Annotated in this window: 37 protein-coding genes and 1 pseudogene; 23 read left to right on the top strand and 15 right to left on the bottom strand. The window is 68.7% G+C overall.

The genetic code is table 11. From position 1 onward, the window contains the following. The 4 genes and pseudogenes from ACWDMM_RS31490 to ACWDMM_RS31475 all read left to right on the top strand — a co-directional run. Positions 1–377, top strand: a pseudogene (locus ACWDMM_RS31490) (hypothetical protein); the annotation flags it as partial. Positions 378–590: 213 nt separating this feature from the next. Further along, complete coding sequence (locus ACWDMM_RS31485) at positions 591–1,175, top strand: recombinase family protein (protein WP_449941041.1); 585 nt, start codon at positions 591–593, stop codon at positions 1,173–1,175. 30 nt (positions 1,176–1,205) lie between these two features. Next, positions 1,206–2,645: a Mu transposase C-terminal domain-containing protein gene (locus ACWDMM_RS31480; RefSeq protein ID WP_357111289.1), complete on the top strand. Its 1,440-nt coding sequence runs from the start codon at positions 1,206–1,208 to the stop codon at positions 2,643–2,645. A 2-nt stretch (positions 2,646–2,647) separates the two neighbouring features. After that, positions 2,648–3,457: an AAA family ATPase gene (locus ACWDMM_RS31475; RefSeq protein ID WP_357111286.1), complete on the top strand. Its 810-nt coding sequence runs from the start codon at positions 2,648–2,650 to the stop codon at positions 3,455–3,457. 147 nt (positions 3,458–3,604) lie between these two features. On the opposite strand, the gene ACWDMM_RS31470 is transcribed toward ACWDMM_RS31475, so the two are convergent. Further along, entirely contained in the window at positions 3,605–3,892 is a 288-nt protein-coding gene (locus ACWDMM_RS31470) for a hypothetical protein (RefSeq protein WP_397071299.1), read from the bottom strand. A 286-nt stretch (positions 3,893–4,178) separates the two neighbouring features. Here ACWDMM_RS31470 and ACWDMM_RS31465 point away from each other — a divergent pair, with 286 nt between their 5' ends. Together ACWDMM_RS31465 and argH are read left to right on the top strand one after the other, a co-directional pair. Beyond that, a complete protein-coding gene (locus tag ACWDMM_RS31465) occupies positions 4,179–5,381 on the top strand; it encodes an argininosuccinate synthase (protein ID WP_067808206.1) in 1,203 nt (400 codons plus the stop codon). A gap of 606 nt (positions 5,382–5,987) precedes the next feature. After that, entirely contained in the window at positions 5,988–7,397 is a 1,410-nt protein-coding gene (argH, locus tag ACWDMM_RS31460) for an argininosuccinate lyase (RefSeq protein WP_449941037.1), read from the top strand. Positions 7,398–7,421: 24 nt separating this feature from the next. On the opposite strand, the gene ACWDMM_RS31455 is transcribed toward argH, so the two are convergent. Next, a complete protein-coding gene (locus tag ACWDMM_RS31455; RefSeq protein ID WP_449941034.1) occupies positions 7,422–8,681 on the bottom strand; it encodes a hypothetical protein in 1,260 nt (419 codons plus the stop codon). A gap of 115 nt (positions 8,682–8,796) precedes the next feature. On the opposite strand from ACWDMM_RS31455, the gene ACWDMM_RS31450 reads away from it, so the two are divergent. After that, a complete protein-coding gene (locus ACWDMM_RS31450) occupies positions 8,797–9,120 on the top strand; it encodes a DMT family transporter (RefSeq protein WP_195082807.1) in 324 nt (107 codons plus the stop codon). Positions 9,121–9,212: 92 nt separating this feature from the next. Here ACWDMM_RS31450 and ilvA read toward each other — a convergent pair whose 3' ends face one another. Then, complete coding sequence (gene ilvA, locus ACWDMM_RS31445; protein WP_449941031.1) at positions 9,213–10,433, bottom strand: threonine ammonia-lyase; 1,221 nt, start codon at positions 10,431–10,433, stop codon at positions 9,213–9,215. 30 nt (positions 10,434–10,463) lie between these two features. Then, complete coding sequence (locus ACWDMM_RS31440; protein ID WP_195082809.1) at positions 10,464–11,633, bottom strand: serine hydrolase domain-containing protein; 1,170 nt, start codon at positions 11,631–11,633, stop codon at positions 10,464–10,466. A gap of 185 nt (positions 11,634–11,818) precedes the next feature. Between ACWDMM_RS31440 and ACWDMM_RS31435 the strand changes: the two genes are divergently transcribed. The 3 genes from ACWDMM_RS31435 (at position 11,819) to ACWDMM_RS31425 (ending at position 14,837) form a co-directional block, all read left to right on the top strand. Continuing rightward, positions 11,819–12,541 carry a GntR family transcriptional regulator gene (locus ACWDMM_RS31435; protein WP_195082810.1) on the top strand — a complete coding sequence of 241 codons (723 nt, stop codon included), beginning with the start codon at positions 11,819–11,821 and terminating at the stop codon, positions 12,539–12,541. 86 nt (positions 12,542–12,627) lie between these two features. Continuing rightward, entirely contained in the window at positions 12,628–14,109 is a 1,482-nt protein-coding gene (locus ACWDMM_RS31430; protein ID WP_449941025.1) for an NCS1 family nucleobase:cation symporter-1, read from the top strand. After that, a complete protein-coding gene (locus ACWDMM_RS31425; protein ID WP_449941022.1) occupies positions 14,109–14,837 on the top strand; it encodes an aspartate/glutamate racemase family protein in 729 nt (242 codons plus the stop codon). The genes ACWDMM_RS31430 and ACWDMM_RS31425 overlap by 1 nt, the downstream gene beginning before the upstream one ends. Before the next feature lie 7 nt (positions 14,838–14,844). On the opposite strand, the gene ACWDMM_RS31420 is transcribed toward ACWDMM_RS31425, so the two are convergent. The 5 genes from ACWDMM_RS31420 to ACWDMM_RS31400 all read right to left on the bottom strand — a co-directional run bounded on the left by ACWDMM_RS31420 (position 14,845) and on the right by ACWDMM_RS31400 (position 19,890). After that, positions 14,845–15,195 carry a hypothetical protein gene (locus ACWDMM_RS31420; protein WP_449941019.1) on the bottom strand — a complete coding sequence of 117 codons (351 nt, stop codon included), beginning with the start codon at positions 15,193–15,195 and terminating at the stop codon, positions 14,845–14,847. A gap of 274 nt (positions 15,196–15,469) precedes the next feature. Beyond that, positions 15,470–16,045, bottom strand: a complete 576-nt coding sequence (gene idi, locus ACWDMM_RS31415) for an isopentenyl-diphosphate Delta-isomerase (RefSeq protein ID WP_357111271.1) — start codon at positions 16,043–16,045, stop codon at positions 15,470–15,472. After that, entirely contained in the window at positions 16,042–16,914 is an 873-nt protein-coding gene (locus tag ACWDMM_RS31410; RefSeq protein ID WP_195082815.1) for a geranyl diphosphate 2-C-methyltransferase, read from the bottom strand. The genes idi and ACWDMM_RS31410 overlap by 4 nt, the downstream gene beginning before the upstream one ends. Positions 16,915–16,969: 55 nt before the next feature. Further along, positions 16,970–18,505, bottom strand: coding sequence for a family 2 encapsulin nanocompartment cargo protein terpene cyclase (locus tag ACWDMM_RS31405; protein WP_449941015.1), 1,536 nt, complete (start codon positions 18,503–18,505; stop codon positions 16,970–16,972). A 14-nt stretch (positions 18,506–18,519) separates the two neighbouring features. Continuing rightward, positions 18,520–19,890, bottom strand: coding sequence for a family 2B encapsulin nanocompartment shell protein (locus ACWDMM_RS31400; RefSeq protein WP_357209196.1), 1,371 nt, complete (start codon positions 19,888–19,890; stop codon positions 18,520–18,522). A gap of 797 nt (positions 19,891–20,687) precedes the next feature. On the opposite strand from ACWDMM_RS31400, the gene ACWDMM_RS31395 reads away from it, so the two are divergent. After that, entirely contained in the window at positions 20,688–23,639 is a 2,952-nt protein-coding gene (locus tag ACWDMM_RS31395; RefSeq protein ID WP_449941010.1) for an acyl-CoA synthetase, read from the top strand. A gap of 56 nt (positions 23,640–23,695) precedes the next feature. Further along, entirely contained in the window at positions 23,696–24,295 is a 600-nt protein-coding gene (locus tag ACWDMM_RS31390; RefSeq protein WP_195082819.1) for a class I SAM-dependent methyltransferase, read from the top strand. Positions 24,296–24,322: 27 nt separating this feature from the next. On the opposite strand, the gene rffA is transcribed toward ACWDMM_RS31390, so the two are convergent. Together rffA and ACWDMM_RS31380 are read right to left on the bottom strand one after the other, a co-directional pair. After that, on the bottom strand, positions 24,323–25,462 hold the full coding sequence (rffA, locus tag ACWDMM_RS31385; protein ID WP_449941006.1) for a dTDP-4-amino-4,6-dideoxygalactose transaminase: 1,140 nt from the start codon (positions 25,460–25,462) through the stop codon (positions 24,323–24,325). Further along, a complete protein-coding gene (locus ACWDMM_RS31380) occupies positions 25,452–26,552 on the bottom strand; it encodes a glycosyltransferase family 2 protein (RefSeq protein WP_449941003.1) in 1,101 nt (366 codons plus the stop codon). The genes rffA and ACWDMM_RS31380 overlap by 11 nt, the downstream gene beginning before the upstream one ends. A 269-nt stretch (positions 26,553–26,821) precedes the next feature. Between ACWDMM_RS31380 and ACWDMM_RS31375 the strand changes: the two genes are divergently transcribed. The 6 genes from ACWDMM_RS31375 to ACWDMM_RS31350 all read left to right on the top strand — a co-directional run bounded on the left by ACWDMM_RS31375 (position 26,822) and on the right by ACWDMM_RS31350 (position 33,319). Then, complete coding sequence (locus ACWDMM_RS31375) at positions 26,822–28,993, top strand: hypothetical protein (protein WP_357111339.1); 2,172 nt, start codon at positions 26,822–26,824, stop codon at positions 28,991–28,993. After that, complete coding sequence (locus ACWDMM_RS31370) at positions 28,990–29,481, top strand: GtrA family protein (RefSeq protein ID WP_397071309.1); 492 nt, start codon at positions 28,990–28,992, stop codon at positions 29,479–29,481. Before ACWDMM_RS31375 ends, ACWDMM_RS31370 begins: the two co-directional genes overlap by 4 nt. Positions 29,482–29,552: 71 nt before the next feature. Continuing rightward, positions 29,553–31,799 carry a hypothetical protein gene (locus ACWDMM_RS31365; RefSeq protein ID WP_449940998.1) on the top strand — a complete coding sequence of 749 codons (2,247 nt, stop codon included), beginning with the start codon at positions 29,553–29,555 and terminating at the stop codon, positions 31,797–31,799. Continuing rightward, positions 31,796–32,353, top strand: a complete 558-nt coding sequence (locus tag ACWDMM_RS31360) for a GtrA family protein (protein ID WP_357111254.1) — start codon at positions 31,796–31,798, stop codon at positions 32,351–32,353. The genes ACWDMM_RS31365 and ACWDMM_RS31360 overlap by 4 nt, the downstream gene beginning before the upstream one ends. A 9-nt stretch (positions 32,354–32,362) precedes the next feature. Continuing rightward, the gene (locus tag ACWDMM_RS31355) at positions 32,363–32,593 is read left to right on the top strand and encodes a Trm112 family protein (RefSeq protein ID WP_357111251.1); all 231 of its coding nucleotides are present in this window, start codon (positions 32,363–32,365) and stop codon (positions 32,591–32,593) included. Positions 32,594–33,004: 411 nt separating this feature from the next. Then, a complete protein-coding gene (locus ACWDMM_RS31350; RefSeq protein WP_324722481.1) occupies positions 33,005–33,319 on the top strand; it encodes a L,D-transpeptidase in 315 nt (104 codons plus the stop codon). 31 nt (positions 33,320–33,350) lie between these two features. Here the strand turns inward: ACWDMM_RS31350 and ACWDMM_RS31345 are convergent, their stop codons facing one another. From ACWDMM_RS31345 to ACWDMM_RS31330, 4 genes are all read right to left on the bottom strand, one after another. Then, the gene (locus ACWDMM_RS31345; RefSeq protein ID WP_449940995.1) at positions 33,351–33,995 is read right to left on the bottom strand and encodes a TetR/AcrR family transcriptional regulator; all 645 of its coding nucleotides are present in this window, start codon (positions 33,993–33,995) and stop codon (positions 33,351–33,353) included. After that, the gene (locus tag ACWDMM_RS31340; protein ID WP_449940993.1) at positions 33,992–34,786 is read right to left on the bottom strand and encodes an ABC transporter permease; all 795 of its coding nucleotides are present in this window, start codon (positions 34,784–34,786) and stop codon (positions 33,992–33,994) included. The genes ACWDMM_RS31345 and ACWDMM_RS31340 overlap by 4 nt, the downstream gene beginning before the upstream one ends. Continuing rightward, the gene (locus ACWDMM_RS31335; protein ID WP_449940990.1) at positions 34,783–35,514 is read right to left on the bottom strand and encodes an ABC transporter ATP-binding protein; all 732 of its coding nucleotides are present in this window, start codon (positions 35,512–35,514) and stop codon (positions 34,783–34,785) included. Before ACWDMM_RS31335 ends, ACWDMM_RS31340 begins: the two co-directional genes overlap by 4 nt. A gap of 85 nt (positions 35,515–35,599) precedes the next feature. Then, positions 35,600–37,120, bottom strand: a complete 1,521-nt coding sequence (locus ACWDMM_RS31330) for a multicopper oxidase family protein (protein ID WP_449940988.1) — start codon at positions 37,118–37,120, stop codon at positions 35,600–35,602. A 234-nt stretch (positions 37,121–37,354) separates the two neighbouring features. Here ACWDMM_RS31330 and ACWDMM_RS31325 point away from each other — a divergent pair, with 234 nt between their 5' ends. The 5 genes from ACWDMM_RS31325 (at position 37,355) to tyrS (ending at position 43,021) form a co-directional block, all read left to right on the top strand. Continuing rightward, on the top strand, positions 37,355–38,533 hold the full coding sequence (locus tag ACWDMM_RS31325; RefSeq protein WP_449940985.1) for an NAD(P)/FAD-dependent oxidoreductase: 1,179 nt from the start codon (positions 37,355–37,357) through the stop codon (positions 38,531–38,533). Then, positions 38,530–39,420, top strand: coding sequence for an RNA polymerase sigma-70 factor (locus ACWDMM_RS31320; protein WP_195082831.1), 891 nt, complete (start codon positions 38,530–38,532; stop codon positions 39,418–39,420). Before ACWDMM_RS31325 ends, ACWDMM_RS31320 begins: the two co-directional genes overlap by 4 nt. A gap of 25 nt (positions 39,421–39,445) precedes the next feature. After that, positions 39,446–40,591: a low temperature requirement protein A gene (locus ACWDMM_RS31315; RefSeq protein ID WP_195082832.1), complete on the top strand. Its 1,146-nt coding sequence runs from the start codon at positions 39,446–39,448 to the stop codon at positions 40,589–40,591. Positions 40,592–40,785: 194 nt separating this feature from the next. After that, complete coding sequence (locus ACWDMM_RS31310; RefSeq protein ID WP_195082833.1) at positions 40,786–41,427, top strand: DNA-3-methyladenine glycosylase; 642 nt, start codon at positions 40,786–40,788, stop codon at positions 41,425–41,427. 304 nt (positions 41,428–41,731) lie between these two features. Beyond that, the gene (gene tyrS / locus ACWDMM_RS31305; protein ID WP_449940981.1) at positions 41,732–43,021 is read left to right on the top strand and encodes a tyrosine--tRNA ligase; all 1,290 of its coding nucleotides are present in this window, start codon (positions 41,732–41,734) and stop codon (positions 43,019–43,021) included. The last annotated feature ends 419 nt before the right edge of the window (positions 43,022–43,440 follow it).

Genomic DNA, 43,440 nt, shown 5'->3' with positions numbered 1-43,440 from the left:
CGATTCACGCGGTCCTCACCGAACTGCTGCCCTTGGACGAGCAGCGCCGGGAAGAAGTCATCGTGCTCAACGTGTTCGCGACCGCGGCGATCGCCAGCCGAGGCATCACCGCCGAAGAAACCTTCGCCGCGCCCCACGCCCTCGTCTCGATCGTCACCGACCAACTCCGGCGCACCCGGAGCTCCGGCCGGTCGGGCACGAACGTCCCCGAACGCGACGCCGAACTCATCACCATGACGATCGGCGGACTGGCCCAGGCCATGCTCCAGAACTTCATCACCCCACAATCCGCGCTCGAACTCATCGACCATCTGCTCGATCGCGTGCTGGAGACAAACACCGCAGACACCGACTCGACCCGGTCGGCATCGAACTGAGCGCCACCGGACAGCAGTCCGATTCCGCCTTATCGACCAAAGGGCAACCGCGAGCTTGCTGCAAGCCAGCTTTGCGTCACTTATAGCTTTGTCTCACGAACGATCGTTCGCGAGACACACTGCGCGGCAGTGCGTTTCCGCAGGCTGAATGTGTAAAGCATCCCGTGTACGCGGCAACGTCAACCTGTCGGGGGTTACCGATACATTCCGTGCATGAGAATCGGCTACGGGCGGGTCTCCACCCGCGATCAGCATCCCGAGGCCCAGCACGACGCGCTCACCGCGTCCGGGTGCGAGCAGATCTTCCTCGACAAGGTGTCCGGCAAGCTCGCCTCCCGTCCCGAACTCGACAAGGCGCTGCTGGTGGCCAACCGGGAAGGCGATCAACTGGTGGTCACCAAACTCGACCGGCTCGGCCGCTCTCTCGAGCACCTGATCGAGCTGTCGAAGACGCTGCAGAACCGCGGCGTGGACCTGGTGGTTCTGGACCAGGGCATCGACACCTCCACCGCGGTCGGGCGCATGTTCTTCCAGATCCTCGGCGCCATCGCCGAGTTCGAGCACGCCTTGATGTCCGAACGCACCCGCGACGGCTTGGCCGCCGCGCGCGCCCGCGGCCGCACCGGCGGCCAGAAGCCGAAGCTCGGCCCCCGGCAGGTGCAGCTGGCGCGGGCGATGTACGACGAGCTCGACGAGACCGGAAAGCGCCGCTACACCGTCGCGCAGATCGCCGCCGAATTCGGCGTCACCCGCCCCACGATCTACCGCCACCTGGCTGCGGCGGGCGCGACAATGTGACCAGCGGGCAGCGCGGAATCGAGGTGAGCCATGACAGGCGGCGGACTGACCGAATTGAGCGAGGCCGACCGGCGGCAGGCGATGAACCGGCTCGAGGTGCTACGGCCGTACCTGGAAGACGACGTCCCCCTCACCCGCGCCGCGGCTGCGTCGGGCACGCCGCTGCGGACCGCGCAACGATGGCTGCACCGTTACCGCAGCGCGGGACTGACCGGACTCGCTCCGACCCACCGCCGGCGCTCCAGCCGACGGACGCATCCGGAGCTGGTGCGGCTGATCGAAGCAATGGCGTTGCGCCGCCCGCGCCCGTCGCTGGCGGCGATCACCCGCCGTGCTGCTCGCGTCGCCGCCGAGCAGGGATGGACGCCGGTGTCCTACAGCACCGTTCGTGCGATCGTCACCGACCTCGACCCGGCCATGCTCACCCTCGCCCACGACGGCGCCGCCGCCTTCCGTGACACCTACGAGCTGGTCTACCGCCGCCGCGCCGAGCACCCGAACCAGATGTGGCAGGCCGACCACACCCAGCTCGACATCCTCGTGGTCGAGGCCGGCCGCAACCGGCGGCCCTGGTTGACCGTGGTGCTCGACGACTGCTCCCGCGCAGTGCCCGGCTACACCGTCAACCTGGGCGCACCGTCGGCGCTGAACACCTCGCTGGCGCTGCGGCAGGCGATCTGGACCAAGCCCGACCCGGGCTGGCCGATGTGCGGGATCCCGGAGATCCTCTACGTCGACCACGGCAGCGACTTCACCAGCCAACACCTCGCCCAGGTCGCCGCCGATCTGAAGTTCCAGATCGTGCACTCCACCGTCGCCCGACCCCAAGGCCGCGGCAAAATCGAGCGCTTCTTCGGCAGTATCAACACCGAACTACTCACCGAGCTGCCCGGCCACCTCGTGGCTGGCAAGCCGGTCACTGCACCGGCACTGTCGCTGCGCCAGCTCGACGAGGCGATCAACCGGTTCGTCACCGCCACCTACCACCAGCGCACCCACTCCGAAATCGGCGCCTCGCCGCAGCAGGCGTGGGTTGCTGACGGCTGGCTGCCGCGCATGCCCGACAGCCTCGAACAGCTCGACCTGCTGCTGGTCACCGCCGCCACCCCGCGCGTCGTGCACCGCGACGGCATCCACTTCCAAGGCCTGCGCTACCTACACCCCACCCTGGCCGCCTACGTCCGCGAAACCGTCACCATCCGCTACGACCCGCGCGACATCACAGCCCTCCGCGTCTTCCACCGCAATCGGTTCCTGTGCACGGCGATCGACCCGAACCACAGCGGTGACACCATCGGCCTCAAAGACATCCAAGCCGCCCGCCGCGCCTACCGCCACAGGATCCGCCAGCAGATCAACGAACGCATCACCGTCGTCACCGACTACCTCCCCGCACCCGCCCCACCGGTGCGCCCGGAACCCGCGTCACCGCCGCCCGGACCGCGGCTGCGCGCCTACTCCGAGGAGTGATCGTGCCCACGCCGCGGAACTGGCCGTTCATCGCCACCAAGGAACACCGCCGGTTCATCGAGTTCGCCGACACCGTCAAACGCGACCGAACCATCGGCATCTGCTACGGCGCAGCGGGAATCGGGAAGACACTGTCGGCATCCCGCTACGCGCGCTGGGACAAGGCCGACCACCTGCTGAGCACCTGGGGCCCGCGCGAAGAATCCGACAAAGACGTCTACGCCGCACTGGCCCGCTCGCGCACCGTGTACTACACCCCCACCGTGGCCGCGCCGCTACGGCAACTCCGCGACGAGCTCAAGCTGCTATACAACCGGGTCAACATCTGCATCGACCAGCACGTCTGCCCCACCCGGCGCGAACACCGGACCGTTGACTACGTCGAGCTGGTCGTCATCGACGAATCCGAACGCCTGTCCGCCACCGCGATCGAACACCTCCGTGACCAGTACGACCGCGGTGACCACGGGCTGCTGTTCATCGGCATGCCCGGCATCGAGAAAACCTTCTCCCGCTACCCGCAGCTCTACAGCCGCGTCGGCTTCGCCCACCACTACCGGCCCCTGACCGGCGAAGAACTCACCTTCGTCCTGACCCGACACTGGCACAAACTCGGCCTGCAACTGGATCCCGACGACTTCACCGACGCCCAAGCCGTCGCCGCCGTCGCCCGCATCACCAGCGGCAACTTCCGCCTCCTGCAACGACTGTTCGCCCAAATCCACCGGATCATGAAGATCAACGAACTCCACACCATCACCGCCGACGTCGTCGAAACCGCCCGCAGCACCCTCGTCATCGGCGCCACCTAACGGTGCGAGAACACCGCCATCTACCACCGCGAGTCACAGCAAGAGTCACCGCACTCGTCAGAAGCTCACCAGGAAGTGTTTCTCGGGATAGTTGCTCGAGGTGAATCAGGATGTTCGTGTCACCGAGACCGCGCAGATACCGCGAGGTCATTCCGATTCCTCGGCGCGGTGCGGTCGAAGATAAGCATCGAAGTGAGCCGTATCGTCGATGTGCTCGGCTTGATCGGCCCGGAATCGTTGGATATCCATCGGCGGCAGGTCCGCGAACGCCTCGAGCAACTCGTCCACCGGTACGGCTCGCCGCCGCGCGGGTGTGGGCGCTTGATTCACATACGAATCGATCGCGGCCAAGGCGACCTGCTGCATCGACCGGTGCTCGACCTCTGCCCTGCGGCGGAGGGCCTCGGTCTGTTCGTCGGTCAAGCGCAGGGTCATGGCCATACACCTGATGACCGCGCGGTATCACCCGACCGCCACCGTCGAATCCTACTCTCGGTGTGTCAGGTCGACGCCGGTGTGGCTCACTGCGAAGCAGCGGAGTCGAGGGGTGCGGACGCGACCCCAATTATGAATGGGCTTGCATCGTCGTGCATAATCATTTGCAGAACGACGCGGGCCCGCCCAGGCTGGTCGCGAGGCGTCGGGGCCGGGCCGTTCCCACTGCTCGGACACCCGCCATACTGCTGATACACCTACCGAACCATCGAGGAGCACACAGAACATGTCCGAGCGCGTCGTACTCGCCTACTCCGGTGGGCTGGACACCTCCGTCGCGATCAGCTGGATCGGCAAGGAGACCGGCGCCGAAGTGGTGGCGGTGGCCATCGACCTCGGCCAGGGCGGCGAGGACATGAACGTGGTGCGTCAGCGCGCGCTGGACTGCGGCGCCGTCGAGGCGATCGTGATCGACGCCCGCGACGAGTTCGCCGACCAGTACTGCCTGCCCACCATCCAGGCCAACGCGCTGTACATGGGCCAGTACCCGCTGGTGTCGGCGATCAGCCGGCCGCTGATCGTCAAGCACCTGGTGGAGGCCGCCAAGTTCCACGGCGCCAGCACCGTCGCGCACGGCTGCACCGGCAAGGGCAACGACCAGGTCCGCTTCGAGGTCGGCATCGGCGCGCTCGCGCCCGACCTGAACGTGATCGCCCCGGTGCGTGACTACGCGTGGACCCGGGAGAAGGCCATCGCCTTCGCCGAGGAGAACTCGCTGCCGATCAACGTCACCAAGAAGTCGCCGTTCTCCATCGACCAGAACGTGTGGGGCCGCGCGGTGGAGACCGGGTTCCTCGAGGACCTGTGGAACGCCCCGACCAAGGACGTCTACGACTACACCTCCGACCCGACCGTCAACTTCGAGGCTCCGGACGAACTGATCGTCACCTTCGACAAGGGTGTGCCGGTCGCCATCGACGGCCGCCAGGTCAGCGTGCTGGAGGCGATCGTCGAGCTGAACCACCGCGCGGGCCGCCAGGGCATCGGCCGGCTGGACATGGTCGAGGACCGCCTGGTCGGCATCAAGAGCCGGGAGATCTACGAGGCGCCGGGCGCCATCGCGCTGATCACCGCGCATCAGGCCCTCGAGCACGTCACCATCGAGCGCGAGCTGGGCCGCTACAAGCGGCAGGTCGAGCAGCGCTGGGGCGAGCTGGCCTACGACGGCCTGTGGTTCTCCCCGCTCAAGCGCGCGCTGGACGCCTTCATCACCGACACCCAGCAGCACGTCTCCGGCGACATCAGGATGGTGCTGCACGGCGGCTCCGCCGTGGTGAACGGCCGCCGCTCGGAGCAGTCGCTCTACGACTTCAACCTGGCCACCTACGACGAGGGCGACACCTTCGACCAGTCCCTGGCCAAGGGCTTCGTCCAGATCCACGGCCTGTCCTCCAAGGTCGCCGCCCGCCGCGACCTGAACCAGAAGTAGGCCCCAGGCGTGCCGGTGCCGAACTGGCACCGGCACGCCGACAGCTCCCGCGAGGGGCCCCGAACCAGAATTCGCGCTGCACCGCCTCGACTTCGGCGGCGGTCGGGTAGGCAGAAGCATGGCTTCCCGTAGTCTCGAATCGGCGTTCTGAGGGTGCTGACAGGGCAGCAGTGCACCCCGAAAGCAACCTGCGAACGCCTTCGCCCCGCGCGCGAGGCCGCTCTCGGCAGATGGGGTCGAGCAACCATCGAACGGCCCAGCTGCGTCGAGCAGGAACTGCTCCATCTCGCGCGCCGCCGCTCACTGGTTCCTCGCGCCGACGGAACGACTGAGTCGCAACCCGACACACCAATTGATCCCGCAAACCACGTACAACTGATCTCGCGAATCAACGGACCACCCGATCTCGGGATCAACGCGCCAATTGATCTCGCGGATCAACGCACCAACTGATTTCGCAAGAACATGGGTAACTCACCGGGTACGCCCAAAACCCGACCGACACCCAACGCAGGACCTGAACGTAAATCGACCCCGTCCCCGACTTGTACGGCCTGAAGGCCCGGAGAGGCGGGGGAGCCTGAATACTCGGAGAGGCGGACAAGCATGAGCACGAACCAAGGTGCGCTCTGGGGCGGGCGATTCGCCTCCGGACCGGCCGAGGCCATGGCCGCGCTGAGCAAGTCGACCCACTTCGACTGGGCGTTGGCCCCCTACGACATCCGCGCGTCGAAGGCGCACGCGCGGGTGCTGCACAAGGCCGGGCTGCTGTCCGACGCCGATCTGTCGGGCATGCTGGACGGCCTGGATCGACTCGCGGCGGACGTGGCGTCCGGCGCGTTCGGTCCCGCCGAGTCGGACGAGGACGTGCACGGCGCGCTGGAACGCGGTCTGATCGAACGGGTCGGCGCGGAGCTCGGTGGCCGGTTGCGGGCGGGACGTTCGCGCAACGACCAGGTGGCCACGCTGTTCCGGATGTGGCTGCGTGACGGTGTGCGCCGGGTGGCCGCGGGCGTGCTGGCGGTGGTCGACGCGCTGGTGGAGCAGGCCGCCGCGCATCCGGACGCGGTGATGCCGGGCAAGACCCACCTGCAGGCGGCGCAGCCGGTGTTGCTGGCCCATCATCTGCTCGCGCACGCCCACCCGCTGCTGCGCGACATCGACCGGCTGCGCGATTTCGATCGCCGCGCGGCGGTGTCGCCCTACGGTTCCGGCGCGCTGGCGGGCTCCTCGCTCGGACTCGATCCGGAGGCAATCGCCGCGGAGCTGGAGTTCGACGCGGCCGCCGCCAACTCGATCGACGCCACCTCGGCGCGCGACTTCGCCGCCGAGGCCGCGTTCGTACTTGCCATGATCGGTGTGGATCTGAGCCGGATGGCCGAAGAGGTGATCATCTGGAGCACACCGGAATTCGGCTATGTGACGCTGGCCGACGCGTGGTCCACCGGTTCGTCGATCATGCCGCAGAAGAAGAACCCGGACGTCTCCGAGCTGACCCGCGGCAAGGCGGGCAGGCTGATCGGCAACCTCACCGGCCTGCTGGCAACGCTCAAGGCGCAACCGCTTGCCTACAACCGCGATCTGCAAGAGGACAAGGAACCGCTGTTCGATTCGGTCGCGCAACTGGAATTGCTGCTCCCGGCCATCGCGGGCTTGGTCTCGACATTGACGTTCCACACCGATCGCATGGCCGAACTCGCGCCCGCCGGTTTCACGCTGGCCACGGATATCGCCGAATGGCTTGTGCGCCAGGGTGTTCCGTTCCGGGTCGCGCACGAGGCGGCGGGCGCGTGCGTGCGCGCCGCCGAATCGCGCGGCGTCGGCCTGGACGAACTCACCGACGAGGAATTCGCCGCGATCGACTCGGCGCTGACCGGGAAGGTGCGCGAGGTGCTCACCGTGCAGGGTTCGATCGCGTCCCGCAATGCCCGCGGCGGCACGGCCCGCGTCCAGGTCGCGGCGCAGCTCGCGGAGGTGCGCGAGGCGGCGGCCGCGGCGCGGGCCTGGCTGGACTGAACCTCGCGCTGCGCCGCGACCGGCCTATCCGGCGACGGTGATGTCGACGCCGCTGAACAGCAGATCGCTGCGGCGTCGGCTGCCCGGTTCCGAAACTGTTCCGGCCTCCGGCATCAGCTCGCGCAATTGCCGGAGAAACACCTCAACGGCCAGCGTGGCCATGCTTTTACCGGGACAGACATGTCTGCCGAACCCGAAGGTCAACGGCAGCTTGCCGGCGCCGTCCAGTGCCAGGCAGTCGGGGAACGCCTCCGGGTCGCGATTCGCCGCGGCGAACAAGACGAGCAACGGTCCCGCGGGCAGGCGGGTGCCGCTGGACAGCACGACCGGTGTCCTGGCCCGGCGCTTCCACGCCACCAGCCCCGGGTCGAGTTGCAGGATCTTCGCCGCGACCCGGGCGCCGCCCTCCGGCTCGGCGAGCAGATCCCACCAGACGCGCTGCGGGTCGCCGAGCAAGCGCTGCACGCCTTGCTGGATGCTGCCGCTCACCGTGTGCACTCCGGCGGCCAGCGAATTCGCCATGGCCGACACCGCGATCCGATGGGAGAGCCCGGCGTCGCGAAGCCTGCGGGCGAACCCGGTCGCTTCGCTGCCCCGGCCCGCCCGCACCGCCGCGCCGCTCACGGTGAACAACCAGCCGAGCGCGCTCACCGCGTCGGCCAGTTCGCGGCCCCGCATCACCCGGCCGAGCAGTCCCGATTGCGCTCCGCTCCATGCGGCCACGTTCGGCCAGTCCGCCGCGGGCAACCCGACCGCAGCGCCGACGGTCCTGGCGGCGTAACCGATCGACAACGCGGTCACGTCCAACGGTGATCCGCGCCGGAAACCAAGGTCGTGCAGTGCCGCATGGAAGTGCTCGGCCATCTCGGCGGTCCGGGCGGGACGATCGGAGGGGGAGATGGTGAAATGGCCGGAAGGCCCCGCCATGGTGTTCCATACCCGCTTGTGCAGCAGATCGTCGGACAGGTTGGCGGTCGCTTTCGCAGGCGGCGGAACCAGGTGCCGGACGAAAGGCGGGATGGCGCGTGGCGTCGCCGCGATACGCGCGTAACCGACCAGCGGATCCAGCGAATTCGCGTTGGAGATACCCGGCTTCGTCGCGTCCAGCACCTCGCGCACGTCGTCGTACTTCCAGATCATCCGCAGCCCGGACCGGTGCGCGTAACTTGTTTCCGGCCACGCGTGCAACCGCCGGTACCGCTCGTCGCGCTCGGCATACGGCAACTCGTTACAAGTCACTTCCTCGAACGGGAAGCCGGTTACCGCAACATCCGAGCTACGCATCGGCCGATCGTATCGACGCCTCGGCCCCGGCCGGGGCCGCGCATCCCCGCCGCTGGGAGCACCCGTGCCCGCCGCAGGGCCGGTGCCGCGCCCCGGCGGTGACTAGGCTGCGAAGATGACCTTGTTGCTGCTCGCCTTGGCCATCGCCTCCGAGGTGACCGCGACCGTTTCACTGAAACTGTCCGACGGATTCGCCAAACTCGTCCCCTCGATCGTGGTGGTCGTCGGCTATTGCGCGGCGTTCTTCTTCCTGGCCCAGGCATTGAAACGTGGGATGCCGATCGGGGTGGCCTACGGCATCTGGTCGGCGGTCGGCGTGGCCGCGATCGCGCTGATCGGCGTGCTGTTCCTGAACGAGCGGCTGACGCTGGTGCAGGTAGGCGGCATCGGACTGGTAATCCTCGGCGTACTCGCCCTGGAACTCGGCGGCGCGCACTAACCTCCGCGCACGAGTGGCACATGGTCGTGGCATTTCGCGAGTAGGTCCCGCGGTGGTGTGCCACTCGACGAAGTTCCGAGAACGGCCTCCGGTCAATCCGAGTCGCGCACCGCGTATCCCGCGTTCGCGAGGGCGGCGAGCACGTCGTCGCGATGGCCGGACCCTCGTGTCTCGAGGGTGAGCGCCACTTCGACCTCGTCCACCGCCAGCCACGTGCCGGTGCGGGAATGCGCCACGTCGACCACACTGGCGCCCGTCTCGCCCACCACCGCGAGCAACGCTCCCAGCGCACCGGGGCGATCGGAAATCGTCACCCGCACGGCGAGATAGCGACCTGCCGCGCTCAGCCCGTGCCCGATCACCCGGGTCAGCAGCAACGGGTCGATATTGCCGCCGGAGAGGATCGCGCAGACCGGTCCGCGCAGGTCGAGTTCCTCCGGCGCGTGACTCATCAGGGCGGCCACGGCCGCGGCCCCCGCGGGCTCGACGATCAGCTTCGCGCGTTCCAGGCACAGCAGCAGCGCCTGCGACAGCGCTTCCTCGTCCACCGTCACGATCCGCGAAACATGCTGGGCCACATAGTCGAACGGCACCACACCGGGCTGTCCGACCGCGATGCCGTCGGCCATCGTCGACATCCGCTCGACCCGGATCGGGTGGCCCGCCGCCAGCGAGTCCGGCCAAGCGGCCGCTTCCGCCGCCTGCACCCCGATGACGCGCACGTCCGGCGCCAGCTGCCGCAGCGCGATGGCGACGCCCGCCAGAAGCCCGCCGCCGCCGGTGGGCACGAGCACCGTGCCGACCTCAGGCGACTGCTCGGCGATCTCCACGCCGACAGTGGCCTGACCGGACACGATATCGGGATGGTCGAACGGATGGATCAGCGTCGCACCGAACCGGTCGGCGAAATCCAGCGCGGCGTCCAGCGACTCGTCGATGGTCTCGCCGACCTGGCGGACTCGCGCGCCGTAGGCCTTGGTCGCCGTCACTTTGGGCAGCGCGGCGCCGATCGGCATGAACACCGTCGACGCGATGCCGAGCGAGGCCGCCGACCACGCGACGCCTTGCGCGTGGTTGCCCGCGCTCGCGGCCACGACGCCGCGCTCCCGGGCCTCGGGCGGCAGATTCGCGATCCGGTTGTAGGCTCCGCGCGGCTTGAACGACCCGGTGCGCTGCAGGTTCTCGCACTTCAGCCACACTTGCGCGCCGACGCGCTCGGACAACACCCGCGAGGCCAGCAGTGGCGTGCGCCGGATCACCGGATCCAGCAGCCGCGCGGCCGCCGCGATCCGCGGCAGGTCGACCGTCTCCATAGCGTCATGCTGCCACTTGGTCAGCCGAGTTCAGGCGGCTCTGGCGAGGTTGTGGGCCAACGCGCCCAATCGCGACAGTCGCGCGTCGCCCAGCGGGGTGATCCGGCTGCCGAGGCGATTGGTGACGAAGCCGAGCGACATCCCGGTCGCGGGGTCGGCGAAACCACCGGAGCCGCCGAGGCCGAAATGGCCGAAGGCGGAGATGGGTTCGGCTTTCGACGGCTTCATCGGCACGCCGTGGTAACCGAGCGCCCAGGGGATGCGGAAGGCCAGTACATAATCGGGAGTGAAGACCTGCCGCCGGGTGATCTGCTCGATGGTTTCCTGGCGCAGCAGCTGGTAACCGTCCAGCTGTCCGCCGTTGGCGAGCGCGCCGTACACCCGCGCCAGCGCGCGGGCGGAGAAGACGCCGTTGAGGCCGGGCATCACCGAGTCGTGCAGGCGCGGATCGGCCACCAACTCGGCGAACCCCACCGGGGTCGTGTCGGCGGCGGCCGCGAAACGGGTACGGGCGAGCAGCCGCGAGCTACGTTCCCAGCTCATGCCCGCGACCGTCAGGCGCGGAAAATTCGTGGCGATACGCCCCCGTTCGGATTCCGGGACCCGGAACCAGAGTTCGTCGGCGGCGAGCGGTCCCGCGATCTCGGCGCGCAGCGCATCGGTGAATCCCGCTCCGGTCACCCGCCGCACCAGCTCCGCGGCGAGGTGCCCGTAGGTGATGCCGTGGTAGCCGCTGGTCACCTTGTGCCGCGGGTCGGGCGCGGCGGCCGCGAGCGCCGCGGTGACCGCGGCATCGTCGAAGAATCGCTCGACCGGCCCCGGCAGCAGCCCGCGCAAACGATGCAACCCGGCTCGGTGGGTCAGCATGGCCCGCACGCTGATGTGTTCCTTGCCCGCCGCCGCGAACTCCGGCCAGTAGGTCGCCAGCGGCTCGTCGTAGTCGATCAGGCCGCGCTCCGCCAGACGATGCACCAGCGTGCTGGCGATCCCCTTGCCGGTGGAGAACGCCATCGCGACGGTGTCGTGCGCCCACGCGACGTCGGGATGCGCGTATCCGGCCCAGACGTCGACCACCGGCTCGCCGTGCAAGTAGACCGCCAGCGCGCCGCCGCCGTCGGACGGACGCCGGAACAACCGGTCGAACTCCGCCACCAAGCGCACGAAGCGGCGATCTACGAACTGTTCTGCCGAAACTGTCATCGGAACCCTGTGTCTGTCTCTCAGCGCCTACGGCGTCGCGAACAATCCAATGCTAGGTCCCGTCTCCTTCGAGACCGGTGGCCGGGACTGCTCCCACCACGCGACCGGTCGGTTCTGTGAGAAGACGTTTCCTGGCCGTCACACAGTGGACCGGAAACGCAACACGCTTCTCCTAGCGTGTTGTCATGCCCCCGAGACGACGTTCGGCGCTGCTCGCGAGGTTGGTCGTCGACTCACCCGGTCGCCCACAGATCATCCTCGGCGAATTACGCCGGGTGATCCTCGACGGAGCGGTGCCGCCCCGCACCGTGATCCCGCTGCGCGAGGTGGCGGAACTGTTCGGGGTGAGTCACATTCCGGTGCGCGAGGCGCTCAAGACGCTGATCGGGGAAGGGCTGGTGACGCACGAGCCGCACGCCGGATACACGGTGGCGCAACTGACCGCCGCCGAATTGCGCGAAATGTACATCGTGCGCGAGACCTTGGAGACGGCGTCGCTCGCCGCGGCCGCCATGAACCACTCCGCCGCCGACCGCGCGGCGCTGCTGGAGGTGAACGCGAGCCTGGAGGAGGCGATTCGCGAGGACGACCCCGCCGCCTACCATCGCAGGTCGCGCACCTTCCATGTGGCGCTGACCCGCCCGTCGCGCATGTTCCGGCTGCTGCACATGCTCGAATCGGCATGGAACGTCACCGAGCCCGTGCAGTCGATGGTGCACATCGGCCGGGCCGACCGGGTGCGGCTGCACACCGATCACGCGTTGATGCTGGACGCTTTCCTGGCCCGGGACGTCGAGCGCCTGCTGCTCGTCGCCGAACAGCACCATCGCAGGCTGGAATCGGTGATCGCAACCTTGCCCACGGATACCGGGCTGCTCGCGCCGGAAGATATATCTGCCGCGCAATAGCCGGGCAATAACCGCGCAATGGACGGGCAATAGCCGATTCCTACCGTCGTTTCGATCACAGTTTCGCCCTTCGGATGGGAAACGCCATGACCGAAACCATCGCCGCACCCGCGCCCGTGCGGACCACCGCTGTTGTCGATTACGACCCGCGACTCACCAACGACGACCTCGCGCCGCTGCGCAAACAGAACTGGGGCTCCTACAACATCTTCGCCTTCTGGATGTCCGACGTGCACAGCGTCGGCGGCTATGTCACCGCGGGCAGCCTGTTCGCGCTCGGTCTGGCCGGCTGGCAGGTGCTGGTGGCCCTGCTGATCGGCATCACCCTGGTCTATTTCTTCTGCAATCTGGTCGCCAAGCCCAGTCAGATGACCGGCGTGCCGTATCCGGTCATCTGCCGCAGCGCGTTCGGCGTGCGAGGGGCCAACATCCCGGCGATCATCCGCGGGCTGATCGCAGTGGCCTGGTACGGCATTCAGACGTTCCTCGCCTCGGCGGCACTGGATGTCGTACTGGTGAAGTTGTTCCCGTCGCTCGCGCCCTACGCGGTGGCGAGCGATTACGGATTCCTCGGCCTGTCGCTGCTCGGCTGGGGTAGCTATCTGACGCTGTGGGTGGTGCAAGCCTGCGTCTTCTGGCGGGGAATGGAGTCCATCCGCCGATTCATCGACTTCTGCGGACCCGCGGTGTACGTGGTGATGTTCGTGCTGTGCGGTTACCTCATCGCGAAAGCCGGTTGGGACGCCATAGATCTGAACCTCAGCGCCGTGCGATACACCGGATGGGACTCGGTGCCGGTGATGCTCGGCGCTATCGCACTCGTGGTGTCCTACTTCTCCGGGCCGATGCTGAACTTCGGGGACTTCTCCCGGTACGGCAAGTCCTTCGCCGCGGTGCGCCGGGGCAACCTGCTCGGTCTCCCGCTGAACTTCCTGTTGTTCTCGTTGCTGGTGGTGATCACCGCCTCGCTGACCGTGCCGGTCTACGGTGAGCTGATCACCGATCCGGTCGCCACGGTGGCGCGGATCGACAGCACCTTCGCGATCGTGCTCGGCGCGCTCACCTTCACCGTAGCCACCATCGGCATCAACATCGTCGCCAACTTCATCTCGCCCGCCTTCGACTTCTCGCACGTGAGTCCGCAGCGCATCAGCTGGCGCGCAGGCGGCATGATCGCCGCGGTGGGCTCGGTGCTGATCACGCCGTGGAACCTCTACAACAACCCGGAGGTCATCCACTACACGCTGGAGGTGCTCGGCGCCTTCATCGGCCCGCTGTTCGGCGTGCTCATCGCCGACTACTACCTGGTGCGCAAGCAGCGCGTGGCGGTGGACGAGCTGTTCACCATGTCCAGCGGCGGACGCTATTGGTATCGCGGGGGATACAACCCGGCGGCGGTGATCGCGACGGCGATCGGTGCGCTGGTCGCCGTCGTGCCGGTGCTGGCGAAGGACGTCACCGGGATGTACACGGCGGCGCAGTACAGCTGGTTCATCGGCTGCGGTCTCGGCTTCGCGGCGTACTACCCGCTGGCCACCCGCCGGGCGGTGCGGGAGAGCGCGGCCTGATGCACATCCGTGTGGTCAATCCGAACACCACCCGGGCGATGACCGACACGATCGAGCAGTGTGCCAGGGCCGTCGCGGGTCCTGACACCCTGCTCGACGCGGTGACCTCGGAGATGGGACCGGCTTCGATCGAGAGCCACTACGACGAAGCGCTGAGCGTCCCCGGCCTGCTCGCCGCGATCCGGCGAGGCGAGGCCGATGGGGTCGACGGCTACGTGCTGGCCTGCTTCGGCGACCCCGGTCTGGACGCCGCGCGCGAACTGGCCGGGGGGCCGGTGATCGGGATCGCCGAGGCCGCCATGCATACCGCCGCCCACGTCGGTCGCGGGTTCAGCGTGGTCACCACGCTGGCCCGGACCGTCGGCCGCGCGGTCGATCTGGCGGAGCGCTACGGGATGCGGCGCTTCTGCCGTGGCATCCATGCCTGCGAGATCCCGGTACTGGCTCTCGACACCGATCCGGACGCACGCAAGATCGTCATCGAAGCGTGCCGGGAAGCGGTCGAGGCGGACGGGTCCGACGTGATCGTGCTGGGCTGCGCGGGGATGGCCGATCTGTGTGCCCAGGTGCGCGCCGAGGTCGGCGTGCCGGTGGTGGACGGTGTGGCAGCGGCGACGTTGACCGTCCAATCGCTGCTCACGCTGGGTTTACGCAAGTCGGGTCGGGGCGAATTCGCCGCACCGCCGCCCAAGCCGTACACCGGCGCGCTGCGGTCCTTCGGCGCGTGAACGCAGGTCAGGCGGCCCCGGCGGTGACGAGCTTGCGCAACTCGGTGTCGGGATCCGCCACGTCGACCACGAGCCGTGTGACATCGGCGCCCGCCAAGTCGATACGAATGGCGTGTCCGTCGAATCGGGTGTCCCAGAATTCCTTACGGCCCTTGCCGCGGAACGTTCCCGCCGCGATCACGCCGGGGAAGAACGTGCCGGGCGCGCGCACCCACGGCGGGCGGCGGTCGACCCCGGCGAGGCCGAGCGCGGTGATGTCGGACAGATCGAAGGTCAGGTGGTCGCGCAGCGCCAGCAGTTGATGCGCGCCGAGCACGTGCACCGTCACCGTCGTTCCGGTGACCTCGAATTCGACCATCACGCACCTCACTTCACGCGAACTCGTACCTCTTCAACCATGCAGAACGGTCCTGGTCGCAGCCTGTGCCGTTCCTATGAGTTCTCTCAGTTTCGGTCCATGTCGTTACAGGGATATGCGCATCTATCGATGTAATCGGCCCTGTCGCGGCGAGCGGTCACGTGTCGAGCTATGACCTCGGGCGGGAAAGCCGACATCGTGAGCTGGATCGAGGCAGCCGCGTCGTCGCATAGTCGACGGATGCGTTCGGCTGCCTCGGCCCAGAAGAAGTGGATCAGTCCGCCGAGGTTCCCGTTACGCGCGCGCGTTCCGCGACGTCGAGGACTCCGGCCAGCCATGGGGTGTAGGCCTCGGGGTTGTCGGCCAGCGCGTCGCGTAGGGCGTCCGGTTGAATCCAGGCGAAGTCGGCGACCTCGGCCGGGTCCGGCCGAGGCGCGCCGATGTCGAGCTGCCCGATCAGCACGTGATCCCATTCGGACTCGACCCGACCGGTGCGCAGGTCCGCCGCGTGGTAGCGGTAGATCCCGGCCTCGGTCAGCGCGATCGTCAGGCCCATCTCCTCGGCCAGCCGCAACCCCGCCGCGGTAGCGACCGGTTCGCTGGGGGCGGGGTGGCCGCAGCAGGTGTTGGCCCACAGCGACGGGAACCTCGTCTTGACCGCCGCACGCTGCTGCAAGAGCACCCGGCCCGCCGAGTCGAACAGCAAGACGGAGAACGCGCGGTGCAGTCGTCCCGGGGCCAGGTGTGCCTCCGCGACCGTGCACGCGCCGACCGCGCGGCCCGCGTCGTCGACGAGCTCGACGGGCAGGGCCTCGCGGTCGGTGTACGGCTGGGCGAGGGTGTCGGTCACCTGCCCACCTTATCGGCGGCAATGAGCAGGTAGTGGAAGCTCCCCTCCCGGTACGCGGTCAGGAACGGCTTCTCGACCCCCGTGGCGAGCTCGGATTTCGTGCGCAGCTCCCAGTACGGAATGGTCGCCGCGGTGAGTTCGGTCACGGCGATCGGCACCAGGTTGTTCTCGGCCATGGCGCGGAAGTACTCGCCGCGCGGATGAATCATGCAGCCGTAGTGCGCATCGATCCAGCTGACCGAAGACGAGCGGCCGCCGGTGACGTCGTTGGAGCAGCCGGTGATGCACACGTAGCGTCCGCCCGGCTCGAGCAGGCGGGAGAATTCGCTGAACAGATCGAACAGGTCCACGTACATCGTGGTCTCGTTGGTCCAGATGCCGCGCATGGAACCGCTCTCGAAGCCGGTGTCGAGCATATTGCGGAAATGGAACCGCACCTTGTCCGCGACGCCGCGGTGCACGGCCTGGTCGTTGGCGAAGCCGACCTGGTACTCGGAGATGGTGACGCCGTCGACCTGGCAGCCGAAGCGCTGATTGGCCATGAAGCTGGTGCCGCCGCGGCCGGAGCCGCCGTCCATCAGCCGGTCGCCGGGCCGGACGTCGCCGAGATGGTCGAGCAGGAAATCCGCCTGCGCGGTCTCCAGCCGGTGCAGTTCGGCGACGATGCGTTCCTCGCGGGTGTCCTCCGGGCCGGTCAGCACGGACAGGTCCGGCTCGCCGATGCCGTAGTGGTGGTGGTAGAGCCCGTCGACCTCACCGAGTTTGGTGTTGACCCGGTCGTCGTTCGGGTTGTTGTTCCAGTACGCGGCGACGGACTTCTGGTAGCTGGTACGCAGAACGGTCCCGGTCTCCGGGTTGAGCATGGTCATGCGTGATCATCCTCTCTCGGTGCGGTACTGCTTCAGTGCTCTCTTACGGGTGGCTTCAGTGCGGGTCGCGATAGCGTTTGCTGTCGGCGTGCCAGGCGCGGTTGCCTCCCATCCAGGCCCATAGGCCGGCGAGGAAGCGGCGTAGTTCGGGCGAGCCCGTGGCGGCCAGGGGAGCCGCTTCCCGTTCGAACCGGTGCACGAGCTCGTCGTGCACCTCGGCGGTGCGCAGCACGGCCTCGCGGCGCGAGCAGCGCTCCTCGGCGGCGAGGACGGTCGGCAGATTGAACTCCCTTCCGTTGGAAAGGTCCTCGCGCGCCATCGAGTACAGGTCGTTCACCATCTGGCTGGCCAGCGCCGCCGTGGTGACCACACGGCGCACCGCGGGGTCGGTGTACTCGGCGGCCCCCAGCTCGTAGCCGCCCACCACATCGGTCGGCGCCATGCACGGCAGGAAGCTGTGCGGTTGCCGGTTGGTGAGGTACTCCCATACCGGCGGCATCCGTCCCGCCGCGCGCCAGCCCGCCTCCGCCCCCAGCGCGATGAACCAGCCCGCGATCTCGGTGCGCAGCCGGGCCAGTTGCGCCGGACGCGCGTAGCGTGCCAGGTGCTCGAAGGAGGTGCGAAACGCGCGCAGGATCGGATCGGCTTCCAGGGCCGCCTCGAGTTGGGCGACGTAGCGCGCGGGAAGGTGGACCGGATCCATGGCGGCGGCCGCCAATTCGAGCCGGGGACCCAGCTCCGCTTCGGCGCTGGAGGGGGTGCCGTCGGGAGCCCGGTCGTCGGCATCCTCCTCGCAGTAGTAGTCGTCCACGGACCATTCCGAGACCGCGCACTTCGCCGCCGCCAGCAGCAGATCGGCATCGTCGCAGTCCGGGTGGGCGAGCATGATCAACCGGCCGAAATCGGCGTCGCGCAACTCGTCCAGCCTGCCCTCGTACAACCCGATGTCCCTGGCCCAGTCGACGATGCCGGTATTGACGGCCTCGGCGAGGGCCGGATCGTCACGCACCGGCGGCGGGCAATACAGCGGCGGAATCGGATCCTGCCCATCGCGGCCCGCCGCGGCGGTGTCGTATCCGGTGGCCCCCCGGGGCACCCGCGCGGGACCTGGGGCGCCCGAGCCGATTCTCGAGTGCGCCGTGCGCGGTGGCGCCGCGAGACCGCGTATTCCGAGCAATGCCGATGCCGTGCCGAGCCCGGTGGGCCCGGAGGGAATGCAGGGTGCCTCGGGCAGCGATGTTCGTCCCGTCATCGGGGACGACTCGGGTGCGTTGGCTGGTGCCGTTGCCTCGAGGGCGGTCTGCGGAGTGCTGGTGCGGACAGCGGCGGAGGAGGCCGCCGCCCCCGTGGCAGGGCCCGCGCCGGAACGGGGGAGCAACAGCGCGGCGGCGCCCAAGCCGGATGGCCCGAGCAGCGTGCGCGGAGCGGCACCCGCCTGTCCCGCTATGGGCGAAACGTCCCGCGCTTCAGTAATTTCCGTCGACAACAGGTCGGCCGGAGCGGTCGTCCGGGTATTGGTGAGAAGCGCGACGACGGTGGCGGCCACCTCATCGGTGGCGTGCGCCGCCGCGGCGCGGGAGAGCACCGACATGCCCATCACCCCGGTCAGTCGGCTTGCCGGGCGACCGAGACGTTGTCGAGCACGCCGAGGGCGTCGGGCACCAGCACGGCCGCCGAGTAATAGCAGCTGATCAGGTAGGAGATGATCGACTGGTCATCGATGCCCTTGAAACGCACGTTGAGGCTCGGCTCGTATTCGTCCGGGATCCCGGTCTGATGCAGGCCGATCACACCCTGGTCCTTCTCCCCGGTGCGCATGGCCAGGATAGAAGTGGTCTGGGTGTCGCTGATCGGGATCTTGCCGCACGGGAGAATCGGAACCCCGCGCCATGCCGGAACACGATGTCCGTCCATTTCGACCGGGTCCGGATAAAGCCCGCGCTTGGTGCATTCGCGTCCGAACGCGGCGATCGCCTTCGGATGCGCCAGGAAGAACTTCGTGCTGCGGCGCATGCTGAGCAGTTCGTCGAAGTCGTCCGGGGTGGGCGCGCCGGACTCGGAGTAGATGCGCTGTTTGAGATCGCAGTTGTGCAGCAAGCCGAAGTCGGGATTGTTGACCAGGTCGTATTCGCGGCGCTCGTAGAGCGCTTCGATGGTCAGGCGCAGCTGCTGCTCGACCTGATTCATCGGGTCGTTGAACAGGTCGGCGACCCGGGTGTGCACCCGCAGCACGCTCTGCGCCAGGCTGAGTTCGTATTGGCGCGGCGCAGCGTCGTAGTCGACGAACGTGCCTTCCAGCAGGGGCTCTCCCGCATGGCCCGAGGCGATCGTGATATCCGCTTCGCCTTTGTTGTTCTGCGGACGAGTGGGCGCGGAAGCCACGCGCGAGAGTTGCTCGCGCAACGCGGGAGTCCGGTCGATGAATTCGGTCAGCGTTCGGCGGGGAAGGGCCAACACGGTCGTTCGCGTGACCGTCTTGATGGTGACCGGCCAGATCGCCGACGGCTCGGTCAGTAACGTGTCGCCGAAGAAGTCGCCGCCGCCGAGGATGCCGAGCTTGGTCTGCTCGCCGTACTCACCGGAACCGATTTTGCTCAATTTGCCGTGCACGATGAGCAGAACCTGATCCATCGGATTGCCGAATTCCGCTACCACAATGCCGGGTTCGAGATCGCGCTGTTCGAATCGGTCCGCGAGGGCGCGCAGCACCTCTTCGTCGTCGAAGCCGCGCAGTGCCGGAAGCTCCTGCAACTCCAAGGGAATGACGCGTGCGGTGGAACCGTCGACGACGAATTCCACTTCGCCGTTGCCCACGGTGTGGGTCAGGCGGCGGTTCACCCGGTACACACCGCCGTTGACCTGTGTCCACGGCAGGGCGCGAGTGAGCCATCGCGAGCTGATGCCCTGCATCTGCGGTTCGGATTTGGTGGTGTGCGCGAGCAGGCCCGCCGTGCTGGTGCTCAAGCTCTTGCGCACGTTGTTTTCCGTTTGGACTGGCATTTCAATGGTCATGCGTTGTCCTCACCTCGAGACGGCCACCGAGACGTGGTGACGGGTTTGGGGCAGGGGAATGCAGGGTCGTCGATAGTTCAGAGTCGCCGGGTGTTCACATCAAAACAGCAGCGGGCGTGCCCGCGGGGAGCTCATCGAACGAATTTGCCTACGCGCCACGGCGTTCCAGACGAGATCGATGGTAGACGCCGAAAGCGGCTGTGCGCAGAAAAATTTCGAAGATCGTTCCGCCGCCCGCCGGATGGTCACGACACGCGGTCGATTCCGGTAACGGCGGGTTGCGCGATCCGGACGAGTCCGAATGCGTTCTGATAGCGGAGAATTAGCTATCTGGTAGCCGTGTGTCGTGTCCGGCGGTGACGCGGACGCGGTGGATCGGTAACCGGGAGCGAACGTGGCCGACCGCGCATCCGGCCGGGCGATATCCGTACCCGGTGTGCTCGCCGGATGGAAGACTGCCCCGGCGGGCGCGTGCGTGCTGCCGGGACCCGGTCGCGATCTTTCGACCGCTGGGCGCCGGCCTCCCGCCGCGGCGTGACAGCCGGTCGGCGGGCACGCCGATGGCGCTGAACTACCTGCGCCTGCGGCCGGGCCGCTGCCATGGGTGCCCGGAGTCGATACGTGACCGCCGGAGAGCCGACCGCGGCAACCTGGCATGGGACGTGTCACAGCGGACACATAATGGACAGGTGGTGTGGGAAGCTCGTCTGAACACGTCGCGGTATGTGATGCGGGTCACGTTCTAGGGTAGGCCAGGAGCGATGGTGAAGTTGAATGCGAAGGTTGTGGTGGGCTCGGTACAGCGATTGATGGCGACCGCGCAGAACGGCCTGGAGGTCATCCGCTTCGGCGGGCTGACTCCCGACGTCGCGTCCTCGCCGTTCGAGGTCGTGGAACGCAGGCGCATGTACCGGCTGCGGCATTACTTCCCCGACGACACGACCCCGGGCCGCCCGGTGGCCGTGCTGGTGCCGCCGCTCATGGTGAACGCCGACATCTGGGATGTGAACGCCGAGGAGGGCGCCGTCGGCATCCTGCACCGCGGCGGCGTCGACTGCTGGGTGGTCGACTTCGGCTCGCCCGCCAGCGAGGAGGGCGGCTGGCAGCGCGACCTCGCCGACCACGTGCTGGCGGTCAACAGCGCGATCGACACCGTCAACGAGGCCACCGGCAGCGGCGTGCACCTGATGGGCTACTCCCAAGGCGGCATGTTCGCCTACCAGACCGCCGCCTACCGGGACGGCAAGGGCGTGGACAGCATCGTGACCTTCGGCAGCCCGGTCGACATCGTCGCGGGCATGCCGTTCGGGTTGCCCTACGGCATGGTCTCCGACGTCGCCGACTTCCTGGCCGATCACGTGGTCACCCGGCTGCCGATCACCGACTCCATGGTGCGTATCGGCTTCCAGCTGCTCGATCCGGTGAAGACGGCCAAGTCGAGGATCGATTTCCTCCGCCAGCTGCACGACCGCGAGGCGCTGCTGCCGAAGGAGCGCCAGCGCCGCTTCCTCAACAGCGAAGGCTGGGTCGGCTACGCGGGCCCGGCGGCGGCGGATCTGCTCAAGCAGTTCGTCGCGCACAACCGGCTGATGCTCGGCGGCTTCGTCATCCGTGATCACCCGATCTCGCTGGCCGAACTGAAGTGCCCGATCCTGGCGTTCGTCGGCGAGGTCGACGACATCGGACAGCCCGCCGCGGTGCGTGGCATCGTGCGGGCCGCGCCGAACGCGGAGGTCTACGAGGCGACGCTGGTCGCCGGCCACTTCGGCCTGGTGGCCGGAAGCATGGCCAGCAAGCACACCTGGCCGCTGGTGCGGCAGTGGGTGGAATGGATGGACGGCGACAAGCCCCTGCCGCCGGAGATCGTGCCGATGACCGAGCACGTGCCCAGCAATCGCCCCCGCTCGGCTGCCACCCGGGTGGTGCACACCGCCGCGACGCTGGCCGAGGCGGGCACCGGGGTCGGCAAGGCCCTGGAAGGCATCGCGAACAACACGGTGCGCGGATCGATCGAACTGGCGGGCGAGGCGGCGCGGGCGCTGCCGAGGCTGACCCGCCTCGGCATGATCCAGCCGCACACCCGGATCTCGCTCGGCCGGTTGCTGGCCGAGCAGGCGCGGCGCGCGCCGCAGCGGGACCTGTTCCTGTTCGACGATCGCGTGCACACCAACGCGGCGGTCAACGAGCGCATCGACAACGTGGTGCGCGGCCTCATCTCGGTGGGCGTGCGCCCTGCCATGCGGGTCGGCGTGGTGATGGAGACCAGGCCAAGCGCGCTGGCCTCGGTCGCGGCGCTGTCCCGGCTCGGCGCGGTGGCGGTGCTGCTGGCCCCCAACAGCGAACTGCGCCGCGCGATCGAGCTCACCGGCGTGGAGACCCTGATCTGCGATCCGGAGAATCTGCGCCAGGCCGTCGCGACCGGCGCCAGGGTGCTGGTGCTCGGCGGCGGTACCACGCGCGAACTGTCGCTGCCGACATCCGACCGCCTGATCGACCTGGAGCAGATCGACCCGGCGCGGGTGCGGGTGCCTGCCTGGTACCGGCCCGACCCCGGCCTGGCCCGTGAGCTGGCCTTCGTGCTCGTCACCGGCACCGGCGAGCGGCTGGAGACGAAGTACATCACCAACCACCGCTGGGCGCTGTCGGCGTTCGGCACCGCGACCACGGCCGATCTCAATCGCAGGGACACGGTGTACTGCCTGGCGCCGCTGCACCATTCGTCCGGGCTGCTGGTCAGTCTCGGCGGTGCGGTCGCGGGCGGAAGCCGGGTCGCGCTGGCCCGCTCGCTGGACCCGGAGCGCTTCGCCGGGGAGGTGCACCGCTACGGCGTCACCGTGGTCACCTACACCTGGACCATGCTGCGCGACATCCTCGACGCGGAGGTGTTCCCGGACGGCCACAGCCACCCGATCCGCTTGTTCATCGGCTCCGGCATGCCCGCCGGGCTGTGGCGGCGCACCGTGGAGCAATTCGAACCCGCCCGGGTGCTCGAGTTCTACGCCTCGATCGAGGGCGATGTGGTGCTGGCCAACGTGGCCGGGGTGAAGCGCGGATGCAAGGGCAGGCCGGTTCCCGGCACCGCGAAGGTGGAACTGGTCGCCTACGATCCGCTCACCCAGCGCATCCTGGTAGACGGATCCGGCTTCGCCCGCCGGTGCGCGGACAACGAGGTGGGCCTGCTGATCGGCAGGGCGTCCGACGGCGTCGACATCTCCGCGGGCGGACTGCGCGGGGTGTTCACGGCGGGCGACTCCTGGATGCCGACGGAGAATCTGTTCCGCCGCGACGGCGACGGCGACTACTGGCTGATGGACCGCACGGACACGGTGATCCATACCCGGCGCGGACCGGTCTTCGGCCAGCCGATCGTCGACGTGCTCAACGACATCACCGCCGTGGACATGGAGGTCACCTACGGCCTCAACGTCGACTCCCACTGCATCGCGGTGGCCGCGGTGAGCGTGCGCGAAGGCTTCCGTCTCGACCCCGAGGACGTCACCGAGGCGTTGCGGGTGCTCGACCCCGACCAGCGACCCGACCTGGTCTACGTGGTGGACGACATCCCGCGCAGCCCGTCGTATCGTCCGTCCGCCCGCGCGGTGCAGGCGGCGGGCAGGCCGGAGCCGGGACCGGACACCTGGTGGTACAACCGGGCCTCGGACGCCTACGAGATCCTCACCGAGGACCAGGCGCCCACGCTGCTGGGCGGCTGACGCGATACATGTTGCCGAAGAGCCGGATTCACCGACCGATGGCATAGTGAGTGCCTGTGGGAACGAGCCTCATTTACCGCAGCGGGACCGTCTACGAGGTCCTGATGCGCGGGTTGTACGGCAAGCACTACACGGCTCGGTATCGCGCTATCGCCGAACTCGTCCCGCAGGGGGCGAGCGTGGTCGACCTGTGCTGCGGCCCCGCGACGCTCTACACCCGCTACCTGCGCCACAAGTCGGTCGACTACACCGGGCTCGATCTCAACGAGCGCTTCGTGGCGCGGGTGAACGAGGCGGGCGGGCGGGGCAAAGTGTGGAACCTGCGTTCCGGTGACGCGTTGCCCACGGCCGACTACGTCATCATGCAGGCCAGCCTCTACCACTTCCTGCCCGAGCCGCGCCCGCTGCTCGACCGGATGCTCGCGGCCGCCACCGAGCGGGTGATCGTCGCCGAACCGGTCCGCAACTTGGCGACCAGCGACAACCCGTTCCTCGCCACCATCGGCAAACGGTTCACCGACGCGGGCGACGGCGAGCAGGCGCACCGCTTCACCGAGCGGACGCTCGACGAGTTCTTCACCGCCTACCGACCGCGCGTGGCCGAGGAGACCCTCATCGCGGGCGGGCGGGAGAAGCTCTACGTGCTCACCGCGTGAGGCCGTGAACCGGCGTCGCGGGCCGGTTCACACGGTGAACGCGGTGACCGCGTCCACGACGCGGGCCACCTGCGCGTCGGTGAGATCCGGCCAGAGCGGCAGGCGCAGCACGGTCGCGGAGAACTCCGCGCTGCGGACGCAGGCGCGCGGCGTGCGGCCCAGCTTGAATCCGGCGGGGCTGGAATCCAGCGGGATGTAATGGAACGGCGCGGAGATCCCTCGCGCGGCGAGGTGGGCGATCAGGTCGTCGCGGCGGCGCTCGTTCGGGGTCCGCAGGTAGTACAGGTGCGCGGTGTGCTCGCGATCGGCGGGCACGGACATCAGGCGCACGTCGTTGCGCGCGGCCCAATCCGGCAGCGCGGCGGCGTAGGCGTCCCACACCCGGTGGCGTCCGGCCTGGATGGTGTCGAACTCGTCCAGTTGCGCGTCGAGCACGGCCGCGTTCAGCTCGCTGGGCAAGTAGCTGGAGCCGATGTCCTGCCAGGAGTACTTGTCCACGGCGCCGCGCAGGAACCGGGCCCGGTCGGTGCCCTTCTCCCGGATGATCTCGGCGCGCGCCATCAGGATCTCGTCGGTGAGCAGCAGCGCGCCGCCCTCGCCGCAGTGCACGTTCTTGGTGTCGTGGAAGCTGAGCGTGCCCATCGTGCCGATGGTCCCGAGCTTGCGGCCGCGCCAGGCGCCGCCGAGCCCGTGCGCGTTGTCCTCGACGACGGCGAAACCGTGGGTGTTCGCCAGGTCGAGCAGTCCGGCCATGTCGGCGGCGACGCCACCGTAGTGGATGACCACCACGGCCTTCGTCCGCTCGGTGACCACGGCGGCCACCGATTCCGGGTCCAGATTGCCGGTGGCCGGATCGATGTCGGCGAACACGCAGGTGGCGCCGCGCAGCGCCATCGAGGTGGCGGTGGAGGTGAAGGCGAAACTGGGCACGATCACTTCGTCGTCCGGGCCCAGTTCCAGCAGCAGGCCCGCCATCTCCAGCGCGGACGTGCACGAGGTGGTGAGCAGGGCGTGCGGCGCGCCCGTGATCGCCTTCAGCTTCGCGGTGGCCGACGCGGTGAACTGCCCGTCACCGTGGCTGTGGTCGGAGGCGAGCACGGCCTCCAGATTCGCAAGTTCCCGGCGCGCCCGGTACGGACGGCTGAAGATGACGCGGTCAGTGCTCAACCCGGTCGGTCCCCCTGCTGGCGGTGGTCGCGGTCAGTTCCGAAGCTTCCGCCGGACGCGGCGTCGGCGTCTCGACGGTGAGATAGAGGGGTTTGCCCACCAAGATGTGCAGGGCCACGCCCAGATACTCGGCGATGAGCCCGAGTGAGAACAGGATGGCGCCGGAGCACAGCAGCAGCACCACGATGGTGGATGCCCAGCCTTCCGGCGCCCAGCCGTCGGTGGTCAGCGCCTCGAACACCACCACGGCGGCCATCACGCCGCCGGCCAGCGCCAAGGTGACGCCGAGCAGGCTGACCAGCCGCAGCCCGCGGGTTCCGCTGCACAGCACCATCTTCCAGAACAGCGAGAACAGCCTGCGGTAGTTGTAGCCGGATTCCTCCCTGCCCTCGGCGCGCAGCACCACCGGCGCCTGCGCGACGGCGCCGACCACCCAGGTCAGCGCGACGTCGAGGTAGACGCCGTTGGACGCGACCTCGGCCAGTTGCCTGCCGATGTCCCCGCGGATCAGCCGGTAGCTTTCGAACCGGGTGGAATCCGGGAACGCGAACAGCGTCGCGAGCACCAGCTTGGCTCCGCGCGAGGTCAGATTGCGCAGGAATCCGTGCGGCCTGGTGTTGCTCGGCTTGGAGTAGACCAGATCGGCGCGCTGCGCCAGCGCCGTGTCCAGGAACGTGCTGATGAAGCGGGGATCGTGCTGGCCGTCCTCGTCCATGGTGACGATCCAGTCACCGGCGGCGGCCGACATCCCCGCGATCGTCGCGGCATCCTGGCCGAAGTTGCGGCTGAGCCAGACGGTGCGCACGGTGGGATAGGTCTGTTGCAGTTCCTGCAGTACCACGTCGGAGCGGTCCGGGCCGTGGTCGTGCACCAGGATGATCTCGGAGACGGTGAACGTGGTGCCGCCCGGGGTCTCGGTGGCGCGGGTGAGCTCGTGCAGCTCGGCGACCAGACCGGCGATCGTGTCCTCGCCGCGGTACACCGGCACGACCACCGACACCGTGTGCGGCCGGTCCACGCCGGGCCGTGCCGGGTCACCGTTCGTCGCCGGGGCGCCGGAACGGAGTGTGCGGGCGGGGGTGATCGGCATCAGCTGGATCGACTTTCGATGACGGTGCGTGCCGGTACTCGTGGCAGAACTGCGGAGCCCGAACCGGTGTGGACTCTAGCACGGTGGGCGCGGCGGCCACCGGAGCAGCTGATCATGCCCTCATCTTGGCGGCGTCCGCGACCGATGCCAAGCCGGGAGCCGCCCTGTAGGGTTTGGAACTCGTGACGGACAGTGCAGTGCTCGACTCGCCGCCGGATGCCTATTCGCGGCGAGATGTCTACCGGTGGGGGGTCATCACCGCGCTCGGAGTGGTCGCGGGTTACCTCGCTGTCCTGCTCGCCAACGCCAGGCATTTCTTCACCGACGACACCGAGTCCCAGTACACCTCGCTGTGGGTCGGCTTGGGCCGTGCGCTGCGCGCGGGCGATTTCCCGGTCATGGTCCCCGAGCACTGGATGGCCGGCAACAACACCATGGACGACGCGGGCCTGTTCAACCCGCCGCAGCTGCTGATCGATCTGATCGCGCCCTCGGTGGACAACGTCGCGTTGTACGCCACCGTCGTGAAGCTGATCTTCTCGATCATCGCCGCGCTCGGCGTGTACCGGATCTGCCTCGTCTACGGCGGGCGGCCGGCGTGGTCGGCGGTTGCGGGTGTCGCGCTGCCGCTGTCGGGCTTCTTCCTGTTCTTCGACGAAGCCAGCTGGATGACCGCGCTCACCGGCACGGCGTGGATGGTGCACGCCTGGGCGGCCTCGGTGCGCTACACGCGAGGTCTCGGCGGGCCCGTTCCGGTCTTCGTCTACCTGTATCTGACGATTTCGACGCAGTACATCTTCCCCGCGGTCGAAGCGGTGCTGATGCTGCTGGCCGTGGCCGTAGGCGAGCTGGTGTACCAGCGCAAATGGCAGCCGGTGCTGCGGCTGGCGCTCGCGGCGGGCTGCGCCGGGCTCGCGGGCCTGCTGACCTTCCTGCCCTCGATGCTGTCGGCGAAGGTGACCTGGCGCGGCACCGCGCAGATCAACAACGACCAGTTCCTCACGGTGCCGTGGTCGGAGTCGCTCAACGCCAGCCTGCCCAGCTCGCTGCCCGCCTTCACCTCGTGGTGGGGCTACGTGCAGCCGCTACCGGTCACCTATATCGCCTGGTTCCTGATCCCCGCCCTGGCGTTCGTCGACTGGCGGCGGGCCAAGGAAGCATGGCGGGAGCTGAGCGCGATCGCGATCTTCGCGATCATGATGCTGATGTGGACCGCGGGTCCCGGTTCCGTCGGACCGCTGCGCTGGCCCGCACGCGTGCTGCCGATGCTGGCCATCGGCCTGCTCGTGCTGGTGTGCGTGCTGCTGGGCCGTTACGGAACGTTCCGCGATCCGAAGAACCGCGGCATCGCGGCGGGCGTGCTGATCCTGCTGCTGTGGGTGCGTTCGTTCTCCGCCGACCCGCACGACGCGATCTGGCACGTGATCGCGGCGCTGGCGCTGGCGGCGCTGGTTGCGGCGGCGGTGTGGCTCGGGCGCACCAAGGGCACCGCGGCGGCGTGCGCCTTGACCATCGTCGCGATGTTCCCGATCGCCTATTTCCAGGTCGACGCCGCGCAACCCACGCCGATGTCGTGGAACCTGCCGGTGAAGCGTTCGGTGGCGAAGGACGCGTTCCCCGACTTCGCGGGAAACACCATCCAGCTGGGCGACCGCGGACTGCTGCAACCGCAGGACAAGAGCATCGAGGCCGCCTACGGCTCGCTCGTCTTCGGCAACTACGCCCGTGGACTGGAACTGAACTACGTCAACGGCTACACCCCCAGCGGCCACTTCTACTTCGGTGAGCTGCTGTGCATGCGCTGGGACGGCAGCGTCTGCCCGGACGCCTACCGCCGCATGTTCGCGCCGGAGCCGACCACCGGACGGCCGCTGGTCGACCTGATGAACCTCGACCGCGTCGTGCTGCAGCGGGCGCTGTTCCCGGACGCGCCCGGCCAGCCCGCGCCCGAGGGCTGGCAGTGGGTCGACTACCCGGGCCACGAGCGCTACATCGCCGTGCTGGAACGCGTGGGCGGGCCGATCTCGACCACGAACGGCCGCGTGACGGCGACCAAGAACGTGAGCGCGACCTCGATCTCCGAGACCGACACCACCAGCAGGGTGCGCGTCTCCTCGGCCGAGGGCGGCAAGGTGGTGTTCGCGCGGCTGGGCTGGCCGGGATATCGGGTCACACTGAACGGCAAGTCGCTTCCGATCACCACGGTCGCCAAGTCCTTCATCACCGTCGATGTTCCCGCGGGCGCCCAGAACGCCGAGCTGGTGCTGACCTGGCGTCCGCCGGGCTGGAAGATCGGCATCGCCACGGCGGTGGCGGGGGTGCTCGGCATCTGCGTCCTGCAATGGCTGTACGTCCGTTCCCGGCGCCGCGATGAGCCGCAGGACAGCGCCGACCCCGCGCCCACCGAGCCGGATCGCGAACTGGCGGACGCCGTTTCGTGAAGACGAACACCCCTCCGGTGGCCATGGGTCCCGACGCGGTGGGCGACGGTCCCGCGGCGGGACTGCTGATGCGAGTGGTCCGGCGGCAGGAGGTCGCCTTCGCGCTGGTCGGCGCGTGCAACACCCTGCTCGGCATCGGGCTGACCGTGGCGTGGCTCGCGGTGCTCGGTGACGCGTGGCCGCCCGCCGTCGCGGTCGTGCTGGCCTACGCCGTCGGCATCGTCGTCGCTTTCGTCCTGCACCGGACGCTCGTGTTCCGGGTTCGCGGCCGGGTGCTGCGCGACTTCGCCGCCTTCGTCGTGGTGAATTCCGGTGGCTTGCTGATGAATACGGTGCTGCTGTCGCTGGCGGTCTCGGTGCTTGGCCTGCCGCGGATTCCCTCGGCCGTCGTGGTGATGGGCCTGGTCGCGGTCGCGAGTTTCTTCGGCCATCGCTACATCTCGTTCCGCCGTAACCCGCAGGCGCCGACCGAGAACGCGGCCGGATGACCCGTTCCGGACGTCATCGGCGGCACTGGCTTGCCGGAGCCGCATCGCGGTGACGGTAGGGTCTGGGACTCGTGGCCGAACGTAGCACTCATCCTTCGCGCGAAGTCCGCACATGGGGCGTCATCACGGCGCTCGGGGTGATCGCGGGTTACGGTGCGGTGCTACTCGCCAACGCCCGGCATTTCTACACCGACGACACCGAATCGCAGTACGCCCCGCTGTGGGTGATGCTCGGCCGGCACCTGCGCGAGGGACGATTGCCCGCGATGATCCCCGAGCATTGGATGGCGGGCAACTACACCATCGAAGAGGCCGGGCTGCTCAATCCGCCGCAACTGCTGATCGATTTGATCGCGCCTTCGGTCGACAACCTCGCGCTGTACGCCAGCGTGGTGAAACTGATCTTCGCGATCGTCCTCGCGCTCGGTGTGTACCGGATCTGCCTGGCCTACCGGGCGAGAGCGCCGTGGGCGGCGGTGGCGGGCGCGGCGATTCCGTTCACCGGATGGCTGCTGTTCTTCGACGAGTCCAGTTGGATGACCGCGTTCACCGGCACCGCCTGGCTGGCCCATGCCTGGGCGTCCGGGGTGCGCTATGCCCGCGGGCGTAGCGGGCCGATCCCGACCTTCGTGTTCCTGTATCTGGCCATCTCGGTGCAGTACATCTTCCCCGCGGTGGAGGCCGGTCTGATGGTGGGCGCCGTCGCCATCGGCGAACTGGTGTACCAGAAGGCGTGGCGGCCGTCGGCGCGCCTGCTCATCGTCGCCGCCGCCGCGGCGCTGGCCGGACTGGCGACCTACCTGCCGAGCATGCTGTCGGCGAAGGTGACCTGGCGCGGCACCGCGCAGATCAACAACGACCAGTTCCTCACGGTGCCGTGGTCGGAGTCGCTCAACGCCAGCCTGCCCAGCACGCTGCCCGCGTTCAGTTCCTGGTGGGGTTACGTGCAGCCGATGCCGGTGGTCTACATCGCCTGGTTCCTGGTTCCGGCGCTGGCCTTCGTCGACTGGCGCAAGGCGCTCGGCGCGGCGCGTGAGCTCGTCGCGCCCGCGCTGTTCGCGGTGATGGCACTGATGTGGACGGCCGGTCCCGGCGCGGTCGGACCGTTGCGCTGGCCCGCGCGGGTGCTGCCGATGGTCGCGCTCGGCCTGCTGGTGCTGGTGTGCGTGCTGCTCGGACGTTTCGCCACCGTCGAGGACTGGCGGCGGCGCGGCATCGCCGCCACGGTGCTGATCGGTCTGCTGTGGGTGCGCACGTTCTCCGCCGCGCCGCACGAAGTGATCCCGCACATCGTCGCGGCGCTCGGCGTGGCCGCGCTCGGCGCCGCCGCGGTGTGGCTCGGGCGCCGCCGCGGTGCGGTCGCCGCGTGCGCGTTGATCGTCGTCTCCGTCTTCCCCATCGCCTACCTCCAGGTGTGGGGTGCGCAACCGACCCCGATGGGCTGGAATCTGCCGGAGAATCGGTCGGAGATGAAGGCCGCGTTCCCCGTTTTCCCCGGCACCACACTGCAACTCGGCGACCGGATGCTCATCCCGCCGCAGGAGCGGAATCTGCCCGGCGCGTACGGATCGCTGGTCTTCGGCAACTACGCCAAGAATCTGGAGCTGACCTACGTCAGCGGATACACCCCCAACGGGCACTACTGGTTCGGCGAGACGTTGTGCATGCGCTGGGACACCAGCGTCTGTCCCGATGCCTACCGGCGCGCGTTCGCCACCGAGCCGACCACCGGCCGCACCATCGTCGACCTGATGAAGGTCGATCGGGTGGTGCTGCATCGCGCCTTGTATCCGGACGCGCGCGACCAGCCCGCGCCGCCCGGCTGGCGATGGGTCGACTACCCCGGGCACGAGAAGTACATCTCGGTGCTGGAGCGCACCGACGGGCTGATCTCGGTGCGGGACGGCCGGATCGCGGCCACGCAGGGGGCGACGGCCACGTCGGTCGGTGAGTCGGACACGACCAGCCGGGTGCGGGTCAGTTCGCCGGAGGGCGGGCGAATCGTCTTCGCGCGGCTGGGCTGGCCCGGTTACCGGGTGACGCTGGACGGGCGCGAACTTCCTTCCACGCTGGTGGCCAAAACATTTGTCGCCGTGGATGTCCCGGCCGGCAGCTCGGGTGAGCTCGTGGTGTCGTGGCAGCCGCCGGGCTGGCGGATCGGCGTCGCGGCGGCTCTGCTCGGCCTGCTCGTCGTCGGGCTGTCGCAGTGGGCGTACCTGCGGGGCGGGCGGCGGCCGGACGCGGCGGCCGGAGCCGGGTCGTCCCCGCCCGACGCGGGCGTGCCCGCGGAAACCGACCTGGCCGACGCCGCCCGATGAGCGCGGGTGCGGCGGACGGCGTCGGCGCACCGGAATCGGATGCGCGGCGTTTCGATGCCGCGGGCGCGACGACGGGCCCGGGAGCCGGCGTGACGCCCGCCGCCGACCCCGGCCCGCTGCTGCGCCTGGTGCGTCGCCAGGAGATCGCCTTCGCCGTCGTCGGCATGGTGAACACGGGACTCGGCATGGCGCTGACGGTGCTGTGGCTGGCGGTGCTCGGCGACCGGGCGCCCGCCGCGCTCGCGCCCGCCCTGGCCTACTCGGTGAGCGTGGTCGTGGCGTTCGTCCTGCACCGGACCCTGGTGTTCCGGGTCCGGGGGCGCGCGGCGCGGGATTTCGTCGCGTTCGTCGCGGTGAACTCCGGCGGACTGGTGCTGAACATGGTGCTGCTGCAACTGGGCGTCTCGGTGCTGCATCTGCCGAGCATCCCGTCGGCGGTCGGGGTGATGGCGCTGGTGGCGGGGGCCAGCTTCTTCGGCCATCGCCACATCTCGTTCCGCCGGACATCCGCTGCCGGTGCGGACGGTTCTCGCTCCGGCCCGGCCGGAAGGTAGGTTCCTGGTATGCCTGAGCACACCACCCTGGACGCCACACTGCTGAGTCTGCTGGCCTGCCCGCAGGACAAGGGCCCGCTGCGGCTGGTTCGCGCCGCCGACGGCAGCGAGTCGCTCTACAACCCGCGCCTGCGCCGGGCATACCCGATCGAAAACGGCATCCCGGTGCTGCTCGTCGACGAAGCCAGGGACGTCACCGACGCCGAGCACGAAGCGTTCATCGCCCAGGGCGACGCCTGACCCTGTCCGCACCGACATTCCCTTCCGCTCACGACTCGCCCGCCGTGCGGCAACGGATGCGTCACGGTCGTTTTGCGTCCATTGACCGTTCTGAGCCGGGTCCGCCATGATCATTTGCACTTCGAGACGGTCAACTCGCTCCAGTCAAGGGGCGTTGCGGCCGACCTGATCAGCGCACCGGTGGCGTATGAGAGAGAGGTCGGGAACGTCATGAGCGATTCGCGTTTACGGAACTGGACGGCTCGATGCGCGATCGCCTGCGCGGTGGCTGCGGCGGGATTCGCCGCGGCGCCGGCGCAGGCCGAGCCACTGTGGCCGGGCGGCCCGGATATCCCCGGTATGCCAGCGCTTATTCCACCCCCGCCGCCCGCGCCGGTCGTGGCGCCGTGTTCGACAGCGGCCCGTGCGTGCATGCGGTTGTCGACGAATGAAGCCTGGCTGATGGACGGGGGCAAGGTGGTCTACGGCCCGACGCCGATTTCGCACGGGATGCCGGGATACGAGACGCCGCCGGGAGTCTTCCACGTCTCGTTCAAGAAGGAGTTCCACTGGAGCACCATGCACAACGCTCCCATGGAGTACGCGACCTTCTTCAACGGTGACATCGCCTTCCATGTGGGCCCGATCGAGAAGCAGTCGCACGGCTGCGTCCGGATGACCTACGAGGGGGCCAAGGCGTTCTACGAGTACTTGTGGCCGGGTGACGTCGTCGAAGTCGTGGAGTGACGGCCCCGGTGTCCGGCGGTGATCGTCGCGGTCACCCGGACGCCGGGCCCGGCCCGATGTCTCCGGTCAGATAGCGCTGCAGCGTCGGGCCCACCGCGGCGACCAGATCATCCGCGGGCATCGAGGCAAGCGGTTCCACTCCGACGATCTTGCGGCCCACCAGCACGCCGATCATCTGCGAGGCGACCAGACCGATCCGGACGCGTCCGTCGTCCTCCGGAGTGGCGATCCGCTTGCGCACGCGTTCCAGCACGACTTCCAAGAGGAACGCCCTGGCCAGCGACAGATCGTGGCTGCCGGCCAGGATGCTGCGCACCATCGCGACCACGCCGGCACCCGCGGGAGAATCCCAGACGGCGACCACCGTGCGGAGAATGGTCTCGCCCAACCGGTCCAGCGGTGCGGCCTCGATGACGCGCAGGGTCGTCTCCGGGTCGACCGGCAGTTCCACCACCGCGGCGAAAAGCTGTTGTTTGGTGCCGAAATAGTGGTGCACCAGGGCCGGATCGACCCCGGCGTCGGTGGCCACGGCGCGCACCGAGGTCTTGTCGAACCCCGCGTCGGCGAATCGGGCGCGGGCGGCCGCGAGGATGGCCTCGCGGGCGCCCGACTGCCCCGGTCGGCGGCCGGTGCGAGCGGGTCGCTCGGTGCCGCCGGAGCCGTTGGCTGCCGTCATGCGGTCCGCCGTCGTAGCGTGGCCGCGCCCAGGCACAGGGCGACGATCGCGAACCCGGCCACGATGGCCAGATCGCGCCACATCGCGCCGGTGACCTCGGGATGCGTCGAAACCTGTTGCAGCGCGTCGACCGCGTAGCTCAACGGCATCACGTTGCTGATCACCTCCAGCCAATCCGGCAGCTGGCCGCGGGGAACGAGCAAGCCGCACAAGAAGATCTGCGGGGCGACCACGACCGGCATGAACTGTACGGCCTGGAATTCGGTGCGGGCGAACGCGCTGGCCAGCAGACCGAGTGCCACTCCGCACACCGCGTCCACCACCGCGATCAGCACCACCCACGCCGGGCTGCCCGCCGACCCGAGCCCGAGCAAACCGAAGGAGACCAGGCAGGCGACGGTCGCCTGCGCGGCGGCGGCCAGCGAGAACGCGGTGCCGTATCCGGCGAGCAGATCGAGTTTCGTCAGCGGCGTCGACAGCAGCCGCTCCAGCGTGCCCGAGGTGCGTTCGCGCTGCATGGCGATCGCCGTGATCAGGAACATCACGATGAACGGCAGGATGCCGAGCATGCTGATGCCGACGCGGTCGAACAGCGAGACGGGGTCGAGCGGGTTGGTCGGAGTGTCCTTGTAGATGAAATACAGCAGCGCCATCAGCAGGGCGGGCACCACCAGGATCATGGCGACGGTGCGGTGGTCGTTGCGCAGCTGCCGCAGGATGCGGCCGGTCGTCGCGGCGTAGGGGCGCAGTGTCGGCGTCCGCCGGGGTACGGCTCGGGATACGGCGGTCATGCGTTCTGTCCCATCGTGATGAGGGTGAGGAAGGCGGTCTCCAGGTTCTGCTCACCGGTCCGCGTGCGCAGTTCGTCGGGACTGAGCTGGGCGAGCAGCTGCCCCTCGCGCATCAGCAGCAGCCGGTCGCAGTGCTCGGCCTCGTCCATGACGTGGCTGGACACCAGCAGCGTCGTCCCGTTCGCGGCCAGTTCGTGGAACTGCTTCCACAGCTCGACGCGCAGTACGGGATCCAGGCCGACCGTCGGCTCGTCCAGCACCAGTAGGCGGGGCTGGGCGACCAGCGCGCAGGCGAGCGAGGCCCGCGTCTTCTGGCCTCCGGACAGCTCGTCGCCGCGCTGGCGGGCGTGGTCGGCCAAGCCGACCGCCGTGATCGCGTCGTCCACGTCGGCCCGGTCGCGGCCGTAGAGCGCGGCGAAGTACGCGACGTTCTCCCGGACGCTGATGTCGTTGTAGATGCTCGGCGCCTGCGTGACGTACCCGATGAGGTGGCGCAGCGCGGGCGAGCCCGCCGGGTGGCCGAGCGCGGTGACCTCACCTGATTCGACGATCTGCGTGCCGACGATGCTGCGCATCAGCGTCGTCTTGCCGCACCCGGACGGACCCAGCAGCCCGGTGATCGTGCCGCGCGGGATGGTCAACGAGACGTCGTGCAGGACTTCGCGGCCGCCGCGGTGCACCCGCAGGTCTCTGACCTCGACGGCGGGGGAGGGGATGGCTTGCGACACGGTCGCCTCAATTCATCGAGTGTTGAATTCACTATGTGATGAATTTAGCGCGGGCGCGCGGCGCCGGCAAGAGCGCCGGGCGACATCAGTGACCGTGGTGTTTCGGCGGCGTCCCTGCCGTCCGGCCCGGTTCCACGACGACGAACTGGCCCATCATTCCGAGGTCTTCGTGCCAGAGCAGGTGGCAGTGGAACATGTACGGCGCGTCCGGATCGGCCGGTCCGTCGAAGCGCATGGCCAGCCTTGCCGTGCTGCCGGGCGGCAGGAAGACGGTGTCCTTCGGGCCGTCCGAAGCCGCGGGCGCGGGGGCGTCGTCCACCGCGAGCACCCGGAATCGCACGTCGTGGACGTGGAAGTTGTGCGGCATGCCGTCGTTGTTGCGTACCACCCAGGTCTCGGCGGTGCCGCGGGTGACCGCGAAATCGATCCGGTCCATGGCCATCGGCGTGCCGTTGATCCCGGCGAGGTTCAGATCGAAATGCCGTTCCCGCACCGAGTCGCCGCCGTCCGGGGTGGTGGGAGGGGCCAGTACCGCGGGAAGTTCCGGCGCAGGCCGCAAGGTCTCGGCCGCGCGCAGTTCGAGAATGTCGAAGGTGTCGTCGCCGCCGGAGAAGCGCTGGGTCCAGAAATCGAGCCCGGCGTCGAGTTTCCCGCCGCGCAGTACGGCGCGCTCGCCCGGCCGCATCCGCACCACGATCTCGGCCCGCTCGCCCGGCGACAGCCGCAGTCGGTCCACGGTGCTGGGCCGCTCCGTCAGGCCGCCGTCGGTGGCGACGAGTGAGAACGGCCGTCCGTCGGCGAAGACGAAGGTGTAGATCCGTGCGGTCGAGGCGTTGAGCAGGCGCAACCGGACCAGTTCGTCGCCGACGTCGCGGTACGGCGCGAGCGTGCCGTTGACCATCGTCCGGTCGCCGAGGAATCCGACATCGCGGAACATCGCGTGCGTCGAGCCGAACGCCGCGCCGTCGAACCGCACGTCTTGGACGATCAGCGGCAGGTCGTTGACGCCGTAGTCGGAGGGCAGGGACGCGGCGGCGGACACCTCGTCGTCGAGCAGGAACATCCCTGCCAGCCCCCGGCGTACGTGAGCTTCGGTCGCGCCGTGCGGATGGGGGTGATACCAGAGCGTCGCGGCCGGTTGATCGATGGTCCATCGGGGCGTCCACGCCGCGCCGGGCGCCACCATCTGGTGCGGGCCGCCATCCATCTCGGCGGGCAGATGCATGCCGTGCCAGTGCACCGTGGAGGCCTCGGGCAACGCGTTGCGCACGGTGACCGCCACTTTCTCCCCGCGTCGCGCCCGCAGGGTCGGCCCGAGGTAATCGCCGTTGAAACCCCACGTCTGCGTAGCCCGGCCGGGACGGAATTCCCTCTGACCTGTCCGCATTTCGAGTTCGAACGTCCGTGTGCCGTCGGCGCTCAGCCGTGACGGCGCCAGCGGAGGAATGGCGAGTTCGTTCCGGAATTCCGTTTTCCCGGCGGTGGACACCTCCGCCCGGGCGTAGACCCACGCGACGCCACCGACGACGAGAACCGGCAATGCCGCGACGCAGACCAGAACGATGAGCAACCACCGCCGCTTGCGCGGCCGGAAATCCGAAGACATGGACCGACGGTAGAAATTGTAAGCGTGCCAACACATCCGGGACCGTCCCTATTTCGTCCCCGGTCCGGCCCTGATCTGCGTGGCACGGATATTCAGGGCGCCGGGCTGACGCGCCGCCCATCTCGTGTGACCCAGAACACATATTGTGGTGTCACGTTCGAGCACGGTCACTTGTCCCATGGTCGTCACCATCCGCCATTCCTGCCCCGGTGACCCGACCTTTGGAGCACTGCCATGAACACCGAACATCGGATCGTCGTCCTGGGCGGCGGCTACACCGGCATGCTCGCCGCCGTGCGGCTGGCCCGGCGCACCCGTGCGCTCGACGTCCGGATCACGCTGGTCAACCCCTCGCCCCGCTTCACAGAGCGGCTGCGCATGCACCAGGTGGCCGCCGGTCAGGAGCTCGCCGACCACCGGATTCCCGCGCTGCTGGAGGGCACCGGTATCACCTTCGTCCAGGGCTGGGCCACGGCCATCGATCCGCGGAATCAAGAGGTGACCGTCGACGATACGACGCGCCTGCCCTATGACGAATTGATCTACGCCCTGGGCAGCGCCGCCGACACGAGCATCGTGCCCGGCGCCGCCGACCACGCGTTGACCCTCGACAACCCCGCCACCGCGCACCGGTTCGCCGAGCGCCTCGCCGAGGTGGCGGCGCGTGGCGGCGACATCGCGGTCTGCGGCGGCGGCCTGACCGGCATCGAGGCGGCGGCGGAGATCGCCGAGAGCCATCCCGGCGCGCGCGTCACCCTGATCAGCACCGGCGAGCCAGGGGCCATGATGGGGCCGAAAGCCCGCGCCTATCTGCACCGGGCGCTCGACCGCCTCGGCGTCACTCGCGAGACCGGCCGGGCCGTGGTCAAGGTGCTGCCCGACGCGGTCGAACTGGCCGGCGGCGAACTCGTGCACACCGACCTGACGCTGTGGACGGCGGGCGTTCGCGTGTCGCCGCTGGCCGCCAGGGCCGGCATCGAGACCGACGCGCACGGGCTGATCGTGGTCGACCCGACCCTGAGGTCGGTGTCGCACCCGGCCGTGCACGCCGTCGGCGACGCCGCCGCGGTCCGCCAAGCCTGGGGGCAGATCCACGGCACCTGCCAGAGCGGGATGCCGACCGCCGCCTACACCGCGGATCTCATCGCGCGGCAACTGCGCGGCAAGCGCGTGCGCCCGTTCCGTTTCGGGTACTTCCACCAGCCGGTCAGCCTCGGTCGCAAGGACGCGGTCATCCAGTTCACCAAGGCAGACGACAGCCCGCGCCGCGGCTACCTGACCGGCCGCGCCGCGGTCTTCTACAAGGAAACCGTCAGCAGCAGCCCGATTCCGGTCTTCGCGCTGAGCAAGCGGATGACGGTGTCGGTCACCCTGTCGAAGGGTGGCCGCGCCACCAGGAGAATTCAGCCATGACCGACCGCGCAACCGGGCAGGACCCGTTTCTCCAGCATCGGCGTCTGCTGTTCGCCACCGCGTACCGGATGCTGGGCACCGTCACCGACGCCGAAGACGTCCTGCAGGACGCCTGGCTGAAGTGGAACGACACCGACCGGTCGACGGTGCGGCAGCCGAAGTCCTACCTCGTGCGCACGGTCACCAACCTGTCGCTCAACCGGCTCACCTCGGCCAGGGCCACCCGCGAGAACTACGTGGGGCCCTGGCTGCCCGAGCCGTTGCTCACCTCACCCGACATCGCCGAGGAGACCGACTTGGCCGACACCGTCTCCACCGCGATGCTGGTGGTGCTCGAAACGCTCAGTCCCGTCGAACGCGCGGTTTTCCTGCTGCGCGAGGTCTTCGGCTATACGCACGCCGAGATCGCCGAGACCCTGGACCGGCCGGAACCGGCGATCCGGCAGATCGCCCACCGCGCCAAACGTCACGTGCACTCGCGCAGGCCGCGTTTCGACACCGACAAGGCGCAGCGCGACCACATCACCGCCCGATTCATGGCCGCGTGCTCCGGCGGCGATCTCAACGCGCTGATGGACCTGCTCGCTCCGGACGTCACATCGTGGTCGGACGGCGGCGGCGTGGTGACCGCGGCGCGCCGCCCGCTGTACGGACCCGATCACGTGGCCCGCTGGATTCTCGGCGTGCTGGCCAAGCCGATCGTCGCCGGGTTCGTATTCGAATCCGCCTGCATCAACGGTGAACTCGGCGCGCTGGTATCCATCGGCGGCACCCCGGTGGCCGCGTTCACCTACGACATCGCCGACGGACGAATCCAGAATCTGCGGTTCCAGGTCAACCCGGACAAGCTGAAGGGCCTGTCCATGGGCACCGACGCGCTCGGATGACGCCCTGCCGTTCTAGGCTCCAGCCGTGACCAACCAGAGTGCCCTGTCCGCCGATGGCGGGCAGGTGCGGGCTTCGACGCTCGAGCTGTTCTTCGATCTCGTCTTCGTTCTCACCATCACCCAGCTGTCGCATGTCTACACGCACCATCCCGGCTGGCCCGCGCTCGCGCAGGTGGCGCTGCTGTTCGGGGTGATCTGGTGGATGTACTCCGGCTACGTGTGGCTCACCAACGAGGTCGCGCCGAACAGCTCCGCCCGCCGGACCTGGCTGCTGGTAGGCATGTTCGCCTTCTTCGTCCTCGCGTTGGCGATCCCCGACGCCTTCCACGGCACCGGTATCGCCTTCGGGTTCGGGTACGTCCTGGTCACCGCTGTGCACACCGCGCTGTTCGCCTCGGCGGGCGGCGCATCGGCGGCGATCGCGATCCGGCGGATCGGTCCGCTCAACGCCTTGGCCGCCGCGCTCGTGCTCGCGGGCGGCTTCGTGCACGACTGGGCGCAATACGCCTGCTGGGCAGCCGCGTTCGCGGTGCAGGTGATCAGTCCCTACCTGGTCGATACGGGGGACTTCGTGGTGCGAGCCAGTCATTTCTGCGAGCGGCACGGGCTGGTCGTGATCGTCGCGATCGGCGAATCCATCGTCGCGATCGGCGCCGGGCTCGCCGGCGAGCGGATCACGCCGGGATTGATCGCCACCGTCGGCCTCGGCCTCTGCCTGGCCTATGTGCTGTGGTGGGCGTACTTCGGCGTCGACGACGAGCGCGGTGAGCACGCGCTGGCCGCGGTGCCGGACCGGGAACGGTCCCGGCCTGCCGTGCTGGCCTACGGCTACGCCCTGTATCCGCTGCTGGTCGGAGTCATCGTGGCGGCGGCCGGGATCCAGATGAGCATCGCCCGCGGCGGCGAAGCGAGTCCGGTCGCCGTGGCCGCCGCGCTCTCCGGCGGCGTCACGCTGTATTTCCTCGGCCAGTTCTTCTTCCGCCTGGCCCTGCGGCTGCCGCGACCCCGAGCGCGCCTGCTCGCTGCGCTCGCCGTGGCCGCCACCACTCCGATCGGCGTCTACTGGGTCGCTTGGGCGCAATTGGCCGCGATCGTGGTCGTCGGCTACGCCGCGGTGATCGCCGACGACTTGCTCACACTGCGGTCCGGCGAGCACAGCGCGTATTTCTGAATGCGCCACGGCCGGTGGTCCGATCGGCCTGGCCGGCGATTTCCGCCGGTCGTCGCGGGTTTCGGCAGGCGCGTGAGCATCGGCGAGCGCCTCACCTGCCACTCCGCCACGTCGTCGGCTGCGATCGCTCGCGCGGACGGTACGGCCGCCGGGCAACTGGGTGAACCCGGCCGTCGTCATCCCCGTCGAGGACAATGGCGGCTGTGTGTGCCCAGTCTGTCGAGGAACTCGCCATCGAACCCCCCGCCGCCGCCCGCCGTCTGCTCGGGGCGACCTTGTGGTCCGGCCCGGTCGGTGTACGCATCGTCGAAGTCGAGGCCTATGGGGGAGATCCGGCCGGACCGTGGCCCGATCCTGCGTCGCATTCCGGTCGCGGCCGCACCAAGCGCAACGACGTGATGTTCGGCCCGGCCGGTGTGCTGTACGTCTACCTGAGCTACGGCATGCACACCTGCATCAACGTGACGAGCGGACCGGACGGCGTCGCGAGCGCCGCGCTGATCCGCTCCGGTGAGGTCGTCGCGGGACTGCAGACGGCACGTGAGCGGCGTCCCAGCGCTCGATCCGACCTCGACCTGGCCCGTGGGCCGGGCAATCTCGGCAGCGCGCTGGGAATCACCCTGAGCGACTACGGAACTCCGCTGCTCGATCCGTCGTCGCCGATCCGGCTGGAGCTGAACAGCCCCGTCGCCGACGCCGCGATCGCCACCGGCCCGAGGGTCGGCGTCAGCAGCGCGGCGGATGTGCCGTGGCGTTTCTGGCTGCCGGATTCCCGCGCGGTATCGGTGTACCGGCGCAGTCCGCGCGCTCCACTGCCCACGACGCGGTCGGCCTGACGGATCACCGAAAGGCCTTCGCCGCGGCGCCGTGGATTCGCGACCGACCACTCACCACGAAGCGCCGCGCGCCCGGACCGCGACGGCCTCCTCGCGATGCAGGTTTCGCCGGCCGACAACCAGGCCGTGCTTCGCCGGTGGTCGTTCACCGAACGACGCGAGACTCGGGCCGCGGTCCGAGTCGCGCACGATTCGGGGGGACACCTCGACCGGGTGAACCGAATTCGTTCGACGCGCACCGTCGCACGCCAGGACACCGAGGTGCACACGTGGGCCGGAACTCCGTGCGGAAAGATAGGACATCGTGAGCGGCGACATCATCGACGAACTGACCTGGCGCGGTCTGATCGCGCAGTCCACCGACCTGGATGCCTTGCGTGCGGCGGCGGCCGCCGGGCCGCTGACCCTGTATGCCGGCTTCGACCCCACCGCCGCCAGCCTGCACGCGGGCCACTTGGTGCCGTTGCTCGCGCTGAAGCGTTTCCAGCGTGCAGGACATCGCCCGATCGTGCTGGCCGGCGGCGCCACCGGACTGATCGGTGACCCGCGCGACGTCGGCGAGCGGACCATGAACTCCACCGACACCGTCGCGAACTGGGCCGAGCGGATCCGCTCCCAGCTGGAGCGCTTCGTCGACTTGAACGACTCGCCGACCGGAGCCGTCATCGTCGACAACATGGACTGGACCGGCCAGTTGACCGCCGTCGACTTCCTGCGCGACATCGGCAAGCACTTCTCGGTGAACGTGATGCTGGCGCGCGACACCATCAAACGGCGCCTGGACGGCGAAGGAATCTCCTACACCGAGTTCAGCTACATGCTCCTGCAGGCCAACGACTACCTGCAGCTGCGCCGCGACTACGGCTGCACGCTGCAGGTGGGCGGCTCCGACCAGTGGGGCAACATCATCGCGGGCGTCGAACTCAACCGCCGGGTGGACGGCGCGGCCGTGCACGCCTTGACCGTTCCCCTGGTGACCTCCGCGGACGGCAAGAAGTTCGGCAAGTCCACCGGCGGCGGCAGCCTGTGGCTCGATCCCGAGATGACCAGCCCTTACGCCTGGTACCAGTACTTCGTGAACACGGCCGACGCCGATGTGGTGCGCTACCTGCGCTGGTTCACCTTCCTGTCCCGTGAGGAACTCGACGAACTCGAGCGGGCGACCGCCGAGCGTCCGCACGCCAGGGAGGCGCAGCGCAGGCTGGCCGCGGAGATGACCACCTTGGTGCACGGCGAGGACCACACCCGCGCGGTGCAGCTGGCCAGCCAGGCCCTCTTCGGCCGGGGCGAACTGCGCGATCTCGACGAGGCGACGCTCGGCGCGGCCCTGCGCGAAGCCGCTGTCGACGGCGAAGTCGCGCAGATCGAGGCGGGCGAGCCGAACACCATCGTGGACCTGCTGGTCGCGACCGGGCTGTGCGAGAGCCGCGGCGCCGCGCGGCGTGCGGTGAACGAGGGCGGCGCCGCCGTCAACAACACGAAGGTCTCCGACATCGAATGGACCCCCGCCGAGACCGACTACCTGCACGGACGCTGGCTCGTGCTGCGGCGTGGCAAGAAGAACCTGGCGGGAGTACTGCGGGCAGGGGCATGACGATCGCGGTGGCTTGAATCACATCCGTGTGATTCAAGCCGCCGATCACACCGATCGCACGCCATCGACCTGCGGAAACGCCAAGTTGTCCAGGCGATTTGACGTAGCGTTTTCCGCCGCGTAACTTAGTCCAAGTCAGAGCGACACGGACACCAACCCGGAGCCGAAGCGAAGCGGAAACGCCGAGCGGGACCGGGAAACGAGGTAGGACGAGGAGCGCCTGTCAGCCCAGTATGACGCAGATCGACCGCGAGTCTTGACTTCGGTTGATTGCTTGGTTAGGCTGGGAAAGTTGCCTCACAGAAGGTCCGGTCGAGTCTGGCCCGGATGTGTGTGCGTGTGTTCTTTGAGAACTCAATAGTGTGTCGATGAATGTCAGTGCCAATTATTTTTGGTTTCGGCTCTTCATACCCCCGTGT

Source organism: Nocardia sp. NPDC003726 (genome assembly GCF_053586955.1).
This window is presented reverse-complemented; position numbering and strand designations above follow the sequence as displayed.

What these genes read in the sequence shown, in the direction of transcription:
- ACWDMM_RS31485 (WP_449941041.1), top strand. Translation starts at nt 591, where the DNA reads ATGAGAATCGGCTACGGGCGGGTCTCCACCCGCGATCAGCATCCCGAG.
- ACWDMM_RS31480 (WP_357111289.1), top strand. Translation starts at nt 1,206, where the DNA reads ATGACAGGCGGCGGACTGACCGAATTGAGCGAGGCCGACCGGCGGCAG.
- ACWDMM_RS31470 (WP_397071299.1), bottom strand. Translation starts at nt 3,892, where the DNA reads ATGACCCTGCGCTTGACCGACGAACAGACCGAGGCCCTCCGCCGCAGG.
- ACWDMM_RS31465 (WP_067808206.1), top strand. Translation starts at nt 4,179, where the DNA reads ATGTCCGAGCGCGTCGTACTCGCCTACTCCGGTGGGCTGGACACCTCC.
- argH (WP_449941037.1), top strand. Translation starts at nt 5,988, where the DNA reads ATGAGCACGAACCAAGGTGCGCTCTGGGGCGGGCGATTCGCCTCCGGA.
- ACWDMM_RS31455 (WP_449941034.1), bottom strand. Translation starts at nt 8,681, where the DNA reads ATGCGTAGCTCGGATGTTGCGGTAACCGGCTTCCCGTTCGAGGAAGTG.
- ACWDMM_RS31450 (WP_195082807.1), top strand. Translation starts at nt 8,797, where the DNA reads ATGACCTTGTTGCTGCTCGCCTTGGCCATCGCCTCCGAGGTGACCGCG.
- ilvA (WP_449941031.1), bottom strand. Translation starts at nt 10,433, where the DNA reads ATGGAGACGGTCGACCTGCCGCGGATCGCGGCGGCCGCGCGGCTGCTG.
- ACWDMM_RS31440 (WP_195082809.1), bottom strand. Translation starts at nt 11,633, where the DNA reads ATGACAGTTTCGGCAGAACAGTTCGTAGATCGCCGCTTCGTGCGCTTG.
- ACWDMM_RS31435 (WP_195082810.1), top strand. Translation starts at nt 11,819, where the DNA reads ATGCCCCCGAGACGACGTTCGGCGCTGCTCGCGAGGTTGGTCGTCGAC.
- ACWDMM_RS31430 (WP_449941025.1), top strand. Translation starts at nt 12,628, where the DNA reads ATGACCGAAACCATCGCCGCACCCGCGCCCGTGCGGACCACCGCTGTT.
- ACWDMM_RS31425 (WP_449941022.1), top strand. Translation starts at nt 14,109, where the DNA reads ATGCACATCCGTGTGGTCAATCCGAACACCACCCGGGCGATGACCGAC.
- ACWDMM_RS31420 (WP_449941019.1), bottom strand. Translation starts at nt 15,195, where the DNA reads ATGGTCGAATTCGAGGTCACCGGAACGACGGTGACGGTGCACGTGCTC.
- ACWDMM_RS31410 (WP_195082815.1), bottom strand. Translation starts at nt 16,914, where the DNA reads ATGACCATGCTCAACCCGGAGACCGGGACCGTTCTGCGTACCAGCTAC.
- ACWDMM_RS31405 (WP_449941015.1), bottom strand. Translation starts at nt 18,505, where the DNA reads ATGTCGGTGCTCTCCCGCGCCGCGGCGGCGCACGCCACCGATGAGGTG.
- ACWDMM_RS31395 (WP_449941010.1), top strand. Translation starts at nt 20,688, where the DNA reads ATGGTGAAGTTGAATGCGAAGGTTGTGGTGGGCTCGGTACAGCGATTG.
- ACWDMM_RS31380 (WP_449941003.1), bottom strand. Translation starts at nt 26,552, where the DNA reads ATGCCGATCACCCCCGCCCGCACACTCCGTTCCGGCGCCCCGGCGACG.
- ACWDMM_RS31360 (WP_357111254.1), top strand. Translation starts at nt 31,796, where the DNA reads ATGAGCGCGGGTGCGGCGGACGGCGTCGGCGCACCGGAATCGGATGCG.
- ACWDMM_RS31355 (WP_357111251.1), top strand. Translation starts at nt 32,363, where the DNA reads ATGCCTGAGCACACCACCCTGGACGCCACACTGCTGAGTCTGCTGGCC.
- ACWDMM_RS31350 (WP_324722481.1), top strand. Translation starts at nt 33,005, where the DNA reads ATGCGGTTGTCGACGAATGAAGCCTGGCTGATGGACGGGGGCAAGGTG.
- ACWDMM_RS31345 (WP_449940995.1), bottom strand. Translation starts at nt 33,995, where the DNA reads ATGACGGCAGCCAACGGCTCCGGCGGCACCGAGCGACCCGCTCGCACC.
- ACWDMM_RS31340 (WP_449940993.1), bottom strand. Translation starts at nt 34,786, where the DNA reads ATGACCGCCGTATCCCGAGCCGTACCCCGGCGGACGCCGACACTGCGC.
- ACWDMM_RS31330 (WP_449940988.1), bottom strand. Translation starts at nt 37,120, where the DNA reads ATGTCTTCGGATTTCCGGCCGCGCAAGCGGCGGTGGTTGCTCATCGTT.
- ACWDMM_RS31325 (WP_449940985.1), top strand. Translation starts at nt 37,355, where the DNA reads ATGAACACCGAACATCGGATCGTCGTCCTGGGCGGCGGCTACACCGGC.
- ACWDMM_RS31320 (WP_195082831.1), top strand. Translation starts at nt 38,530, where the DNA reads ATGACCGACCGCGCAACCGGGCAGGACCCGTTTCTCCAGCATCGGCGT.
- ACWDMM_RS31310 (WP_195082833.1), top strand. Translation starts at nt 40,786, where the DNA reads ATGGCGGCTGTGTGTGCCCAGTCTGTCGAGGAACTCGCCATCGAACCC.